Source organism: Nostoc sp., from assembly GCF_036916735.1.
Lineage (GTDB): Bacteria > Cyanobacteriota > Cyanobacteriia > Cyanobacteriales > Nostocaceae > Nostoc.
Genome location: NZ_JBALFV010000025.1, coordinates 1 through 57671 on the forward strand (window position 1 = coordinate 1; position 57671 = coordinate 57671).

Consider the following 57671-nt stretch of genomic DNA (forward strand, 5'->3'; position numbering starts at 1 on the left):
TCGGTCGTGCTAATGCCAAGCTCAAGCTTTGTTTTATCAGATTGATGCTCAAAAGACTAGCTGCTAGATAGAAAAAGATATCAAATGGGTTCTATCATCTCTGCATCGAATGGCACGAGACGCGAAATTGTACTTCGTCCCGCTACGCTAACGCGTCTCTACAGGTCTAAAATCAGTACCAAAAATCTTTAAATTCATGCCGGGTTTAGTCATTAGGGGGTAAGCTTTGAAGCGACGTTTCTTTACTCGTGCTTCACTGCGACCTGGGTAATCAGGAACAGCCTTGTGAGCAATAACTTTAAGTTTCATTGCAATAAATTTGAAGACGTTTTGTTGAAGTTACGGCTAACAATTCGGGAATAAGGGGTTTATGAAACTTGTATATCTTGTAGCTTTGCCACCATTTCTGCACGCGCCGAAACCTTTAACTTACGAAACATCCTCTTCAAAGCTTGTTTGACGGAATTTTGCGTAATCCAAAGTTTTTCCCCAATTTCTGCGTTTGTTAACCCCTGCGCCACTAACTCGGCAATTTCTAACTCACGCGCTGTTAGAGGATTTACTAAAAGGGAATGGGATATTTTTGGTTTCGTCCGTAGAATCGCCATTTTTGCTGATAAATGAATGCATAAGGCACTTAAATCAGCCAAATCGTTGCCATTAAAAGCAGGATTTCCCTTGTCACGAGTTAAGTTAAGCGTTCCGACAAGACGACCATCGCAAACAATTGGCCCAGTCATTACATGTTCGTGGTCAGAACGCGAGCAAAAATGCTTCCAATCTCCTGGTGATAATAATAACTGTTCATGGGCGGGAGCGTGACGCTCAACCACGTAGCGCCCGACTGGATTGCTTTCTAAGCATACTGCCGGAATACCTTGAACATCAATTTGGGCCGTTGGTTGCTCATCTAAAAAATAAATACCCCAATTTTGTACGCCAAAATGCTCACCAATTTTATCCGTGAGAGCTAGCCTTAATTCTTGCTCATTTTGGACATTGGCGATCGCATCAAATACGGCGTGGAGAGAATTAACCATAAGTGTACCCAGTTGGGGACTATCCAAGCCTCAACAATTACTTCTATGCTAATACCAAGGAAACTAAAACGCTAATTACAGTAGCGACTAGGAGAAGCACATGACAGTTACACAACTCTCTGCTCAGGAACTTTTCCGGGCTGCTTACGAGAACCGCTATACTTGGGACAAGAATTTCCCTGGTTATACTGCAAATATTACCTTTAAGCATGATGATAAAGTGTTTACAGGCAAAGTTATCATCAATGCCAATCTCAAAGCGGAAGTTTTGGATGTAGATGACGAGTCGGCCAAGCAGGCAATTCATGGTCAAGCATGGGAAATAGCAATTCACCGCATCCGCCGCAGCTTTGAAGACACCCACAGCGCCAATACGTTTAGCTATGGTAAAACTGACAAAACTGGTGCGGTTGAACTTTTAATTGGTGGTAAGGCTGAGGGCGATAAATACAAAGTCCGCAATAATGAAGTATGCCATGTTCACCGTTTAATTCACGGTACTTACGTAACAATTGATACCTTTAGCAGTCACGACACTGGAGAAGGCTACTTGTCCCATACCTATGACTCTGTGTACCATGACCCCAAAACTGGGGAACAAAAGGGCGGTAGAAGCGAATTTACCGATGAGTATAAAAAAGTTGGTGACTATTTTATTCTGAATCGTCGCGAGATTCGCACCGAGACAGCAGGACAAGTTTCTATTCAAGAATTTATCTTCTCTAAGATTAAATTGTTGGAACCTGTTGCTGCTTAAGCTGTATTTATAATCTAAAAATTAGCGATCGCTCTTTATTTTATAGGAGTGATCGCTTTTTTTTGAGATTTTGATTGATGAATATGAGGTTTTAATTATCAATGTTTCCTGACCTATGTCAGCATTTTTTGTTTTAAAAACCACTTCAAAAGCGCATTTTCAAACTCCTAGCAATTTTTTGGGAATTTATTTTTGATTATTAAGTCAGCTGATCTCCATTTGCGGTGTAATCTCAATATACGGTAACTATCACACTCGACCTTTGAGATAAATTACACCCAGAGGTGAATACCATGAAAAATTATGCTGCTCAACAGAAATTTATATTAAGTCAAATCACAAATAAATATTTTCAGCGCCGAGATTTCAGTGGATGTGACTTGCGTGGAATTGACCTGAAAGGAATTGATTTGAGTGGTGTTAACTTCATAGGAGCGGATTTGCGTGAAGCAAATTTGTGTGGCTGTGTCCTCACTCGTGCTAATTTAAGTAGCGCAAATCTGATGGAAGCTAACTTACATGAAGCTAATTTGTATGAAGCATCTTTGTGCGAAGCTAATTTGATTAATGCTGATTTAACACGAGCAAATTTGTGTGGAACTTTCTTATGGCGGGCAAAATTCATAGGGAGTAATCTTTGGGGTGCTTCTTTATGTGATGTGGATTTGAGAGAAGCAGACTTAAGTGAAGCCAAATTAATTGAAGCATCACTGATTGAAGCTAATTTAATTAGAGCAAATCTCACAGGAGCAAAGCTATGTGGAGCAAAATTATTAGAAGCTAATTTAACTGAGGCCAACTTAACTGGTGCAGACCTAACATGGGCCAATTTAACCAAGGCAAACTTGAATAAGGCAAACCTTTGGCAGACAAACCTGATTTATGCGAAGCTTCGGGATACTATCATGCCTGATGGCACAATTGAGCAACCTCAGATCGTGGTTTATTAGTCATTAGTCATTGGTCATTTGTCATTAATTAAGAGAAAAGAAGTTTCTGTTTGCCCCAATGGCTAATGACTAAAACTCACGTTGTGAGAAGATAAAAATAGCGATCGCTAACAACATGGCACTATAAAGTAAGCCATAACCAGCATTTGTAATCAGTGCAGTTGTGTCAGGTAGTGCTTGCAGACCATAAATGGCATCGTTTTTCAAATTTAATCGAGATAAATCAGGCAAGATGAGAAACAAACCTTGAGTTAGACTTTCTATACCAGGGTTGCGGCTCAGACGACCAAGCTGTACTAAATCTTGAGTAATATTTCCGATTAAATATACCGCAAAGGTTAAAATAGTCGCCAGTAAAGAAGCAGTGAAAACACCGAAGGTAATAGCCACAGTGGTGATTAATGACAACTGCAATAATAAAAAAATTGCAGCAATTAGAATGCTCGCGGTTGGATGAGGAATGTTAGCAAATTGCAGAAATACTAGATAAATTGCTGTCATTGTGGCGACAAGCACAGCAAGTACTGCGGATAAACCCAAGTATTTGCCGACGATAATTTCGCTACGGCTGACAGGTTTAGCAATTAACACCAAAATAGTGCGTTTATCAATTTCTTTATTAACCAGTCCCGTACCAATAAATATCGTCACAATTAACCCGATGGCATTCATTGCCGCCAGCCCAAAATCTAAAAAGATTTTGTCTTCAGTCGCTGCTGCAAATTCAGGAAGTACACGAAAAGCGATGGCAATTATCAGTGCATAAAAACCAATAATAAATAGGATGCGATCGCGTACCACTTCCTGAAACACATTCTTTGCTAATACAAAAATTCTGTTAATAGCCATTTGTTATTAGTCACTTGTACTGAGCGTCTTGCCCTGAGCGGCGTCGTTCGCGCAGCGTCCCGTAGGGAAGGGAGCCGAAGTATTAGTCTTTAATCATTGATTCTTGTTCCCTTGCTCCTCCCCCGGTTGCAAAGGTGGTGATCCAGCAAAAAGTTTACTGCCGCGATCGCATTCAATTTCTGCAACTGTAATCTTATTGTCTGAATTGCTAGTTGCTGCAACTGGTTCAATGCGACAAGATTTTTTCAAGTAATAGCCCCGTGGGTTAGAACTTGGGCCCATCCAAATATTTAATAAATCTAATATATATCCAGACTTAGCACCAGTTACACGCGGTTCAACATGCCATAGTTCCTTCTCTTCATATTCACTCAAGTTTTTTTGAATTACTTCTCTACCTAGAGTTCCTACCCGCGAATTTACATAATTCGGTAGCAGCCATTTCTCTACTTCCGACCAAGGTCTTTTAGCTATTTCTTCTACTACTATCGGTTGAATTTTCTCTAAAATTATAGCGCCGTTTCTTGGGATTTTTAGGCGCTTTTCTGTACTGACAAGAACGGTACTACTTTTAAAAGTATCTGCTTGCAAACTAGGATATTCTTGAAACCAATTATTCATCACAAAGTGAAACTGAATCCAGCAACTTAGCAGCATACTACTAGCAACTAAAATTATAATTCTTTGGCGGTCTTGTGGTTGAGGTATTCTAGCTTTGGCATCGGTATCATTTCCTTCAATAAATTCTGGTATAGCCGTTATTAGTGCTGAAATTGTCGGCCAAAAAACGATTGTTCTTGGTGTAATAACATCCCGTTGATCTCCAAATGCAAAAACACTCACTAAGAATCCTGTAATTACTGCCCCGACTGGCATAAAAGTACCAGGAACCCTCAAAGGATCTTCAGTTGTATACCAAGCTGTACCGGCAATTAAAAATAACCACCCGAAAAAGGCAATTATATCTTTGATATAACCTATAGCAAAATATGAAACTATCCAAGAAAAAACACTCAAATAAATAAATGTTTGCCAAGAATAAGCTTTGGGTGGGACTAATACTTTTCTAATTCCCGCATAAAGCCCTTCCGCAAATTTAAAAAAACCAAATACATCTTTAAGTAGCGTATTCATATTCTTCTCTCCACCTGATTAATCACTACTTTTACTTTGAATTAAGTAAATTATTGCTACTTTGACCGAAAGAATAAAATAATTGTTATAGCACTATAGCTCAGAGAATTCGCTATTAATGTAGTAATCAATAAATTGCTATTTTGTAATTTAGCACTGCTAAAAGTACGCCATCGTCGCCGTTGAAATGTTTGAGTCTCCTCTTCTTTTTTAGCAACTGGTTCACTCAATGATAGTAGTAATACCCTTAAAATGAAAAACTTCATGATAAAAGTAGCAAAAAAAATTATAGAAACAGTTAAAATAATTACACTTTGTGTATTCGCTGATTTAAAATTATTAAAAAACATATAGTTAATTAATTCTGATTTCAGGTGTATCGGCAACATTGGTTCTGCTACAAAAAATATGAACCAACCAATTACACTAGAAAACAGATTCATAGAGATAGCATAAAAAATGCTAGTTTTTTTGTCAAATTTTAGTCGATTGTGCAAAACATACGCTTCGATAGGGATGGCAATCAGTACAAATAAAAAGTCAAACAGAATTCCACCAATAGGAAAAATCCTGGGAAGCATCCAATTTTCAGGCATAAATGATGGTCAAGGGTAAGGGTTAACTGTAGAGAGTATAACTGGGATAGTGAGGGTCATGGGTGAAATTATCTGATTGTTTTTGTTCTTTACTAAGTAAGTCTGTACAATAAAACAAAATTCTGTGAAGAAAAGTAAACAAGTCTCAAACTCTTTTTCTCCCTGCTCCTTGCCCCCTGCCTTATTCCAAGGATAATTATTTACGCCGACCTACTTATGTTGGTGTGTCAATATTATCTTGCCGATATTATTTATACAATTATACGGACGCATTAGTGGAGCAGTTTCTCTATCTAAGATTACAAGACGTTAGGTAAGATTAAAGACTGCCACTTATAGCTTTTCAAAAAATGACAAGGAACGGTATTGGTATTCGCACGGCGCAAGTGCGTCAGGAACGCCTCGTTGGTCAAATTCACGTCTACGATGGCATGGGTAAAGGTAAGTCCCAAGCGGCTTTGGGGGTGGTTTTGCGTTCTATTGGCTTGGGGATAAATACGCCTAGCAACTCTAACCGCGTTTTACTGCTGCGGTTTTTAAAAGGGCCGGAACGTGATTATGATGAAGATGGTGCGATCGCAGCTTTGCAACGAGGGTTTCCTCATTTAATTGACCAGGTTCGCACTGGGAGAGCCGAATTTTTTGGGCATGAGGAAATTACGACTTTTGACCGAGATGAAGCAATGCGGGGTTGGGATGTAGCTAAAGGCGCGATCGCTAGTGGTTTATATTCAGTTGTTGTCTTGGATGAAATTAACCCGGTTCTAGATTTGGGTTTGCTACCACTAGATGAAGTGGTACGGACATTAAAATCTAAACCCCAAGAGTTGGAAATCATCGCTACCGGACGCGCCGCACCGCAAAAGTTACTCGATATTGCAGATTTGCACTCAGAAATGAAACCTCATCACCACCCAACAGCTAAAGCTCTTTTCCTTGAAGGGATTGAAATTTATACTGGTGCTGGTAAAGGTAAGTCTACTAGTGCTTTGGGCAAAGCCTTACAGGCTATTGGTAGAGGAATCAATCATCCAGGGTCTACCCGTGTGCTAATTATGCAGTGGCTTAAAGGTGGTAGTGGCTACACAGAAGACGCTGCGATCGCCGCCTTACAGCAGTCATATCCCGAAGTAGTGGATCATCAGCGCTGCGGTGGAGATGCGATCGTCTGGCGAAATTCCCGGCAAGAATTAGATTATGTAGAAGCTCAAAGGGGTTGGGAAATCGCAAAAGTTGCGATCGCCTCTGGTCTGTATAAAACTATTATTCTTGATGAACTAAATCCCACCGTTGATTTAGAATTACTCCCCGTTGAACCTATTGTCCAAGCTTTACTTTGCAAACCCCGCGACACCGAAATCATCATCACTGGTCGCTGCCAAAATCCACCTGCATACTTCGACTTGGCTAGCATCCACTCAGAGGTTTACTGCCATAAACACTATGCCAATCAAGGTGTAGAACTTAAACGAGGGGTAGATTTTTAAGCGTCGCGGATTAGTTTATAGGCTAGATTTTCTAGGAAAATAACAATTTGCAGTCAACTCAGAAGGTGATAAACGACTTGTATTTAAGCCAGACAACAACCCTATCCCTTTTACCAAGGATGGAAGCATTGATTGGTCAAAAGCTACTGCTGTTTGTATTGAATTCATTAAAGATTACCATGACTAAGACAACCCGACCATTTACTCCAGATTAGGTATCTTCTCCAGGTGATGCCATCGCTGATTTATTAGAAGAGCGTGATTGGACACAAGCACAATTAGCAGAGCGTTTAGGCTACACCACAAAACATATTAGCCAGTTGATCAAAATGGCAAAGCACCAATAAATGAAGAAACAGCCCTGAAGCTACAACAGGTTATTAGGTAGTTGAATATTTTGCACAAAGCGATCGCGTCCTGCTGCCTTTGCTTGATACAATGCCCGATCTGCGGCAGAAATCATTTCTTCTATATCAGAATCTGGCTGAGGAATTTCTGTCGTAAACCCGGCACTCAGGGTTACATGAGGACTAACTTGAGAATTTTTATGAGGAATTGCTAGTGTTCGGACAGCATGACAAATTTTTTCAGCAACATGAGTTGCCCCCTCTGTGTCTGTATTAGGTAAAATCACAGCAAATTCTTCTCCGCCATAACGGGCAACTAAATCTCCGGGGCGTTTAATAATATCTTTGAGCGCTTTAGCAATTTCTTGAAGACAGTGATCACCTATCCGATGACCATAGGTATCATTATATGATTTAAAGAAATCAACATCGCAAAGAATCAGGGAAAGGGGACGTTTATCCCGTTTCATGCGCTGCCATTCTTGGTTAAAATACTCTTCAAACCGTCGGCGGTTAGCTACTTGAGTTAATCCATCGATAGTAGCTAATCGCTGCAATTCCAGATTAACAGCTTCCAGTTTTTGCTGTAACTGAGATTGCTCAATTAAGCGTTTTACCCGTTGTCTCAAAACTGCCCAGTGAATCGGTTTGGTAACATAATCCATTGCTCCTACAGCAAATGCCCGGTCAACCGACACTTGATCTTCAAGCCCTGTAACCATTAAAACCGGAGTGTACTTGCTACAATCAAAATTCTGTAACTGAGTGCAACACTCGAACCCATCCATATCTGGCATCTTGGCATCAAGAAGCACTATATCAGGATGCAATTGCTTAAAAACTTCTATTGCTTCTATGCCATTTTCAGCCTCTGCTATTTGATAGCCTTCCCGCTCCAAAAAATGCCGCAGTATCAGGCGGATAAAAGGTTCATCATCAACAATTAGAACTAAAGATTGGCTTTCTTGAGCATCAGCTTTCATGGTATTTCCTTTGCAAGTTCTTGTTCTAAGGCAGCTTTAACTTGTTCATATTCCTGATGTAGTTGTGAGATTAATTCTAGGCTGTTTTCTAATTTACTGCTGTATCCCTGTGCTTCTAACACCTTGCAAAGCTGTGCTAGGGCGATCGCTCCAACAGAAGCACTGCTAGACTTAAGTTGGTGGGCTGAGTTCAATAGAGTCTGGGCATTTTGAGTTGTGATAGCTGTACTGATATCTTGTACCAATCTCGGTGTCTCTGTAAGATAACACTCAATTAGTTCAACAAATGCCACACGATCTCCTTGGAGCATATTCTGCAAAAATTGGAGAATTTTGGCATCGATTTTGTCGGTTTTTAACGTCTGGTTTTGCTCTGACTGTAGGATATTTTGCGAAAGTTGCAATTCTAAGGACATTACCTTACCTTGTTTTTCTGTGGAAGTGAATTCAGAACTTTTTTGGCGTGAGCATTTACTGAATGCCTCAGCTAACTCTTGAAGCTGAATTGGTTTACTAATGTAGTCATCCATGCCAGCAGCAAGACAGACTTCGTGATCGCGCTGCATTGCATTGGCAGTTCTCGCAATTATATCGGTGCTGTTTGAGCACTCATTAACCCTCCAACACTTTCAGGGCTTATTGCGCTAACTTTTATTTTTAAATAATCTCAAATATCAATAGCAAGGGGACAATTACGGAATTTACTTATAAGTTAGATATTTGGATATAATCTTGTTAGAAAAAATTAATAACTTCTGGTTATAATTATCTTTTTTTTGCTAGTAGCAAATTGTCTATACTAGTACACCTGGCGCGGAAATAAACATACCATTTCAAATGGCACAATGACTTCCGGCTTGCGGTACTAGGCTTTTGTATGAGACGCGATCACTAATCTGCCACTGACATGAATAAACTTAAAGTTACTAGCTCACTGACACTCTACACGCAAAAGCTTACTGGCTCGGAACTTGGATTTTAAAACGTAAAATACAAAGGTTGATATGCTTATTGAGAACATCCAGAATTTTTAAGTGAAGGGTAAATTGTAATCTGGAGTTGTAAGCAATGTCTTTGATGGGCTACACCTATACATTGTTAATTTTTATCGAGGAAGGCAGAGGGCAAGTCAAGCTTACGGAAAACTGCCCTCTTTCCAGATAGGTCTATTGCCTATACTTACACCTTAAATTACAGCTTCTTGGCGTTGACAATCAAAAACAACCATGTAAGAAGCATTTGGTGTTTCCTGGGGGAGATGCCGCATATAGCCTTCGGCATCAGAACGGCTGCGGAAGCGAGCAACAATCTCGCGTTGCGTATTAGGAAGTAGACGAGCGATCGCCCAAGAATTAAGGCGTTCTTTATAGGCAATAGCCTGATTGTCTAATTTGGAAGCTTTGTAATCCGTAGTTTCTGGCATAATTATCTTAACCGTATGAAGTTTAATGAAGGACGTTAATTAGTTTCTAGGTAGGAATGCACTAAGCTTTTTTTTAATGCTGCTGCCACCTTGTTATTCGATTATTAAAAAATTGTCAACACTGAGCGATATATTTTAGACCAATTCAGTTAGAATTTTCAGGTGGCTATGAATCTAAAAGCTTTAATTTGCAATTGTTTCAGGTCACAACAATGCTCAAATAGAAAGTTTGGCAAATATTGGGTTTGTATGATTTGTATGCATATACATAAGTAAAATCTGCATCAGTATTAAAATGAACCTCAACGTCTTAAAAAATATATAGACCTCATATTTGATTGCGTGAAAAAAACTTAGTACACCTTTATTCCTTCTTCGCAGCGATGCACTAAGCGCAGTCGTTGTGTCCCAAGTATTGAGTCTCTACGAGTAATTCACCGAATCAAATCAGATTGCTATAGTTGGCAATTAGCATAATTGTTTAAACACAAAAGCAAAAAAGGAGAGCCACTTGCGTCGCTCTCCAGATCATTACGGTACATCTTTTTTTCACACCATATCACTAATGATGTAAGGGGTAATACTTATTTATTAAGATTATATCTAAAAATTTGATGAAGCTTCTATGTAAATACCACATAATTCAAATAAAAAAGAGAGCCACTTAGGCAGCTCTCCAGATCATCAGGGTGCATCTACTTACCACAGCATAGCATTTTAGGTATGCGGGCTGTCACCAGTTTTTATATGAAGATTTCATGAATAATCACCGGGAAAATACGTAGTTGAGGATTGGGTATTAGGAATTGGGAAGAGGACAAGAGGAAAGACTTGTTGCAAGTTCTCACCTTTTGTCACCTTGTCCCCCTACCTCCCCTGCTAGGCGTTCAGTTTTTTCTCCACCAATTCGTTAGTTAGCTTAGGATCGGCACGTTTGCCTGTCTTTTTCAGAACTTGTCCGACAAAGAAGCCTTTGAGGTTGGTGTTGCCGTTGCGATATTTTTCTAGTTCTTTGGGATTGGCAGCTATGACTTCATCAACGATAGGTTCTAGTACACTAGGATCAGTAATTAACTCTTGACCTGCAAAGGCTTTTTCAGGAGAAATACCAGTGAGCAAATCTGGCAACTTTTGTTTAGCTTGAGCATTGCTAATTTTGCCCGTTTCAATGCGAGTGATGATATCAGCTAGATTGGTGGGAGTTAAGCCGATTTCAGTAATACTGAGTTTTTGCTTATTGAGGTGGGCGGCGATATCTTGAGTAATCCAGTTTGCAGCAGCTTTTGAATTTGCTCCAGATGCGATCGCAGTTTCAAAATATTCCGCTATTGAATGATCTTCTGTTAGCACTCGCGTATCGTAAGCCGAAAGCCCCAACTCACTTTCATAACGATGGCGTTTTTGGGCTGGTAATTCTGGTAATTCGCTACGCCATTTCTCTAATTGTTCATTTGACACCTCAATTGGTGCTAAATCTGGTTCGGGGAAGTAGCGGTAATCGCTAGAACCTTCTTTTACCCGCATACTACTTGTGCGTTGAGCGCCTTCTTCCCACAGCCGAGTTTCTTGGATAATGCGATCGCCTGCAACGATTGCTGTGATTTGACGTTCAATTTCGTAGTCAATCGCCCGTTGGATGGCGCTGAACGAGTTCATGTTTTTAATTTCTACCTTAGTGCCAAATTCCTTTCGTCCCACTGGACGCACAGAAATGTTGACATCACAGCGCAGAGATCCTTCTTGCATATTACCGTCACTCACGCCGAGATATCGCACAATCCGGCGCATTTCTTCGACATACTCAGCAGCTTCTAATCCAGAACGTAGGTCAGGTTCTGAGACAATTTCCACTAACGGTACGCCTGCACGATTGTAGTCTACCAGAGAATAGGAAGAACCGGAGAGGCGATCACTACCTGCGTGTACCAATTTTCCAGCATCTTCTTCCATGTGTAGACGTGTGATACCAATACGTTTGCGAGTAGGGTTACCCTCAGCATCTACCAACTCAATTTCTAACCATCCGTGTTCTGCGATCGGTAGATCATATTGAGAAATTTGGTAATTTTTGGGTAAGTCAGGATAAAAATACTGTTTACGGTCAAACTTGCTATATCTAGCGATTTGACAATTCAATGCCAAACCAGCCTTGACGGCGTATTCTAATACTTTTTCATTGAGTACAGGTAAGACCCCAGGTAAACCCATGCAAACCGGGTCAATGTTAGTATTGGGGTCACCACCAAATGCTGTAGAGCTATTAGAGAAAATCTTGGTATTTGTACTCAGCTGACAATGGGTTTCTAGACCAATAATCGCTTCATACTCAGTTTTTACAGTTGTAGCAGTGGTCATAATATCAATATTTGGGCATAATCCTTGTAGTGGTACTATTGTAGCGGCGTATTGAGTTGCCCTGAAGACGGTTATTTGGGTGAGCAATGCTTACCCTTATCAGCTTGAAAAGGGAGATGCAAACTAATGTTTAAGGTTGGAAATCTTCTGTTTCGGGAGTCAGCCAGAGCGATCGCGGTTAAGTTATCTACTGAGTAATTAAAAATCTCCCTTTAAAACTCTAAACTATTGAGAGGTTGTTTAAATCTCTCAATAGTTTAGAGTGAAGAATAATGGCAGATTGGCAAAAAATTACAGGTGGCATCACAGCACCAAGGGGATATCAAGCGGCGGGAATTACCGCAGGGTTGAAACCTTCGGGGTTGCCAGATTTAGCTTTGATATTCTCACAGGTGGAAGCGATCGCAGCTGGTGTATTCACCACTAGCCAAGTTAAAGCTGCCTGCGTAGAATATTGTCGCCAACGTTTGCAAGCTAAACAGAGCGCTCGTGCCATCCTCTGCAACGCCGGACAAGCAAACGCGGCTACAGGGACTCAAGGCTACCTTGATACTTTAGAATCTGCTATGGCAGTAGGCCAAGCACTAAAGATCCCATCTGAATCTGTGTTACTGGCTTCCACTGGCGTGATTGGTCAAAGAATTAAGATGGATGCTTTGCGAAGTGGGATTCCCAAGGTAGTAGCAGCACTATCAGAAACAGGGTCAGATGCAGCAGCAGGGGCGATTATCACTACAGACTTGGTAACAAAATCCATTGCCCTAGAGACAACTATAAGCGATCGCCCAGTACGAATTGGTGGTATTGCCAAGGGTTCCGGTATGATTCACCCTAATATGGCAACTATGCTGGCATTTGTTACCTGTGATGCTGTGGTTTCGCCTCATCTTTGGCAGCAGATGTTAGCAAGGGCAGCTGATAGAAGTTTCAATTCTATTACTGTGGATGGCGATACCAGCACCAACGACAGCTTAATCGCTTTGGCAAACGGTCAATCTCGCACCCCAGCAATTACAGAATGGGGCGCAGAAGCAGAAAAATTAGAGGCGATGTTAACAGCAGTTTGCCAGCATTTAGCTAAAGCGATCGCTCGTGATGGTGAAGGCGCAACCTGTCTTATTGAAGTGGAAGTAACAGGGGCCCATGATGAACTCTCAGCTAGGCAAATAGCCAAAACCATCGCTGGTTCATCCTTAGTTAAATCTGCAATCTTTGGGCATGACCCTAACTGGGGACGCATCGCCGCCGCCGCCGGACGTGCAGGTGTGCCCTTTGAGCAAGAAAACCTGCAAATAAAACTAGGGAATTTTTTAATGTTGGAAAATGGTCAACCTCTGCAATTCGACCGTGCAGCAGCAAGTGCTTATTTGAAAAAAGCAGCGACAGGTGCTTATCTCCAAGAAGATAGAGTGTTAATCTCCGTTAACGTTGGCAATAGTCATGGTTCAGGTAAAGCTTGGGGTTGTGATTTGAGTTATGAGTACGTGAGGATTAATGCCGAATACACTACGTGAACTACTCCCAATTGTTGGCACTGTAGAGACGCGATTCATTGCGTCTTTACCCAAGGATGTGTTGCTTACAGTTTCCCATGCTGTGACTGGACGGGGGAAATGGCTAAGAAGCATATAAAACTTAGAAGGAAAAGGTACTTCAAGCTAAGTTCACAAATCGCTCAGTTGGATAATGCACAATTGCGTTTTCTGTTTGACAATAGTGAGTCGAATCAGTCTAGCACGGGTTGGGGAATGAATCACACCATTGTCCTTGGGAAATCCAAGGTATTTGTGAAACGTGTTCCGGTTACAAACATCGAATATAACAACTTGTTCTCCACCAGAAACCTCTATGACTTGCCAACTTACTGTAATTACGGCTTCGGTTCCACTGGTTTTGGTGTCTTCCGAGAACTTGTTACCCATATCAAGACAACCAATTGGGTATTGTCAGGAGTAATTGCCACCTTTCCACTAATGTACCATTATCGCATCATTCCCTTCTTTGGGCGGCGTGCCGATGTCGATAGGTCGCGTCTAAAAGATTATGTGGAGTACTGGGGCAATAGTGTCAATGCCGGGAATTATATGTTAGATAGAGCAAACGCCAACTATGAGTTGGTTCTGTTTCTAGAGTACATACCATATATTTTGGAAACATGGCTACAGGAAAACCCCAACAAACTTCAAAAATCCCTGGATGACTCACGCAAGACGATTACCTTTTTGAGAAAGAAGGGAATTATCCACTTTGACGCGCATTTTCGCAACATTCTTACCGACGGCAAGCGGATATATTTGACCGATTTTGGTTTGGTACTTGACAAGAGTTTTACGTTGACTAAAGATGAAGAGTCTTTTTTTAAGCAAAACACATTTTATGACTACGGAGAAGTCTTACGGAATCTTGGTCATCTTATTCAATCGTCTTATGATTTATGTTCCGAGAATGATAAAGGCAGGATTATAGAAAAATATGGCATAAAAGAAGGCTTAAAACCTTATGAACTGCGCTCTATATTACTCAACAACATCGAGCAGATACATGCTGATGGAGCCATGAAGTTAGATAAGTTTTATGTTACCAGCATCCTCAAGTACCGCAGTATCATTGCACTAATGCAAGACTTCTTTTCTGATATGTGGGCAAATAACAACAAGGACACAAAACTTCGTCACGCAGAACTACGGCTGCTGCTTAAAGAGACAGGGTTTATTTCTGGTGTTGGAAACAGTAGATAGTTGCGATCGCTGGATAATAAATACACCTATTTGGGCTATTTGCTTAAGTCTCCAACTTTCTCAGCCTTACTATCTCATCTCGTCGCAGTGCGCTCCTAAATTAAAGAGATAACATAATAGTTGGGATAAATAAAAACTTATGGATGACAAATTACTATTAAAGTTAAGTTACATAGGACTTATGCAATAACTCTCTGAAACTCTCATTCCTTTGCATCCTTTGCGCGGCAGTTGCTAAAGAGCAAGAACGCTAAGAGCGAACAAGTCGGCGAACTGCAAGGGCGCACTGCTTTGCCTTTGCAGTATCCTTCAGGAAGCCACTTCGTGTCTAGGTTTTTCCATTATTTTACGTAAGTCCTGTTACAAAAGAAGTGAAGATAGTCAATCATAAAGCAAACATAATACTCTTCATAAATAAGAGTTGATATATTAAAAATTATTCCTATAGTTAAGGATAATAGATAAATTTTTCTTTATACATCCAATCTAATATTTGTTTAATAATTCCGATTCCAAGTTGACAATTTCGGCTTCAAAGGCTGTAAACTGATTTCAACAAGGTGAATGATACCTCTGCATCACACTAGAAAAGCAGAGCCAATAATTTAACCGAGTTCTTATATAGCTAGCTGTTTCATTAATGAAATGGCTATGATCGCTTGGTCAAATATAGCTTGGTTAATTATTAATAATGCAAGAAACATAACGTTTTTTGCCTAATTTATCGCAGCTATAAAAATATAAATTGACATTTTCAGGAGATATTTATGACAAAATTTTTTAATCAAATTTCTCGCCGCAAATTTATCTTCACAGCCGGAGTATCTGCGGGTGCTGTATTCCTCAAAGGCTGTTTGGGTAATCCCCCTGAAAATCTGACTGGTGGAAACACTCAAGCACAGCCAACTGCTCAAACGGTTGCTAATACTAGTCCCGAACAAACACCAGAAACTACTAAAGTCAAGCTGGGGTATATTCCTATTGTGGAAGCGGCTCCTTTAATTATTGCTAAAGAAAAAGGCTTTTTTGCCAAGTATGGCATGACTAATGTTGACCTTTCTAAACAAGCTTCTTGGGGTGCAGCTAGAGATAATGTAGAAATTGGTTCTGCTGGTGGTGGTATAGATGGAGGTCAATGGCAGATGCCAATGCCACATTTAATCACAGAAGGTTTAATTACCAAAGGCAATCAAAAAATTCCCATGTATGTATTATGTCAATTGATTACGCATGGAAATGGAATTGCGATCGCCAACAAGCACCAAGGCAAAGGTATTAGTTTACAACTCGCCAGCGCTAAGTCTTTGTTTAAGGAATTAAAATCTTCAACACCCTTCACTGCTGCATTCACCTTTCCCCACGTCAACCAAGATTTGTGGATTCGCTACTGGTTGGCAGCAGGCGGCTTAGATCCAGATGCAGATGTCAAATTGCTCACAGTACCTGCGGCCCAAACTGTTGCCAATATGAAAACAGGAACAATGGATGCCTTTAGTACAGGCGACCCCTGGCCTTATCGCCTGGTTCAAGAAAAAATTGGCTATGTAGCAGCATTAACCGCAGAAATTTGGAAAAATCATCCTGAAGAATACGTCGCTATTAGAGGCGATTGGGTTGATAAAAATCCCAAGGCTACTAAAGCAATTTTAAAAGGAATTATGGAAGCTCAACAGTGGTTAGATAATTTTGATAATCGCAAAGAAGCGGCTCAAATTCTGGCTGGACGAAATTATTTCAATCTTTCTTCACCTGAAATACTGGCTGATCCATACCAAGGGAAGTATGACATGGGTGATGGTCGCAAAATTGATGATAAATCAATGGCAGCTTACTACTGGAAAGATGAAAAAGGTAATGTTTCTTATCCCTACAAGAGTCACGATTTATGGTTTATAACCGAAAATGTTCGTTGGGGATTTTTACCAAAAAATTACCTAGATAATAATGCTGCTAAGGCTAGAGAGCTGATCAAAAAAGTCAACCGTGAAGATATTTGGAAAGAAGCTGCCAAAGAAGCTGGCATTGCTACTGCTGATATTCCAACAAATACATCCCGTGGTGTAGAAGAGTTCTTTGATGGCATCAAATTTGACCCCGAAAAACCAGAAGAATATTTGAAGAGTCTCAAAATCAAGAAGGTCAGTGTTTAGTCATTGGTCATTAGTTATTTGCTCAAAAGTCTCAAAATCAAAAAGTAGAGACACGATTAATCCCTTGTAGAGACGCGATTAATCGCGTCTAAAGATATCGATTATTTACAAATAACAAATAAAAAATAAAATTTGCGGAGAATACAGCATCATGACAATAGCCCAAAAACGCCCTGTAAGCCCTAGATTGAATAATAGCTTTATATCTAGCCTGAAAAAGCAATTTCCTGACCTGATACCACCAACGATCGCCATTGCAATCTTCCTAGTTATTTGGCAACTCTTCGCTTGGATTCCGGGAGCCACATTACCAGGGCCAATACAAGTTATCCAAGACACTTGGGTTCTGATTTTCTGGCCCTTTTATGACCGAGGTGGCATTGATAAAGGTCTGTTTTGGCAGATTCTCGCTAGTTTACAACGAGTTGCTATCAGTTATACCTTAGCTGCGATCGTTGGTATTGGCTTGGGCATTTTGATCGGGGTTAATAAAACCATGTCCAAAGCTTTAGACCCCATCTTTCAACTACTGCGGACTGTACCACCTTTAGCTTGGGTACCAATTTCTTTAGCAGCTTTACGACAAAACGAACCCGCAGCATTATTCGTAATTTTCATTACCGCCATTTGGCCCATCTTAATTAATACTGCTGTCGGCGTTACCCAAATCCCCCAAGATTACAACAACGTCGCCAAAGTTCTGCAACTTAGCCGCAAAGAATATTTCACTAATATTTTGATTCCTGCGGCATTACCCTACATCTTTACCGGCTTGAGAATTGCGATCGGTTTAGCTTGGTTAGCAATTATCGCCGCCGAAATCGTCATGTCTGGTATTGTCGGAATCGGCTTTTTTATCTGGGATGCCTATCAAAATAACAACGTCAGCGAAGTAATTTTAGCTCTAGTTTATATCGGCGTTGTTGGGTTGCTTCTAGATAAAGCGATGGCTTGGCTGCAAAATAAAATTTTACCAGCAGAACAGAAATAGTCATTAGTCATTGGTCATTGGTCATTTCTAAAAAGCTAAGGACTAATGGCGAAAGACAAAGGACAGAAGTAGTCATTGGTCATTAGTCATTGGTCATTTCTAAAAAGCTAAGGACTAATGACCACGTACTAAGGACTAATGGCGAAAGACAAAGGACAAATGACAAAGGACAAAGGACAAATAAGTATGTTCGTAGCTGTTGACCAAATTGAAAAAGTTTTTGAATTAACTGGTGGTGGCAAATATATCGCCCTTAAAGGAATCGACCTTCAAATTAAAAAAGGAGAATTTATTTCTTTGATTGGTCACTCTGGTTGCGGCAAATCTACGCTATTAAATATGATTGCAGGTTTGGATTTGCCAACTGAAGGTATTGTCACTCTCGAAGGACAAAGAATCAGCAAACCCGGCCCAGACAGGATGGTGGTGTTCCAAAATTATTCGCTATTACCTTGGCGCACAGTCAGAGAAAATATTGCCCTCGCTGTAGACTCAGTAATGAAGGGTTTACTCTCAGCCGAACGCAACGCCATTATCGAAAAACATATTGATATGGTGGGTTTGCGTCCCCATGCTGATAAACAACCGGGAATGTTATCAGGTGGACAAAAACAGCGAGTTGCGATCGCCCGCGCCTTAGCGATTCGTCCTAAATTACTCTTGCTAGATGAACCCTTTGGCGCATTGGATGCACTCACACGCGGCAATTTGCAAGAACAACTGATGCAAATCTGCGAAGAAAATCAAGTTACCGCCGTGATGGTTACCCATGATGTCGATGAAGCAGTGCTGTTATCTGACAGAATCGTGATGTTAACCAACGGCCCCGAATCTAAAATCGGCGATATTTTAGAAGTGGATATTCCCAGACCCCGCAAGCGGATGGAAGTAGTAGAACATCCCAGCTACTACAGCTTGCGAAGTGAGATGATTTACTTCCTCAATCAGCAAAAACGCATCAAAAAAATTCGGGCGCGGAAAACTGCCGACATCGCCCGTCATGGCTTAGAAAAAGTTAACCTAGAAATTGGCTTTTTACCTCTAACCGCTTGCGCCCCCTTAGCAGTTGCTAAAGAAAAAGGCTTCTTTGTCAAGCATGGTTTAGATGAAGTTCACCTCGTGCGAGAAAGCAACTGGCGGGGTATTGTCGATGGCATGACTGGCGGTTATTTGGATGCGGCTCAAATGCCTTCAGGGATGCCGATGTGGCTAACTTTGGGAGGACATAATAACCAACCCCTCCCCGTTGTCACCGCCCTTACCATGACTCGCAACGGTAACGCCATCACCTTGGCAAAACGCTTTTACGACCAAGGTGTGCAAACCTTATCAGACTTCAGAAATCACCTGATTCTCACCCGCGAAGAACGGCACACAATGGGAGTAGTACATCCCGCTTCTATGCACAACTTGTTGCTGCGTTACTGGCTAGCGGCTGGAGGAATCGACCCCGATCGCGATGTAGATATGAAGACCATTCCCCCAGCGCAGATGGTAGCTGACCTAAAAGCCGCAAGCATTGATGGTTACTGCGTGGGTGAACCTTGGAACTACCGCGCTGCTGTGGAAAATGTCGGTTTTACCATCGCTACCGATTTAGAAGTTTGGTTGGGACACCCCGGTAAAGTTCTTGGTGTGCGGGAAGATTGGGCAGAAAATTATCCAAATACGCATATTGCCCTGACTAAAGCTTTGTTAGAAGCTTGTCAGTATTGTGCAAATCCCAATAATGCCCAAGAAATTCGCCAAATTTTAGCAGGGCGAGATTACGTCAGCACTGATTTAGAATATATTCAACTCGAAGATCCAAATAGTCTTACCTGTGACTTAGACCATCCGTTACGGGACTATGCCCATCATCAGTTTTATTCTGAGTCTGCTATCAACCGCCCCAGCCGTACCGAACAAATTTGGATTATGAGTCAATTGGCGCGTTGGGGTGACACTCCCTTCCCCAGAAATTGGGTAGAAGTTGTGGAACGGGTATGTCGCGTGCGGGTTTTCAGCACCGCCGCACGAGAATTAGGTTTGGATATTAGCTATATTCGCCAACCGATTCAACTGTTCGATGGTACTCCCTTTAACGCCGACGATCCGATCGCTTATCTCAACAGTTTGAAAATTAAACGTGATTTTTCAGTTGCGGAAGTTATTCTTGATGCACCCAGAAGAAGACTCGCCTCATAAAAAAATGGTGAAAGAAAGAGGGAGTGGAAGAAGTAGCACATCACACGCGAACTTCTGAACTCCGTTAACGAGTATTTGAACTGGATGAATCCACCTTTTATCTCCGTTAACGAGTATTTGAACTGGATGAATCCACCTTTTATCTCCGTTAACGAGTATTTGAACTGGATGAATCTACCTTTTATCTCCGTTAATGAGTATTTGAACTGGATGAATCCACCTTTTATCTCCGTTAACGAGTATTTGAACTAGATGAATCCACCTTTTATCTCCGTTAACGAGTATTTGAACTGGATGAATCCACCTTTTATCTCCGTTAACGAGTCTTTGAACTGGATGAATCCACCTTTTATTTCCGTTAACGAGTATTTGAACTGGATGAATCCACCTTTTATCTTTGTTAATAAACCTTTAGATCGCGGCGAGTAGTCCCCAATTTTTAATCCCCAGTCCCCAAATACCATGCAAAACCCCAACTTGACAGCTACAAATACACTAGGAAAACCATTCGCCAGTGCAACCACTAACCGCAGACCTTTCTTAGAAATTAAAGACGTTACCAAAGTCTATCCGACAAAGAAAGGCCCCTTCACAGTACTCGACGGCGTTAACCTCAACGTAGAAAAGGGAGAATTTATTTGCGTCATCGGCCACTCTGGCTGTGGCAAATCGACGCTGTTAAATATGGTATCCGGTTTTAACTTTCCCACCTCCGGCCAAGTATTACTCGAAGGAGAACCAATCATCAAGCCAGGCCCAGACAGGATGGTTGTCTTCCAAAACTATGCCCTGCTACCTTGGCGCACTGCTTTTGAAAACATCTACTTAGCTGTTAACGCCGTTTATCCCAACAAACCACAAGCTGAAAAAAGAGCGATCGTGCGCGATCATTTAGCAATGGTGGGACTGGCTGATGCAATGGAAAAGAAACCAATGCAAATGTCCGGTGGTATGAGACAACGGGTTTCTATCGCCCGTGCTTTGGCGATTCGTCCGAAAGTTTTAATTTTAGATGAACCTTTTGGGGCGCTGGATGCTATCACCAAAGAAGAATTACAAGAAGAATTACTGAAAATTTGGGGCGATAACCGTTGTACAGTGCTGATGATTACCCACGACATCGACGAGGCACTATTTTTAGCCGATAAATTAGTAATGATGACCAACGGCCCACACGCGAAAATTGGCGAAGTCATGGAAATTCCTTTTTCTCGTCCCCGCGATCGCGCCCGGATTATGGAAGATCCACAATACTACCAACTACGTAATTATGCTTTAGACTTCCTCTTTAATCGCTTTGCCCATGATGACGTAGGTTAAACTAATCTTTTCCTAACTTCTCAGTCTCAAAAATGGTTCCTTCCAGACGAGTTTATTTATTGTTGGTTTTGGGTATAGCGATTTCCCCGATCCTATACCTTTTTCTCAGCATTAAAGCAACCATCGCCATCACTTTGCTATTTGATGCGATCGTTCTCGGATTGATGGTTGTAGATGGTTTGCAGGTACGGCGTTCTCGCGTGCAAATTAGCCGCGAATTACCGTCACGATTATCCATTGGGCGAGATAATCCAGTAGTGTTAAAAGTAACATCGCCAAATGCCAATGCCCAAATTGAAATCTGCGATTACTACCCAACAGGGTTTGGCATATCTGCACCCACACTTCAGGCGATTATTCCCAGTAACAGCACTCAGGAATTGACGTATACCGTCAACCCGACACAACGGGGAGAGTTCCCTTGGGGAAATATCCAAGTTCGACAGTTGGGAATTTGGGGATTAGCTTGGGATGATTGGCAAATTCCCCAAAGTCTGCCAGTGAAAGTTTATCCTGATTTAGTTGGGTTGCGATCGCTTACAATTCGTTTAACATTGCAATCATCAGGATCAATCCGCCAATCTCGTCAAACTGGTATTGGTACAGAGTTTGCCGAACTGCGGAATTATCGCACTGGTGACGATTTGCGGTTTATTGATTGGAAAGCTACCGCCCGTCGGGTTGGAGCCTATAATAATGCAACGCCACTAGTGAGAGTTCTAGAACCCGAACAGGAACAAACTTTACTGATTTTGCTTGATCGCGGGCGATTGATGACAGCAAAAGTGCAGAATTTGCAGCGATTTGACTGGGGTTTGAATGCAACTTTATCTTTAGCATTGGCGGGGTTGCATCGAGGCGATCGCGTGGGCGTTGGTGTATTTGACCGCCAGATGCATACGTGGATTCCCCCAGAACGCGGTCAACATCATTTGAATCAGCTAATCGATCGCCTGACTCCAATTCAACCAGTGTTATTTGAATCTGATTATTTGGGGGCGGTGACAAATGTTGTGCAGCGTCAAACTCGCAGGGCGCTGGTAGTGGTGATTACCGACTTAATAGATGTCACCGCCTCTACAGAACTCCTAGCTGCACTCTCCAAGCTAGCACCCCGCTATCTGCCATTTTGCGTAACTCTGCGAGATCTGCAAGTTGATCGTTTAGCATACACCTTCAAAGATAATGTTACAGATGCTTATGCCCGTGCAGTGGCACTCGATTTATTAATGCAAAGACAAGTAGCATTTGCCCAGCTCAAACAAAAAGGTGTATTAGTACTAGATGCACCAGCAAATCAAATTGCCGATCAAGTGGTTGAGCGATATCTGCAACTCAAAGCCCGGAATCAACTTTAGCGGCGTTGCATTGATTGATCAAATGCGAGGTGCTATTTTCAGCACCTTGTAACCCGTAACCCTTAGTAATGGCAAACCGCTAATTCCGATTAAACAACCAAAAAATTCTTTTCAGTTAGTGCTACACCAGGAGATAGTTGGGCAAATTTTACCTGAGTAAACCCAGACGCACTGCCATCTTGGTCAAAGAACAATCCACCTGTAACATTGTCATAGATGAATCGTTGAGCGATCGTGATTGCAGATGTTCCTTGGATAAACTGACTAGCTGAGAGTGAACCTATTGATAACCCGCCATCAAAACCAGTAGCCGATACCTGAATCAATTCATTAGTCGCATTGAAATCATAAAGTTGATCAATGCCTTCATTGAAACTATTGAAAACAAAGGTATCAGTACCAGCTCCTGCATAGAGGCTATCATTGCCATACCCACCTGTCAGGATATCATTACCGGCACCGCCAATAATCGTATCATTTTCACCATACCCAGAAAGCGTATCGTTGCCATTGGTCCCCACGATTAAGTCATCGTAGTCTGTACCTATGATATTTAATCGTTCGATATTCTTGTAACTAACTCCATTTGTGCCTACCGTAATTGATCCAATGTTAGTACTGGCATTGAATGTCGAAGTGATTCCTTCAGAATCACCATTGTAAGAGTAATAATAGAAAGACAACAAATCGTCACCCTTACCCCCATCTATGGTATCATTGCCACCATGATAATAATTATAGTGCGTAGAGAGCGTATCGTTGCCATTGGTTCCCACTATATAGTCATCGTAATTTGTACCTGAGATATTTAATCGTTCGATATTCTTGTAACTAACTCCATTCGTGCCTGCCGTAATTGATCCAATGTTAGTACTGGTATTGAATGTCGACGTGATTCCTGCGGTAGCATCGCTGTAATTGACAGGCAACAAATCGTCACCATTACCTCCATCTATCGTATCCTTGCCACCACCGCCTGTGGAGAGAAGGTCGCCATACGCCAAAATCAAGTTAGCATCGCCTGTGGAGAGCGTATCGTTGCCATTGCTCCCGATTATATAGTCATCGTAATTTGTACCTGAGATATTTAATCGTTCGATATTCTTGTAACTAACTCCATTCGTGCCTGCCGTAATTGATCCAATGTTAGTACTGGCATTGAATGTCGACGTGATTCCTACGGTAGCATTATTAATGTAATTGACATACAAAAAATCGTCACCATTACCCCCATCTATCGTATCCTTGCCACCACCGCCTGTGAAGAGAACGTCGCCATTACCCGCAAAAGTCAAATTACCACTGCCAGTGGAGAGCGTATCGTTGCCATCGCTCCCCACAATCAAATCATCGTAGTCTGTACCTGTGATATTTAATTGTTCGATATTCTTGTAGCTAACCTGATACGTGCCTGCTGTAATTGAACCAATGTTAGTAGTTCCATTGAATGTCGTTATAATTCCTTTGGTAGCCAGGCTGTAATCGACGGACAACAAATCGTCACCCTTACCCCCATCTACCGTTTGAGTTACTAAATCAGAAGGGGCAGTATCTGTGGGGCTTAGATAGAAGGAATCATTGCCATCGCCCCCAGATAGTAGGTTATTACCTGTTGAATACTCAGCACGCAATGTATCGTCACCAGTACCACCGTTGAGGGTGTTATTCCCTGAGGAGGAATCATAAAGACTCTGGTAATAGGGTATCAAATAGCCAGATGTAGAGAGAGAATCATTGCCATCGCCCCCAGAAAGTAAGTTATTGCCTGTTGAATACTCAGCACGCAATGTATCGTCACCAGCGCCACCCTTGAGGGTATTATCGCCTGAAGAGCTAAAACTAAAGTACGCTCTATAGTGATCGTAGCCAGATTTGGAGAGATAATCATTGCCATCGCCACCAGAAAGTAAGTTATTGCCGAATGGAGAATCAGCACTCAAGGTATCGTCACCAGCGCCACCGTTGAAGGTGTTATTGCCATTAGAGGCAATATAGTCGTATCCGGAGGAAATAGAACGGTAAGAGGCGTCAAGAGAATCATTGCCATCGCCCCCAAAGAGTAGGTTATTGCCAGATGTTGCCCCAGCGCTTAAGGTATCGTTACCAGTGCCACCATTGAGGGTATTATTGCCTGTTGAAAATTCAACATTCAAATTATCGTCACCAATACCACCAACAAGAGAGTTATTGCCGGTATCATCATTGAGGGTGTCATCCCCAGCACCACCAATGAGAGTATCATTCCCAATACCACCTCGCAGCAGGTCATTGCCACTCTTGCCATCGATGATATCATCACCCCCTTGACCATTGATAACATCATCTGAGTTGTCAAAACCGCTAACGTTATTGTTCAGGTCGTTAAGGAAAGTGACTGTGTTCTTGTTGAAGATAGCGTTTTGGGTGGAGTTGGCATTGAAGACATCGAAGCTATCACTAATGCTAGTTTGCCCATCAAACTCTATATTGCCCAAGTCTACAGTGGCTCCTGTAGATTTGCTCAGGTTATCCAGGTTTTCCAGGGCAAAGTTTTGCAGGATGACTTTGGTTTTATTAAAGTCTTGTTCAAAGGTAATTTCCAGATTGCTACCATTCTGGGTGAGCAGCAGATTTTGAGCAGTGAAGGCAGAACCTTGGAATTTTAGGATGTCTACTTCGGCAATGACTGCTGCTGTCGGGTTTGTTCCTTTACCTACGCCACCAAAATCTGTAATGATATCAGGGTCATCGTAAAACGAATAGAAAACAAATTCATCCTTACCACCTCCACCAGTCAAGGTGTCGTTGCCATTAGCTGTGATGCTATCGTTGCCTGCAAGACCCTTAATCGTGTTCGCGCTGTCGCTGCCCGCTAGCGTATCATTACCGTTGGTTCCAATGATATCTGCCATAATCTTTAACTACCTAAATCGATTTTTTCAGTAACTTCAGTTCTCAACCTTGAGTTTAACGTGAGTTCAACGGGCTGAATTGACTATAGTTACTGGTTAGGCATTCAATAAAAGAGGTGGCGATCGCGGCTATAAATTACCAAAATTACGGATGCAGACATAAATCAACTAAGCCAAGAACACTTGGGAATCCTCCGCACACATATTGAAAGTTGAAGAACTAAACCTAACATCTACTCTCTGTTAGTACTAAATTCCATTAAGCAATCGAGTGCGAGATGCTATTTTCAGCACCTCGCAATCCCTGCTTAAAGTAATCGAGTGCTAATTAAATTAAACAACCACAAAATTGTTTTCGGTTAGTGATAATCCAGCAGATAATTGTGCAAATTTTACCTGAGTAAACCCAGACGCACTGCCATCTTGATCAAAGTATAGTCCACCTGTAACATTATCATAGATGAATCGTTGAGCATTAGTGATTGCAGATGTTCCGATAGTAAACTGACTTGCTTTGAGTGAAGGTGTTGCTAACTCGCCACCAAAACCAAGAGCCGATACCTGAATCAAGTCATCAGTAGCGTTGAAGTCATAAAGACTGTCAATGCCCTCATTGTAACTATTGAAAGCAAAAGTATCAGTACCATCCCCTCCATAGAGAGTGTCATTACCGTTTCCACCCGTGATAATATCATTACCAAAACCACCGTAAAGAGTGTTATTACCTAATGCACCATAGGCACTAAGAGTATCGTTGCCATCACCACCATCCAAGAGATTAGTGCCTGTTGAATAATCAACAATCAAGTTATCCGCACCAGCGCCACCGTTGAGGGTATTGTTTCCTGATGCTCTGCGATAGACTCCTTTGCCGTAATCGCCCTGTTCGTCGTACTCGTAGCCAGAGGCTGTGAGAGTATCATTGCCATCGTCTCCAGAGAGCAGATTATCGCCTGATGAATAGTCAACATTCAAGTAATCGTCACCAGCACCACCGTTAAGGGTATTATTGCCAGTGCAGGTATAACACCTTCCACCGTAGCCGTAGCCGTAGTTATAGGCAGTGAGAGTATCATTGCCATCGCCTCCATTGAGGAGATTAGCGCCTCGTGAATAGTTAACATTCAAGTAATCGTCACCAGCGTCACCGTTGAGGGTGTTATTGCCAGAGGTGTTATCAAACCTGTACCCCTCGAAGTTAGAGGCAGTGAGAGTATCATTGCCATCACCACCAGAGAGCAGATTATTGCCTGTTGAAATGTTAGCACTCAAAGAATCGTCACCAAGACCACCGTTGAGGGTGTTATCACCATCGGCAAGATTGACGTTAAGAGAATCATTGTCATCGCCACCATCCAGGAAGTTATTGCCTTTTGAATAGAAAGCACTCAAGCTATCATTACCAGCGCCACCATTGAGCGTGTTATTACCAGATACTTCCGGGTCATAGTAGCTACCAGAAACGCTAAGAAAATCATTGCCATCGCCACCATCCAATAGGTTATTGCCTGATGAACTGTCAGCACTCAAGCTATCATTACCAGCGCCACCATTGAGGGTGTTATTACCAGACACCACATCGTAGTCACCTAATGCCGAGAGAGTATCATTGTCATCGCCACCATCTAATAGGTTATTCCCTGTTGAAGAGTTAACGTCTAAGTAATCGCTGCCAGTACCACCAACAAGGGTGTTATTCCCTGCACCACCAATGAGGGTATCATTGCCTATACCACCGCGCAGCAAATCGTTGCCACTTAAGCCGTCGATTTGGTCATTACCGCCCTGACCATTAATGACATCATCTGAATTATCTAAACCCTTAATGTTGTTGGATAGGTCATTGAGAAAGGTTACAGTGTTCTTAATCTCTAAGCTAGTTGCACTGGAGTTGGCATCTAGGACATTAAAGCTGGGAGTAATTTTAGTTTGTCCATCAAACAGGATATTACCAATAGCTGGTCTAGTTCCAGAGGCTTTTAGGTTATCTAAGCTTTCTAAGTTGAAGTTTTTGAGGATTAATTCTGTGCCAGTCACCCCTTCAAAGGTGATTTCTAGGTTCTTACCATTCTTGGTCAGCAGCAGATTTCTTGCAGTTAAGCCAGCACCTTGGAATTTTATGGTATCCACTTCGGCAATAACTGCTGGTGTCGGGTTTATGCCTTTACCTACCCCACCAAAATCGGTTATGGTATCAGTGCCGTCGCCTAAATTGTAAATAAATTTATCTTTGCCACCACCACCGAGCAGGGTGTCATTACCCTTCTGAGCTGTAATGGTATCATTACCTGCAAGACCCTTAATTGTGTCAGTACCATTACTGCCTAGTAAAGTATCATTACTGTTGGTTCCAATGATAATTGTCATAATTTTTACCTTCTTTAATCGATTGTTGAAGTAACTTTAGTTCTAAGCTCTGTGTTAGTGCTGTTTTAGCGCACAAATAATTAACCGAGAGTTGACACTTTCAGCAAGTTTTTTTATGTCGCTGTTGAGGAACAGTAATTTTTATCGAAAATTCATCCTATCGACAAGCTGGCAAGTACCACTTATCTAAGTATTAAAGTTGCACACACTGTACAAATTTATGACTATGTGGATCAAGTAAAATAAGTTGTTTCAGGCTTTTTCTTATCATTTTTGATTGAATATCAATCACTGAAAAAACTTCGCCAAATTAAGCTTAAATACTTGAAACTCATATTCCATAATTTAAATTTTTCATATGTAAGTACTGCTGTCTTGAAATAGGTAAAGGGATTTTCATAACCTCATTGTGGGCTATCCCCCGTGGGTGTCTAGTTTAAAATAGGAAACATTTAAATAACACTGTAATAACCATTTGTAATAACCATATATGAATATTTACCGAGATGTCTATACTTAAAATATATCTTTGCATACTCTTCATCTTACTTAGTCAAAGTGTATAAAAAATGCTTATCACTAAGTATATGTAACATTTTTCTACTCAAGAATTTATTTGCAGAAAGCAACAGACAAAAAGTGATTTGAGCTGAGGCTTTCAAGGGAGAAAACTTCTTAGATACTTGAAAGAATAATAAAAAATATAGAATTAATCGTGACGATCGCTTTGCTTAGGCTACGCTTACGCAGTGAGTAAGATAAAGAAACTGTGTAGCAATGTACTCCATCTAAGTAATAATAGCTACGTAAATAAGTTTTGTAATAATTAGCACTATATAAATATTAGAAAAATTTACAACTTCTCCGCACAGATGCTGAAAGTTGAGGAATGTAGACACGCATAGACACGCAAAGCGTGGCCTACCTTATACCATTTCACTTTAAGAATGATACGCTCTTAGTGCCCAGTATGGTATCATTACCGTTGCTTTCAATAATATCTGCCATAATTTTTACCTACCTAAATCGATTTTTTCAGTAACTTCAGTTTTCACCCTTGAGTTTAGTACTGTTTTTAATGACAAAAATTCGTCTAAATTTGACGTTTTCGCCATACTTTATATGCCAGCCTTGAAGAAGAATAATATTTCTCGAAGATTCACCTGATGAAAAGAAAAGCCTTGTAGGTAGTGAGCTATTCTTTGTGGGTGTCTAGCTTAAAAATAGAGAACATCTAAGTAGCCTCAAAATAATTACACAGTCACACTTAAATGTCTATACTTAAATAAGCTTCTTTGCATACTCTTCACATCAGTTGCTGATAAATGTATATATAGATACTGAACTTTGTATATTCTTTATATTGTTTTAGTTTCTGGGCAATGATTTCCAAAAAGCAGTAGGCAAATGTTTGAAAGAGTGATACAAAATATATATTTTCCTTTTTGATGGCAGCGATGCCTGCGGTTCTTGCTAGGCTACGTCTGGCAATATATTTGGGACTTCCAAATAAAAAAATATCCCATCGTTTTAGAGGCGGGGGAAGGGAAAGTCGTAGTGAAGTCCAGAAATTGGATAATTTATTTTTTGGAGTTTCCTTACATCTATGCTGTACAAAAATCGCTATAAGTTACTAAAATTACAAATGCAGAGATGATCAGATTTAGCCAAGAACACTTGCAAACTATCTGCACCCATGCCGAAAGCACCTATCCAGAGGAGTGCTGTGGTATAATTTTGGGCTATTTGGCTAATGAGGGTAAAATTGTGGTAGAAGTGATACCAACAGAAAATGCCTGGAATACAGAAGCGGCAGCTGAATTTGCAGGGGAACGCACAGCAGAAAGTAAAAAACGGCAATATACGATCGCACCCGAAGTTATGTTAAAAACACAAAGGGAAGCACGCAACATATCGCTCAACATTATCGGCATTTTTCACTCCCACCCAGATCATCCTGCTATCCCTTCAGAATGCGATCGCCTATACGCTTGGCAAGGATACTCCTATATAATAGTTTCCGTCAAAAACGGCAAAGCCGGAGAACTCCAAAGCTGGAGCCTTGATGATACTCATCATTTCCAAGCAGAGCCAATTGAAAATATAATTTCTTAGCCGGATTTGATATCACCTCTCAAAATTGAGCAAAGGTACAGTAATGAGTCCACGGAGGTGGAAGAGAGCTTTTGTAGTAGCGAATTATATTCGCCCAATAGTTTTAGAACATTTTCTTAGACAGCCAAAGCTTGTGTCACTTCAACTGCTTCACCCGTCAAGCTAAAAGGGCGAACTTCGGTAATTTTTACCTTTACTAACTGCCCTTTCAATTCTTTGATGTCGCCACTGAAGAATGTCAAACGATTACCGTCAGTCCGTCCCATCACCTGGGTTTGATCTTTTGAATTTTGGTCTTCTACTAAAACTTCTTCAATGCGTCCAAAGTAACGTTGTGATCGCTCGGCTACTTTCAAGTTTCCTAAATGATTCAAGCGTTGGAGGCGATCGCTTTTAACTTCTTCACTTAGCTGATTATCCCACAAAGCGGCTGGTGTCCCTGGACGCGGCGAATATGCTGCTGTATTCAACATGTCAAAGCCAATATCTTCTACCAATTTCAGGGTATTTTCAAACTGTGCTTCTGTCTCCCCAGGAAAACCGACAATCGCATCAGCACTAATGGAAGCATCTGGCATATATTGCCGAATAGTATCGATAATGCGACGATATTTTTCATGGGTATAACCCCGCGCCATCGCCTTTAAAAGTTCATTATCCCCAGATTGAAAGGGAATATGGAAGTGTTTACAGACTTTGGGCAACTCAGCGCAAGCCTTAATTAATCTCTCTGTAAAATAGCGGGGATGACTAGTAGCAAATCTTAGCCTTTCAATCCCCGGTACATCATGGACGTAATAAAGTAAATCTGTGAAGTTGTGCAGATGCCGTCCTTGTGCTGTTGTTCCTGGTAAATCTCTGCCGTAAGCGTCAATATTTTGACCGAGTAGAGTAATTTCCTTGTAACCTTGCCGTCCTAATTCTTCCATTTCAGCCCGGATTGCTGACGGTATGCGAGATTGTTCGACACCTCGCACATTGGGAACTACACAGTACGTGCAGCGTTCGTTACAGCCGTAAATTACATTTACCCAAGCTGTTACCTTACTATCCCGTCGTGGCTGGGTGATATCTTCAATAATATGAACTGACTCGGTGGCGACAACTTGGTTTCCGTCAAAGACTGACTCTAACAAATCTTTGAGGCGGTTGGCGTGTTGTGGCCCCATTACCAAGTCTAATTCTGGCACTCGCCGCAATAGTGCTTCACCTTCTTGCTGGGCAACACAACCAGCAACGATGAGGGTTAAATCAGGCTGCTCATGTTTGCGCTTCGCTTGTCTGCCAAGGTAGGAATATACCTTTTGCTCGGCATTATCCCGAATTGTGCAAGTATTGTAGAGAATTACATCTGCATTATTCGGGTCTTCTGACCATTCAAAGCCCATATCTTCCAAAACGCCAGCCATGCGTTCTGAGTCAGCTTTATTCATCTGACAACCGAAGGTAGTAATGTGGTAGTGGCGTTTTGAAGTGGTCATGGGCAATTTTGCTTAATCAGGGTAATGTATCTAAGGTTTATTTTTATTCTAACCCGCGTCAGGCAGTGACCAGATGCAATATGTTTTTTAACGCAGAGGTAACGCAGAGGATTTGTTATATCATGTCCGGTGAATCACTTATGATTACCGTATCTGTGCAAAAATTGGAAAAGCCTTTTTCCCCCTGCTCCCTGCCCCCTGCAAGAACTGCGCTCTAAATGATAAGTCTTTAGCCGGACATGATATTAAACTGGGTTCCAAGTGCCGTGGAAGCTGTGGGGGATGACGCTGGGTAATCCTAGTTTGCAAACGGGTTCGGCATCCAGGCGATCGCTATCAAATACCCAAACTTCGCTACTATGGGAATTACCATCGTAAACAACGGTTAACACCCAACTTTGCTCAGGGTTTTGGCTGTCTTGGGCGGGGATGGGTTCTGAAGGATAACGATTTTCTCCTAAGTCTGCTTCGGTGAGGGTTTCGGTTTTGTTGTCGAAGCGAGCGATCGCATTTAATAGTTCTTGGCTAATATCTGTTCCTGAGCGGGATTTTGACATATATGTGTAACGAGAAGCTTGCCCCACATTTTGCTGTGGTACATTTGGAAATTCACAATGTCCGTTTGATAGTTGCTGAATTGACGTAACTTTGCCAGTTTGGGGATGCAGATGAACTCGCCCTAGTGTACTTTTAGCTGGGGTATGAGTCTCACCTGTAGCCACTTCCTTGAGATATTGGTTAGTTTGAAAATCTTCATAACGAGCGATATCCACAATCACTGAACCGCTAGCATCTACATAACCGTTAGCAAAATGCCATTGGAACCAAGATTCAGTTTCTCCACGGCTGACTATAGATAGGGTTTCTCGATCAATAACTAAAATCTGAGTTCCTAATTTAGGTTGCCACTCTAGCGAATCACTATAGTTGTTTGTCCCTATTAGCACAGGTAAGACATTCAACCGCACTGGCGGAATGAAAAATACAAGATACTGTCCTGCTAAAACAAAATCATGCACCAATGGTACACCATCTAGCTGGTATGCGGCTTGTTGGATAATCCGCCCAGTCGAATCGCTTTTGTAAATATTCAGCATCGCATTTTGTCCAGGGGTAATGCCAAAGTTAAAAATCTCCCCTGTTTGCTCGTCACGCTTACAATGCGCGGAATAGTTTAATCCTTTAGTTAACCCCCCTAAATCATCTTCGCCCGAAGTTTCTAAAGTTTGTAAATCGAGGGCGTGGGGTTTACCGCCTTCCCACAGTGCCAAAAGTTTATCTGGAAGTGCTAGCACCGAAGTGTTGGCAGCATTCTTGATCGGCTTTTGCCATTGATTCCAAATTGGCCCTGGTGCAGTCATACCATAATTGCCGTAGACTAGTTTACCTGCTGCGGCTTCTTCTTGATAGCCAGAGGTTTGCACGTAGCGATAAACCCCAGTTGCAACTGCATCGGTAAAATTTACAGCCAGAATTGCCCCATCTCCATCAAACCAGTGTCCCATGTGAATGCCACCGCGTTCTAGCCGTGCGGGACCATTACGGTAAAGTGTGCCACGCAAGCCATCTGGGATTTTACCAGAAAGAATTGGCAGTTGGGTAGGGGGAAATTCTTTTGCTGGTTTGGCGATCGCACCTGCCCAACCTTTTGTATTTGACTTTTTATCGATTGTATGCATATCTAAGTTTTGCTTGATAAATTATCGATGTACATAGTTGCATTCTTACATTTTTCTCTTTGTTGCAATTTTTTAACAAAGTGTAAGGGTTTAAATCCCCGGCTTCTATCAAGCCGCAAGTGTTGTGGCGGGGTCTAAATCCCCGTTACAACACGTAATTGCGAATTGCGAACTTGTACTGAGCGTAGCCGAAGTATTGCGAATTGCGAATTGGTTTAACAATGCCTCTGGCTGTAGATGTATACAGGCTTTGACATGATATTACTTGTTAACTGAGCTAGCTCATAGTAACCAATAAGAATAACCACTAAATTGAAGTCAATCAACATTACAAGTGGTTCAAAAAACTATGATTAGCCAACAAACAATAGATATCGTTAAATCTACAGCACCTATCTTAAAAAAGAACGGTCAGCAAATCACAACTCGGATGTATGAAATTATGTTTCAAAATCATCCAGAAATCAGAAAACAATTTGATATGTCTGCTCAAGCAAATGGTTCTCAGCCTGCGAGGTTGGCTACAGCAGTTTATGGCTATGCTACCCAGATTGATAATCTAGGAGCTTTAAAGTCGATGGTAGAGAAGATTGCCCATCGTCATGTACAGACCCATGTTACACCAGAACAATATCCTATTGTTGGAGAAAGTTTACTGCAAGCGATGAAAGATGTTTTAGGGGAAGCCGCTACAGAAGAAGTTATGGCAGCTTGGAGTGAAGCTTATCAGGCATTGTCTCAGGTGTTTATTAACAGAGAAGATGAGATATATGTGGGTGAAGAGAAAAAACCACAGCTTGTGCATTCCTAACGATAAGATTTAGTGTCATAACAACAGCTTGAGCGTTTGTTAGAACAACTTCAACGTTTATAACTACAGCTTGAGCGTTTGTTAGAACAACTTCAACGTTTATAACTACAGCTTAAGCATTCATAACATCTGCTTAAGCTGTATTAACAACAGCTTCAAGTTTACTTATAACAACTGGAGTTGTAGTAACTACAGCTTAAGCATTCATAACATCTGCTTAAGCTGTATTAACAGCAGCTTCAAGTTTACTTATAACAACTGGAGTTGTAGTAACTACAGCTTGAGCGTTTGTTACAACGACTCAAATTCTGCTAATGAAAGCTTTTAGCGTAGCGACTTCAGCAAGCGGGAACTCTTCTAAATATAGTTTTGATTGCTTCTTCTATCGTCTCTCCTTGGCTGACGGTTCCCACTTCTGGACATTCAGCTACATAAGCATCTTTTTCTCAATGCAAGATTGCTGTAAAGGTTCGAGTTTTTGTATCCTTAGCCTGTTGTGATGAACTCATGGAGCGTTTATCTGGCTATCTTTTCATTTTCCTATTGTTGCTCAACCACCTGGAACTAACAACATCCGCGCTTCAATTGCTTCCCAGGTTTGGGGTGACACCCGCACTGCTGCTTGTTTGCATTGGATGATGAGGTGAGTAGCGTAGAGATAATTTTCCAGTGCTTTCGCTTCTTCCTTAGAGAAGTTGACCATTTCTTGGGTGAGATTGAAAGCATTGAGTAACGTTTGTTGCAGCTGTTTAGCAAATGCTAGACGCGCTTCCGTTGGCTGTTTATCATCAGGAATTTTCGCTTTTAGTGCTTTTAATTTAGCGACCAGTGTAGTAAAATCAATGTTGTTGAAGATTTTTAATTTCTCAAGTTCACCAGTGTATTTAATGGCGTCGGCGATGGCGATGGCGTCGGCGTAGGCGTAGGCGATGGCGATGGTCTTGGCGATGGCGATGGCGTAGGCGTTGGCGTAGGCGATGGCGATGGCGTAGGCGATGGCGTTGGCGTTGGCGTTGGCGTAGGCGATCGCAACTGCGCGTTTACCCACAGGTTTAAAATCCCCTGGTGAGCCAACTGTTACCTGTTCTGCCCAGTTTAAGAAAGCTTGTAAGTTCGGGGTATTAATATATTTTTGCGCTTCCTTTTCCATCAGCAGCAGCAAATCATCTGCACCACCACGCATTAACCCAGCTACTAACAAAAACACCTCTTTCCAGCGTTCATCTGTCAGGTGTTCAGTAACTAACTTCTCAACTTGGCGATGGTCATCAATATACTGTGCTGTTAAATATTCCTGTAGCGTTAGATGAGAAAAAGAAAAGACATCCTCGGCTCGTTCTACCAAAATTCCTTGTTGAATAGCAATGGCATTCAGCACCGATTTCCCATCTAAATGCTGAGGTGCATTCAGATTACTCGCCAAAAATGTTTTAATTTGCCCAACTATATCGCGCTGTGAAAAGAATAGCCTGTCAGACTCGAAACCTGTATAAGCAATCTCTGATAGTAATATCTCTTCTAATTCTGTATGCAGTCCTTGATAAATCTCATCTCTAAGAATTCGCTTTTCTGATGCCCACTCTTCAAGCAATATCCGCAGTGCCTTCCGGTAAAGAACACTGCGATTATCTGGAAAACTTTGGGAACGGTCATAAACTAAACACAGAAATGTCAGCAATAAAGGTGTGTGCGCCAACTCTTTTGCAGCTTCATGTTCTGGTTTTTGCAGTAATTCCCAGCATTTATCGCCTGTCTTCTCCTGCTTGTCTGCATCTGAATGAAACCAGTTATAAATAAATAGCTGAATTTGAGCATTGTCGAAATCTGCCATTGATACATCGCTAAAGCGACGAAAACTGCTGCGATAAGCTGCTGTGCGACAGGAGGCAATGAAACGATTTTTATCATATTTGTCAACAAAATTTTGAATTTGACTAATTGCCTCAGTCAAGTTTTTTGTTGGTACTTCATCCAAACCATCCAGCAAAATTAGTAACTTTCCTTCTTCTAAAGCTTTGGCTGTAAATTTATCTGGTGATGGAAAGCCGCAAGTACGAAACTCCTCAGCAATAAACGTTTCAATATTAATATTGCTGGATGCAAACCTTTTCAATTCGATAAAAACTGGAATGCAGGCGTGTTTAAATCCTCCTTTTTTACCTTTGAGCGCTTCTAATCCCATCTTCCGCACAAATGTAGACTTTCCAGCACCAGGCCCACCAAGCACCATCAGATATTGTTTATTATTAGCAACTTTAATTCCCGTTTGTTTTTTATCATCGTGAGATTGAAATCTCCGACTTTTAGCTTGGCGATAGACTTCTTCTAAATTCTCAATAGATTCAAAACTACGAATAGCATCATCACCTAAAAACTGTACTGCTGTATAGACCGATTCCAGCTTGACAGGTTCACGCATTCCTAATACTTTGAGAATACCATGCCGTTCTTCGTAGTTCTGGACATATTGTTTTGATGCGGCAAAAATTATCTGCCCAGTTTTTTCGTTCAGCCTTCTACCAAATATTCTAGAAACCTTACTGCCTCCTCCCCAAAGGATTTGGAAAATCGGAACTGCTACACCACTAACGACTGATATCGCCCAAGGTTCCATTCCTGTCATAAGATTATCAGTGGATATATTTAAAAATTAAAGCAAAGTTGTATTATCCAACTCTAAGTTATATTATGACAACTACACCAAGCTTCAATTCCTGGGTTATCTGTCCCCAACCAAATCCTCAAGCCAACTTGCGTTTATTCTGCTTCCCCTACGCTGGTGGTAACTCAATGATTTTTCGCACCTGGCCTAATAATCTTCCTAGTAATGTCGAAGTCTGCGCTGTGGAATATCCGGGACGGGGAAGACAGATTAAGTCAGCACCCTTGACGCGATTAGAACCTCTTGTGGAAGCGATCGCTCCTGTTCTGTTACCATATTTAGACAAACCATTCGCCTTCTTTGGTCACAGTATGGGCGGATTAGTTAGCTTTGAGTTGACCCATCTACTTCGCTCTAAGTATAGTCTTGCTCCCTTTCATCTCTTCATCTCTGCTCGTCGCGCCCCGCAAATCACGTCTACAAAACCACCTCTCCACGTTCTGTCAGACCCTGATTTGCTAAACGAGCTACACAGTCTTAACGGTACACCCAAAGCAGTTTTAGAATCCCCGGAGCTAATGCAGATGTTCCTCCCTATTTTGCGGGCAGATTTTGCAGTTCTGGAAACTTATATTTACACTCAAAAACAGCCTCTGAAGTGTCCTATTACTGTTTTTGGTGGTTTGCAAGACCAAGAAGTTAGTCATGAGGATCTGCAAGCATGGCAAGAGCAGACGAGCGCTGCTTTCTCATTACATGAGTTCGACGGTGACCACTTTTTTATTCATTCACACCAACAATCATTATTTAAACTTATATCTCAAGAATTGCAGATATGTAAGCGTAGCTGGTAGTAGTCATCATACAAGAAGGAGTTAGGAGTCAGTATATAGAATTTTCCTGACTCTCTGAACTTCTAATGCACAATATTTCTACTGTTTATTTTTGGGTAGCGATCGCTAACCTTGCTCCCTTCACCTGACGTACTTGATCCATTATCCCCACTATCTCACCGTGCAAGACTTTTTGATCAGCATTAATAACCACCAATGTATCTTGGTTTGAACCAACTAAAGTCCGCACTCGCCCTGCTAAATCATTAATTGCTATTGGCTCGCGGTTTAGGCTTACCTGACCTTTTTCATCTACTGTGATGGTAACTCTAGTGGGAATTTGCTGTTCCTTGGCCGTAGCTGCCTTCGGTAGATTTACTGGCAACCCTTGCGAGCGTGTTAAAAACAGCGTTGACATAATAAAAAATGTCAAAAGGGCGAACATTACATCTATCAGAGGTACTACATTTATAAATGGTGGTAAATCTGGTTCATTATCACCTAGATCCATAAGATTTCTCCTGTTGTTCGTAGCGCTCATGTTGTTGTTCGTAGCGATCAAGGAACAGTATTTCTAGCTGTCCGCCGTACTCTTGAATCATTGTTATCTGCCGCTGATATAATCCCCGGAAGATGCTGGCTCCTAAAAGCACGAAGATAGCCACAATCAATCCTGTGGCGGTAGCAACTAAAGCTTCACTAATACCAGCAGTGACTGCACCAGTTTTAGTAGCTCCGACATCACCAACATTCAGTCCAGCAAATGAGCGAATTAATCCTAAAATTGTGCCGAGAAGTCCCAACAGAGGCGCTAAACCAATAATGGTGTCAAATACAGCTTGAAACCGCTTGAGCGTAGGGATTTCTGCTTGTGCCTCGCTTTTCAAAGCCAAACGAAATTTTTCTGGAGTCGGTCTTTCTAGCTGTAGTCCAGCCAGAAAAATGCGTGCTATGGGTAAATCTACATTTTTTTGCAGCTTATCAACAGCACTAATAACATTATCAAGTCGATAAAGATTAAAAACCTCTCGCACCACCCGGTTTTGACGCTTACCAATCTGTATCCAAAACTTCGCCCGCTCAATCATTAGTGCCCCTGCAAACACCGAAAACGCCAGCAGGGGGAACATGACCACACCGCCTGCTTCAAATAAATGCTGAATTCCCATGTAGTGCCTCTAAACGTCATCAATACAAAATCAGACTACCAGAATCAAGCGAAAAAATGAAACTTTTTCTCAATAGAGTTTAAGATATAATCGGAATTTTTTCAAATCTCATCTAATCATCATTATTTTTATTTAATATCTTTTGGTTTTATATAAATTAATTTAATAAAGACAAAAATTAATTTTATCTATAAATCATGATATTAACAGTATTTTTCAAAGATATTTTTTTGAGTAGTATGCTGTTGCGTAACACTGCCGGAAAGAATTTTAATTTTTTACTTGATATTTGCAACCATGCATTTTAAGATGACTAAATTAGTGACAATAGGTAGCAATAGCTATGAGTTTTTCCGGCACTACTGTCGAGCAACGTTCCAAAGAAGTTGAGGCTCTCAAGTCTTTTCTGGCTTTGAGTCTGATAGGTTCGCTGGCGCTGCATATCGGCGTACTGTCTTCAGGCATAGGTAATTATTTAACAAGAATGCCTGAAGAGAATGATGAACCAATAGAGGTGGCGATCGTTGATGCTCCGACTCCGGAACCAGAAAAACCACTTGAAAAAATTACAGAAGAACCCAAAAAAGAACCAGAAATTGTTCAAAAACAGCCTAAAGAAATTATACCAGTACAAAAACCAGTACAAGAATTGATTGAAAGACCAAAAATTCAGCCAATTGAACAACAACCAAAACAAACTACTCGAATTCAGCCAATTGAACAACAACCAAAACAAACTACTCGAATTCAGCCAATTGAACAACAACCAAAACAAACCACTCAAAACCCACAACCAACAAATAGGGAAATTGCTCCCAAGTCAGAAGTCCCCGTGAAAACTGTTGCTCCTGTGAGCGGCGGTGGCGGCGGCGGCGGTGGTAGTTCAGTCCTGACAGATAACTCTGGTAGCTCTGGCTCTGGCGTTGCTTTAAGTTCAGGTACAGGTACAGGTACAGGTTCAGGAATTGGCAGTGGTAGAGGTTCAGGAATTGGCAGTGGTATAGGTTCAGGAATAGGTTCAGGAATTGGCAGTGGTAGAGGTTCAGGAATTGGCTCAGGCTCTGGTAGTGGTATAGGTAATCGAGTAGAAACCCCTCCGACAGTAGCAACAGCACCAATAGCACCAACACCTCCAAAAATTAACAGTTCAGGTAATGGTAATGGTAGGGGAGCTTGCCGCAAATGTGATTTCAAGTATCCAACGTCATTACGAGGGCAAAAAATTGAAGGCAGCCCACGGGTAGAAGTTGATTTAGACGAACAAGGTAATGTCACTAATGTGCATCTTACTCGCTCCAGTGGGAACTCTACTTTGGATGAAGCCACCGTAAGACAAGCCCGTGACATCAAAATAAGTGGTGGCAGAAAAAAAGCGACAATTATCCCTAACTACGTTTTAGAAGGTTCTCGCCGTCAGCAAGAAGTCCGAGAAAGTGAAAGAAAAAGACAAGAACAGCAGGCAGCTGCTGCTAACTCCATACAAGAACATCCAGGACGTAGACGCAGAGATTTGACACCCCCATCTAGTGAAACTACAGCCACAAGACCAACAGAATCTCGATTGAATCGGCAGCTGCAACCTCAAAGAAGAGAAATTATTACCTCCGGCTCATCATCTGAAGCGAGGATAAATCGCACTCAAGGAAGTGCAAGAGAGTCCTTACGCCGTATCCAGCGTGAACGAACAAGTACCAATTCATCACAACAGCCACAAGCAACCCCAAATCGACGGCGGCGAGAAGATAATACCAGCCAGAACAAGTTGCGGGAGTCTTTGCGCGGTTTACGCCAACAACGTCAATCACCTCAATCGCAACCTGCTGCTGCTCCCAGTCAACAGTAGCTATGGTGATGTACACAAATCTTCTAGAGTTGCCTCACTGGTTTTTGATCCCGCAATCTTAAAAAGGGGGGCAAAAACCTTTTAAATGCAGGCCGCTAATGTTACCTAGCGAATCGTTTCACAACCAGCCGGATATGGTTACTTTCTTGTTGGGGATGCAGCAATGGTACTTGACCCGACATCAAGTCATAGCGTTCTTAAAGCAATTATGTCTGGTATTTGGGTTAGCCATGCGATCGCATCAGAACTCTTAGGTAATATTACAGAACAACAAGCTATTGACCATTACTGTTTATGGATTCATAACTGGTTTTAACACGATGTGAAAAACTTAACTAGTCTAATTGCTAAGTTGCCTAGTCCTCCCTTTTGGATCTAATAGATTACCCTGTTTATCGTAAATCCGAGAGTTGAAGACCCTACGTCTATACGTACCAAATTTTCAATCGGGGTTTAAATCCCCAATTGAAAATGTCTTTAATTTTGAATTTTGAATACTTCGGCTCCCTTCCCTACGGGACGCTGCGCGAACGACGCCGCTCACGGCAAGACGCTCAGTACAAGTTTTGAATTTTGAATTGTTAAGTATCCCTCAATTCTTTCTTGACAGACTACTATCTATTTCCTTATTGGTATTATTCCCTGGCTCATGACCACGTTTATTAAGCTGTCTAACAGGCGATCGCGTGATAACGATGTGAGTTCTTTTCCATACAAAATTTCTTGTACAATCACGTAGGATACTAGTGAACCAAAAAAAATGTGAGCCATTGCTTCTGGGTCGGTAATTGCTAATTCTGGATGAGATGCAAAATACTGACTCAGTATTTGCCGACCACGCTGCACAACGGTTTGGGTATAAAGTTTTGCTAGTTCAGGAAAGTTTTGTGACTCGGTGATAATCAAACGCAACAATGCCAAATAATCGGGATTATCAGCAACTTTAGTTAAATAAATTTCTGCAATTTGACGCAACAAAATCGCTGGTTCGCTGTGCAATTTTTCTGTGCAAAAAATGCTTTGAAAACAAGCGAGTGTCAACCGTTCTATTAATGCTTTAAACAGTCCTTGTTTATCTTGAAAGTGACTGTATATTGTTTGCTTCGATACCCCAGCCGCCGCACTCACACGATCCATACTTGTTCTAGCGTAACCCTCTTTCAAAAATACCCGTATAGCTCCTTGCAAGATTTGCTCCTGCTTTGGAGTGATCGCAGGTAAAAGATTTTCTAGTTGGAAAGCAAGGTTTAGAGGCATGAATGGTAAACTTTTTTGCATACATCTTGCTATATCATACTGGACGGTCTAGTATGAGAGCAAAAATATTTGTCGTCATCCAGAGTGCTACAATGACTCACACTGTCCCAATCCCACCCGAAAACCTTACGAATACCCCAGTATCCAAAAAGCAGCACCGTAAGAAACCGATTCCTTTATTGATTGGCGGATTACTAATAGTAGGTGGCATTGGCTACGCAGTGTGGCACAGTCAACCGCAAGGAACAGTGAATTTACTGCAAGTTAGCGGGCGGATTGAGGGTTATGAAACCGAGATTGGGATCAAGCGTTCTGGAAGAATTGAGTCAATTCTCGTGCGGGAAGGGGCAGCAGTTAAAAAGGGGCAAGAATTAATTAAGCTAGACGACACAGACGATAAATTGCTCCAACAACAATTACTTGGTACTCAAGCCAGAGTAACATCTGCTAAGTATGATGAACAGCAAGCAATTTCAGATGCCGAGCAAGTTATCAGAGAAATTCAAGAAATTAACAGCCAAATTAACGAAGCTAAACTAAATTTGCAGCAATCGCAAGGGGATACCCAAGGAAGAATTGAGCAGGCACAATCAAATGTAGCAGCAGCCAGAGCCACATTAGTGCAAGCACAAGCGCAAGTTAAACAGGCAGCAGCAGAAGTTAATTTAGCAAAAATCAACCGCGATCGCTATGCCCAATTAGTCAAAGAAGGAGCGATCAATCAACAACAATTTGACCAAGCACAAACCACTCTTGATACAGCAATAGCAACCCTAGAAGCACGAAAGGCAGCAGTTAATGCTGAACGTCAACAGTTAAGTGCTGTGTCAGGGGCATTAACTCAAGCCAAAACTACAGGTTTCAATCCTGATATTCGCAACGCCCAGTTAACAGCATTAGTCAGAAAGCAGCAGCAAAGTTCTGCTCAACTTAAATCTGCACAGGCGAAAGTCAACTCTGCGCGTGCCAAAGTCAAAGATGCCCAAGCATCAAATCAGCAAATTCTCACTCAGATTGCAGACTCCAAAAAAGATTTAAATGTAGTGAGTCCCTTAGATGGAGTAGTGACAGCCCGTAGTGTTGAACCAGGTGCAATAGTTAGCAGCCAGACTAACATTTTGACAATTGTTGACCCCAAGACAGTGTATTTTAGAGGTTTTATTCCTGAAGGTGATATTGGCAGAGTGCGTCTAGGACAAACAACAAAAATCTTTATTGATTCTGCGCCGAAAAAACCATTAGAAGGTAAAGTAATTGCCATCGATCCCCAGGCTTCATTTACACCAGAGAATATTTACTTTCAAAAAGATAGAGTCAGACAAGTAGTAGGAATTAGAATCAAAATTCAAAACCCTGATAGCTGTTTTAACCCGGAAAATCCTTATACTGAATCAGATTTACCCTGTGCCAAAATGGGAATGCCAGCAGACGCCAAAATTAATTTGAAGGCAGGAAGATGAAGAATTTTAGATTTTGAACTTCGACTTCGCTCAGGAACCATCGAACGATTTTAGATTTTGGATTGAACAATAAGCTTCATGAAACAGCAAATTACTACTTTCCCTCCAAACTTACTGCCATCATCTAGCCTGCCAACCATCGCAATTAAAGTTTGTGGTTTGCATAAGCACTATGGAAATTTAGCTGCTGTACGGGGAATTGATTTGAGTGTCCACAAAGGTGAAATGTTTGGATTGATTGGCCCTGACGGTGCGGGTAAAACTAGTACCTTTCACATTTTGGGCGGTGTAATGGAAGCAACAGCAGGGGAGGTGCAAATATTTAATCAGCCTGCACGAGATGCCCGATTAATCACAGGTTATCTAACACAACAGTTTTCGCTGTATTTGGATTTGAGTATTGATGAAAACTTGCGTTATGCAGCAGGGTTGCGGCAAGTAGCAGATGATTTGTTAGAGAAACGCCGCAATAAATATTTAAAATTAATGAATTTGGAGCGATTTAGCGATCGCTTAGTCGGACAGCTTTCTGGTGGGATGAAACAAAAGCTGGCGCTGTGTTGTGCTTTGGTTTCTCAACCAGAAGTATTGTTATTAGATGAACCTACCACGGGTGTTGATCCAGTTTCTCGGCGAGAGTTTTGGGATGTGCTAGGGGAATTGTCAGCTGAGGGGATGACAATTGTAGTTGCTACACCATATTTAGATGAAGCTGAACGCTGTCACCGCGTGGCATTAATGTACAGTGGGCAAATTCATGAAATTGGCACACCCGCAGACTTACGGGCTAACTTAGGCTTGCATCGCTTAGAAGTGAGAACAGCTAACCTAGAAGCCACAGAAGAAATATTATCCCAGACTAATCAGACAAATATAGTAGATGTGCAAACTTTTGGCGATCGCTTAGATGTTCTAGTTAAAGATATCAATTCCGGCGAAATCCAAGTCCGCGAACTGCTGCAACAACATCAGTTACCTTCTCCTATTATCGAGCATGGCGAACCCACATTAGAAAACGTTTTTGTCACGCGCTTGCGACAACAAGGTTCTGTGCCACAGTTTTTTCCATTTCCTCGTTCGCGTAAAAGGGGACAAGGAACGAATCAATTCAAAATTCAAAATGACGCTCGCGAACTCGCTAACGCTGCGCTAACAAAATTCAAAATTAAAGAATTTCCCCCCATCTCTCCTTCTTCACCAGCGATATATGCTCACAACCTTAGTCGGATGTTTGGCAAATTCCAAGCCGTTAAAGATGTCAACGTCGAAGTGCGCTATGGGGAAATCTTTGGGTTGTTAGGTGCTAACGGTGCTGGAAAAACTACCACCATTAAGATGCTGTGTGGATTACTCGAAGCAAGCGGCGGTGAAATTTCCTTAGGTGGTGAAACAGGAAATCTGCGTAGTGCAGACTTACGGCGACGTATTGGTTACATGAGTCAAAAATTTACCCTTTACGACGATTTAACTATTCTGCAAAATCTAGAATTTTATAGCGGAGTTTACAGCGTACCTCGCAAATTCCGACGGGAAAAAATTGATTGGGTAATTGCTACCTGTGGCTTAGAAGGACAAGCAAATATGATTACCGGGCAGCTACCAGGTGGTTGGAAGCAGCGAGTAGCTTTCGGTGCTTGCGTGATGCATGAACCAGATATTTTATTTTTAGACGAACCAACATCGGGGGTAGATCCGTTGGCGCGTCGCCAGTTTTGGAAGCTGATTAATGACTTTGCCCGCAACGGTACAGCCATTTTAGTAACAACACATTATCTAGAAGAAGCTGAACAGTGCAACCGTATGAGTTTTATGGTTGCAGGAGAAACCGTCGCCGAAGGTTCACCCAGTTCTGTCAAAGCCTCGCAACCGGGACAATTAATAGAAATTATTGTTGATCAAAACCAAATAGCTTCTAAGATACTAAAACAATATTTCGAGTCTTGGCGCGTCTCGATTTTCGCTGATAGTTTACACGTTGTTCTTGATCATCCTGAACAGGAAATAAATCAACTAACTCAACTTTTAAAATCTAATCAAATTACCATCAATTCTTTACGTCCCATTCCTTTTTCTTTAGAAGATGCTTTTATCGGTATAGTACAGCGATCGCAAGGATAGGAAAGGAGTAGGAATTTTAGATTTTAGATTGAATTACAATCCAAACTTTAATTGCTCAACTCCCAGTCCCCAGTACCCAATATCCAGTACCCAATAGACATGAAACGAATTTTCGCTCAATGTGTAAAAGAAATAGCACAATTTCGCCGCGATCGCCTGACGTTAGCACTAGCATTTTTATTGCCATTCATCACTTTAATAATTTTTGGCTTTGCGATTAGGTTAGAGAGTAAAGATATTCCCTTAATTGTTCAAGATTTCAACCGCACAAACCTAAGTAGCAGCTATATTGAAAGACTTTATGCCACCAATCAATTTGTGCCTAAACAATGGTCTGGTGGCAATCCTACACGCGATGCTATAGATAAAGGAATTGCTAAAGCAGCAGTAATTATCCCGCCGGAATTTAGCCGTGATATTCAAGCAGGTATAAGTACAAATTTACAAGTATTAATCGATGGAACTGATGTTAACAATGCCCGTGTAATTAGAAATAGTATTCAAAGAGTCACAAACTTTTTCATGCAAGAGCATGGACTGCTACCTGCTACTAGTAGTATTACAGCACGAATGCGTCTATGGTTTAATCCTGGTAGATTAGAATCGTTGTATATTGTGCCAGGAACTTACGGAGTTGTACTGTGGATTTTTCCTTCATTGCTCTCTGCGATCGCAATGGTACGGGAAAAAGAAAAAGGGACAATTTTACAAGTTTACGCTTCTAATATTAGTGCCACTGAACTATTACTTGGTAAAGGATTAGCATACCTATTAATTGGCATACTCGAAACATTAGTAGTTATGATATTAGGCTCAATTATTTTCCAAGTTGGCATAGTTGGTAACCCGATAACATTATTACTTGGAACTTTCCTATTTCTGGCAGATAGCATTTTTTTTGGTTTACTTTTAGGAGTTCGTAGTAGTAACCAAAATGCTGCTGTACAAGGGGTTTCCCTCATAGGCTTTATCACATCTTTTTTACTATCAGGTTTTATTTATCCCCTCAACAATATTCCTTTCCCCTTATCACTGCTACCTAATGTCGTTCCAGCGCGTTATTACATTGATATTACTCGTGATACCTTCGTGCGCGGTACAGGATTTGCCGGAGTTTGGTTTGATTTAATCATGCTTGCAACTTTGGGATTAGTATTTTTCAACGTATCACGCCGAGTTTTAAGCCGAATGCAATTACCAAATTAACTTCTCTGTATTCTCTGCATCTGTGCTGTTTAATAAAAAGTAATTTTATGAAACTTATTCTGCGATTATTTGATAATCCATTTTGGGCATTAGTGCGGAAAGAAATTAATCAAATTCTCCGCAATAAGCAATTAATTGTTTTGTTAGTTATCCCGCCTACCGTTCAATTATTATTGTATGGCTTCATCCTCAATCCTGATGTTCATAACTTACGATTAGGTGTGATTGATTATGCCAACATCAGCGCCAGTCGAGAATTAGTTTCAGCCATGACATCAAATCAAATTTTCACTTTAGAATCTCTACCAGACAGTGAAAAAGCATTAAATCGTCAAGTAGAAGAAGGAAAGCTAGATGTTGGGGTCATAATTCCTCCCGATTTTCCGCGTCAACTGGTACAAAAATTAGCAGAAGTTCAAGTATTTATTGATGCAGTAAATGCTAATACAGCCGGGATTGCTGCAAATTATATGAATCAAATTATCCAGCAATATAATCTGCAATTAACTCAAGGTCAAGCAAATCCCCCAGTTTCACCTAAAGTTGTATTTCTGTACAATCCTGGACTGACAAGTAGTTGGTTTTTTGTACCAGGAGTTATGGGTTTAGTTTTAACATTAATTGGTACATTAGTATCAGCAATTACTGTTGTCAGGGAAAAAGATACAGGTACTTTAGAACAATTATTAATGACTCCGGCTGCTAACTGGCAAATATTACTATCTAAAATTGTTCCTTTAGCATTTTTATTAATGGGAGATGTTTTATTAGCTATCACTTTAGCAACAGTAATCTTTCATGTACCATTTCGAGGTAATTTTCTGCTGTTTTTAGCCTTATCAAGTATGTATGTATTTGTCGGGATTAGCCTGGGTATTATGTTGGCCACTGTGAGTAGTTCCCAACAACAGGTAGTTTTAACAGCTTTCTTTATTAATTTACCAATGGTACAAACTTCTGGAGCGATCGCACCCATTGAAGCCATGCCACCCTTCTTTCAAGTCCTATCCTTACTTAATCCCCTCCGCCATTACATTGCGATCATTCGAGGTATTTTGCTCAAAGGCGTTGGCTTAGATGTACTGTGGATGAATGTTTTGGCTTTAGTTGTTTTTGCTGTTGTGTTATTAACTATTAGTATTAATAAGTTTCGGAGTCAGTTAAGCTAAAAGACATGTACTTTAATTTGACGTGAATATTTAGTCACTTTCTGGTTCACAGTTTAGTCATTTAGCAGGTAAAATCACAATATCTGAACACTAGTTATTTTCTAGCTTACCAGGAATTAGTTGATTCAATTCTAGGTAAATCTCTATATTTTGACAACAGTCATCAACCCCATGTTAAAGGTAGGTAAACTTTCGCCACAGTTTACTAGTCAAAACCTTAATTGATAATTGAGAACTTCTGTCTTCTTGCAGTAGTAGCTTTCCATCTTTAGTTAGCTTTAGTTGCTGCCCTCGCCACTCTATTGTGTTGCCAATAAAGCCAAAACACCAAATAACAAAACTTAACAAATCGTGCCCAGGAATGAGCCACAGAAATTTTTTGACAATTGGATCTTTCAGACTGATAGTACCAACAACCCAAGCCATCACCAATCTTGTTAGCCAACAGATACATAGTCCTACCCATCCTAGTATTGAACCATTTGTGGCAATCAGCAGCAGCAAACTAGTGACCACACCGTAGGTAAAAATTAGTCCTAGATAACCCCAAGGACGAGAAACTCGTTTACCACGCGCCCAACGGATCTGGCGCTTGATAGCATCAACAAAGTTGTTGCTTGTTTGTACATGTTCAACTACATAGTCGGAAAGTACAACTTTGTAACCTGCTTGGACAGGTAGATAGCCAAGTTGAAAATCATCTGCCAGATAATCAGCAATTGCTTCAAATCCACCTATGGCTTCTAGTACTTTTTTAGGTATGGCAATGGTGGAACCAAAGGCATATTTTATACCATTTTCTTGAATATTGCCGACTAAAACCCCAGCATGAAACTCAGTAGTAGTACCAATAGCCTCGAATGTCGATACCCATCCTTTAGCTAAGGATCGATACATACAGGTAACGACACCCACGCTTTCATCTTGCAACGGCTGGATAACTCTTTGCAAATAGTCTGTTCCAACTCGGATGTCACTATCAGCAAGAACTAAAATTTCGTATTTAGCTTTGGCTGCGGCATTCGCCAAGTTGCTAACTTTGAGGTTTGTACCGATGACGCGATCGCTTACTATCAGCAGAATATCCAAATCTGGATAATTGTAGATGATTTTCTCTACAACCTCTATGCAAGGATCTTTAGAATTTCGCACAGCAAAGATAATTTGATATTTTAGATAGTCCTGCTGACAAAATGAGGCTAGGTTTTCATAAGCATCGCTATCAACTCCACAAACAGGTTTGAGGATACTAACAGGTGGATGAAACTCTAGATCCCTTGACTGGGGATGACCAAAAAAAGTTATTGCTGCATAAATTGCATAGTGATAAAAGCAAACAGATAATATGCACAAAATTACCAGTAAATCAATGATAATCAGGTGAAAAATTCTGAAGAAGTTAAATGCAAACATGGTTATTAGACCTATTTTTTAAATAAATTTTATGGAAAAATAAATAGATCCAATGATTTTACGTGTATTGATTGTAATCAAGATTTTAACAAAAATAGAATCATACCCGCAGGAATAAAAGCGATTAATTTGAATTAAAAATGAGAATTTTATCGCATTAGTAGTATTAGAGAATAAGGGCATTTAGAGAAGCAGCATAAATTGAAAACTTACAAGTTTGTTTAATTGCTTCTAGAAAAAAAGCAAAAGCAGAAATGACGCCGAATAAGGAAGTGTATCTTTGCCATTATATTAAGTTTTGTCATACTCTATTTTTCCATAGTCAAGTTTGATAATTCGATCTGCTAAATGAAAATAGCGATCGTCATGGCTAATCACCAGTACTGTTTTACCTCGCGATCGCAGTTCTGGTAAAAGTTGAGTATAGAATATTTCCTTGAATATTGGATCTTGATCGGCTGCCCACTCATCAAATAGATAAATTGGTCGATCTTCTAAGTATGCTGTGAGTAAAGCTAATCGTTTACGTTGTCCTTGAGAAAGTGCAGTGGTAGAAAGTTGACCATTTTCAATTTTTACCTTATGGTCTAGTTGCAACTGTTGTAAATATTTAGTGGCTTGAGTATCCAAGTAAGAGTTTTTTAAACCGAGAAGTTCTTCAAATAAATAAAAATCGGAAAATACAACAGAAAAATGCTGACGATACCATTCTCGATTCGTTTCGCTAACTAAGTTATCATCAAACCAAATTTTGCCGTTTTCAGGGATGTAAAGTCCGATAATTAGTTTCAATAATGTAGATTTACCGCTACCGTTGCCGCCGATAATGAAAACTAATTCTTGAGGATATAGTGTTAGGTCGATGGGGCCAAAAATAAAGCTATTATCTTCTTGAACTGTATAGTAAGTGTGGGTAACATTTTTAAATGTTAAGCTGTGCCAATCAGATTTCAGTGCAAGTGGAACAGTGGATATTTCAGATCGACTAGCTAGAGATAAGCCCAAAGACTCGATTTTTTGCAAAGCAATAGTGGCTTGACTTAATAAGGGAAGTTTGCTGATGATGTTATCCATTGGTAACACTAAGTAAGTAAAGGTTAAAATGTAACCAGAGAGAGTTTCAGCATTGATAGTAAGCAAATTAGGCAGCACAAACATTACAAAACCGAGGGCAAAAAAGAATACGAGTTGTCCCCAACTAGAAGTTGTGGCAAAAAGGGTTAGACCTTTAACATTGTGATGGCGAAACTTGTTAGCAGTTGGGTGTAGTTTTTCTTCTAAAAAATCTTCACGCCGCCTGTAGTTTAGTTTGAGTTCTTTAACTCCTTCAGTAATAGTGCGAAAATGTTTAAACAGTTGATCTTCATCTTCACGAGCTAGAGCCAGCAATTTTTCTCCTCTGTTAAGTAGCCATTGACAACTAGCGATCGCTACTATTGAAATACCACAAACTAGCACCAGTACTAACCAAGAAAGCCAGGTTATATATGCTATGCAACCCAGGACGATGGCTAAATTAATAAAGATGAAAGGCATCTGATAAACAGCATTGGCAATCACCTGAATGTCTTCTGTAAGAGTTGCCAATAATCGAGGATTCCCTAACCCTTCTAGATGAGTCAATTCAGAAGCCAGAATTTGCCGACTCAAACGCATCCTTAATTGCAAAACCGCATTCTGAGAAAGGCGAATCAGCATCACTTGAGAAATAATGCTAGTAATTAATACAACTATGGCCAGCCCCGCAAAACCCCAAATTATCGATGTGAGGCGAGAAGCACCACTGCTACTTGCAGCATGGCTAATTAAGGCAATCAAGCCCGCACTACTACCGCCACTCAAAAATCCAGTAGCGATCGCGATCGCTACCATCCCCCACGAAGAACGCAAAAGAAAGTAAATCAAATTCATGATAGACGCTTATGCCCCATTTTCAAGATAGTTGTTTGCAAATCAATTTAGGTTGCGCTTCTAGGGTAAATTTTCCATCCTCACAGTTTAAAACTTCTGAAAGATCGCGGTAAGCTAATTAGAATTACACTGGTAACGTATTCGCGCAGCGTCTCGTAGACTGTGCGTAGAATTATATATTGAGGAAATATACTTGTGAAAAAAACTTTGTTTCTTAGTCCTCCTTCCTTCGATGGATTTGATGGTGGAGCCGGTTCACGATACCAAGCCAAGCGCGAAATTACCTCCTTTTGGTATCCTACATGGCTGGCGCAACCGGCAGCCCTTGTGCCTGGTAGCAAGCTAATAGATGCACCACCACACAATCAAACAGTAGAAGATGTAATCAAAATTGCTCAAGATTACGAGCTAATTATCATGCACACCAGCACGCCTTCGCTGCCTAATGATGTGAAGTGCGCTGAGACAATCAAAGCTCAAAACCCTAATATCAAGATTGGCTTCATTGGAGCGCACGTTGCAGTGTTACCAGAGCAGACGCTGGCTGAAAACCCCATCATTGACTTTGTGTGTCGCCACGAATTCGACTATACCTGCAAAGAACTAGCAGAAGATAAATCTTGGCAAGAAATTACAGGTCTAAGCTACCGCGATCGCCAGGGTAATATACATCATAATCAAGACCGTCCTTTAATTCACGATTGGGATTCTCTGCCCAGTGTATTGCCGATTTATCATCGTGATTTGGATATTACTAAATACTTTATTGGCTACTTGCTGCATCCATACATTTCCTTTTACACTGGGCGGGGCTGTCCGGCAAAATGTAGCTTCTGCCTTTGGCCACAAACAATTGGTGGACACTTATACCGCACTAAAAGTCCAGAAGCCGTTGGGCGTGAGATGGAAGAAGCTAAAGCGCTCTTTGGCGACAAGGTGCGAGAATATATGTTTGATGACGACACCTTTACAATTGATAAACATCGAGCGATCGCAATTAGCGAACACATGCACCGACTCAAATTGACTTGGAGTTGCAACGCCCGTGCCAATCTCGACTATGACACCCTCAAAAAACTACGCGATAATGGCTTACGCCTACTCTTAGTAGGATTTGAATCTGGCAATCAGCAAATTTTGGATGGAATTAAGAAAGGAATCAAACTGGAAGTAGCGCGGAAGTTTATGGAAAATTGTCATAAACTTGGCATTACTGTACACGGTACATTTATCATTGGTTTACCCGACGAAACTCAACAAACAATCGAAGAAACAGTCCGCTTTGCTTGCGATATTAGTCCTCATACAATTCAGGTTTCCATCGCAGCCCCTTATCCTGGAACAGAACTTTATCGTCAAGCACAAGAAAATAATTGGTTTAGCAACAATTCCTTAGTTGCTAGTTCTGGAATTCAAATGTCCACACTGCAATATCCAAATCTTTCTAGTGCTGAGATTGAAGACGCTGTTGAGAAGATGTATCGGAAGTTCTACTTCCGTCCCAGAGCGATTATCCCAATTGTCACTGAAATGCTTACTGATCCCCAAATGTTAGTTCGTCGCCTACGTGAAGGGCGGGAATTTTTCTCTTACTTGAAAGATCGTCGCACTCAAACAACAGCAAAAGCTGCATCAGTAGTTGTTGGTTAATGATTGTAACTTAAACGATTTCAGACCAGAAGCATTACATGTAGCATAAGTTACTAATACTGTAAGCCTACAGTCGGGGTTTAAATCCTCGTCTAAAATGTCTTTGAATGTTGAATTGTTAATGGTTATTTTTGTGGAGGAATTGACGATAACCCAGCTAAATAAGTGAATGAACACAAATATTTACAGTAATTGCGATCGCAATTACATCATGTAATTAATTCTGTCCGAATACTTATCAAAAAATTCAACAATTTCTTCAGCCATGAAAATAGGAAGCAAAGAACACAAAGAACTTTTTTGCCATAGGTTTATTGAAAGTCACTTAGAGTACGAGCCAGAACGTCTCGCTTGGCCGACTCTGGACAGTGTAGCTATTGAAAGCTTACGTAATATTCCCTTTTGGAGAGAAGCACTGAATACAGAACAAGAAGCAGGAGTGATGGTGAACGCTTTTGCAGCCACAATTAGCGACTCTTTATTAAAAGACGCGATCGCTCTACAAGGTATGGAAGAAGTTCGCCACGGGAAACTGATTAAATTTCTGATTGATCAGTACGATATTCAAATTTCTCTACCTCCTGCACCTGTACTTCCTAGTAATATCAAAACGGCCTTCCTTGACTTTGGTTTTGGTGAATGTCTTGACTCTTTTTTAGCCTTTGGTCTGTTTGGACTCGCTCGCCGTCATGTCAACTACATCCCAGAAGCATTATTTGATATCTTCGATGTAATTTTAAATGAAGAAGCCCGTCATATCATGTTCTTCATTAATTGGGTTACTTACCTGGAAATTCAGGAGGGCAGAAGTAATTGGTTACGAGGAATTAATGCTCTTATACATTACAGTAGAGCCTTACAAGATAAGATTACAGCTTTTAGTGGTTCTAACGAAGAACAACAAAAGGGTTTCACAGCCACCGGCGCTAGCAACTTTATAGATAATTTAACCCCAGAGTTATTATTATCTACTTGCTTGGAAGAAAACAGCCGACGGCTTGGGGTGTTTGATAAAGAATTACTCCAACCGCAGCTTGTGCCGAACCTAGCCAAAATTGCCTTAGCTACTCTTAGACTCGTACCTCAACGTAATCACTCAATAGCTCAATTATCAGAACCTTAAAGATAGAAACTTATGCAAGCACAGCGATTCGCTATCATTAATGGTGATGACTTTGGTTTCTCTGAAGGAGTTAATCAAGCAATTATCAAAGCACACAAACAAGGAGTGCTAAGTAGCACCAGCCTGATGGTGAGTGCTGAAGCTGCAAAAGAGGCTGTCGCTTTGGCAAATTCCTACCCAAACCTCGCTGTTGGGCTACATCTCGTCTTGATCTGTGGACGTTCTGTGCTACCGCCAGACCAAATTCCTCATTTAGTTGACAAAGAAGGTAACTTTTCTAACAGTCCGTTTATGGCTGGGTTGCGGTATCAATTTGTCAAGGAAACCCATAAAGAACTGCGGCAAGAAATTCGTGCCCAGTTAGAAAAATACCGTTCTACTGGTTTGCCACTTTCTCATGTAGATGGACATTTGCATTTGCATATCCATCCAATAGTCTTGCGTATTTTAGTTGACCTAGCACCAGAATTTGATATTAAAGTAATTCGGTTGCCAAGTGAAGAACTGGGGTTGACCCTCAGAGTTAATCGCAGTAATTTACTGACAAAGCTAGTTTGGTCAGGAGTATTTGGCAAACTACGCCGCTATGGTGAGAGAATACTAGAGTCCGAAGGTATTAAATTTACCCAAAGAGTTTACGGTTTATTGCAAACTGGTGGTATTACAGAGGAATACTTACTTGGGTTGATACCTCAAATCCAGGCAGACTTAGTAGAGATTTACTCTCATCCAGCGATGCCTAGGGCGGGCTTTGCCAACGCTATTCATGGCGCTCCTTTAAATGGAACACTAGGAGCAGGTGAAGCAGAACTTGCTGCCTTGTTAAGTGATCGGGTACGCGAAGCGCTCCATAGTAACGGCTTTGAAATTACTAACCACCATTTCCTCTGTTCTGGCTCGGGTGGTAATGGTTCCCTAAAATCTTCATCTTAAAGGCAAGCCATTAAACAAGGGAATGTGATTGATTTACCTGACAATATCGCTGATTTCTTCCTGGCATATCTCAACGAACTAAACTGCGATCGCTTGGAAACTGAACCAAATAATTTCATTTCCCAAGACATGCCATTGATTATAGCTTGGTAATTCTTAAAACAACATTAATCAGTGACACTCTAAGTATATACGCAATATGATTAATGTAGTAGAACCTAACGATAGAGTTAATCAAAATAATTTTCCCATAAAATAATAGATGAGCAATATTAAAGATAATTTGGATAAAACAAATGAACACCAAAATTATTGCTTTCTTGGGAATTACGGCAGCCTTTGCAAGCTTAGGAAGCCAAGTATACGCACAGTCACCAACATTAAGCTCAAATCTAGAGAAATACAGATCAACTGGTAATTCTCTTGTTGGAATTGATCATAGAACAGCCCAAGAAGACTTTAAAAGCTTTTTTGAGCAAACTAATCCAGCAATCATCTCCAACAATAATAGAAGAGACAATAAAACTCCAGTCAAAATACACTTTAACGAAACATTATCACAGCCTGACACTTCTGTTCTATTAGCACCGGCTCAGTCTGGGAATGACAATGATGGATTGCAAGTGCAGTTAGATATAAGGAGAGAATAATTAGGTAAACTGTTAAGCATTTAAGCAAGCACATTGAGGCCGCAGGGGGGCAGGAAGCAAGGCAGAGGGTTTGCAGCTTTTTTTAACAATGAAAATAGTGCAATTTGTAGGCGCGACAGCTTATAAAGGTTGACGCTATAGTTTTGAGCGTAGATGTCTTATTTACCCGATCATCCGCAGAACCAAAGTTATTTAACTCACCCACCCACTTTGAATTAAAGTTCCAGGCTAAAAGCTAAAGTCTACTAAGGAAGACTAAAGATTTTTGACTATATTTTAGTCATCTTCAGATGACTTTAGCTATTAGCAAGGAACTCCAGTTCTTTGCAAGACATGACTGTTTACGTTAAATCGACATTAATGTACAGTTGTATACCCCTACGATTCATCTGTTGCAAAGGTTAGAGGGATATAAAAGTGCCCAAAATTACAGGGAAACACTTTTCACACAACCTCTTATACCAAATATTTCTACTTGAATTAAAACAGTTTTGTTAGGAAATATTGTTAATACAGCAGCAATTTTAGCTGCTCATCCTACGTCCTCTACAAGAATAAAGTTTCGTACTTAACTAAATCTGCCTTCCTGAATCGCTAAATGTGCAATCATTTTGCAGTAAAATTAATCGTCTAGAGAAGAGGAGGGCTTTTAGATGACTCGTGTCATCATTGTGCGCCACGGTCAAAGCAGTTATAATACCGAGAGGCGTATTCAGGGACGCACTGATGCGTCAACATTAACCGAAAAAGGTCGAAACGATGCCAGTAAAGTTGGCAAAGCCCTCAGCAATATTTTATTTAATGCGATTTACAGCAGCCCCCTGCAACGAGCGAAACACACAGCAGATATTATCCATAGTGAGTTAGCGACTCATCCTGAACAGTCTGCCATAATCCAAGTTTCTGATTTGCTGCTAGAAATTGACTTACCTTTATGGGAAGGACTTTTAACTGCTGAAGTGAAGCAGAAATTTGCCGAAGACTACCGCACTTGGCATCAACGCCCCGACGAACTGCGGATGCTGCTGAATGATGCACAAGGGACAAGAGAACATTTTCCTGTTCTTGCATTATACGAACAAGCACGGCAATTTTGGCAAGAAATCTTGCCTCAACATCAAGGCGAAAGTATTCTCATAGTGGGACATAACGGCATTAATCGCGCCCTGATTAGCACAGCCTTGGCAATTCCTCCCAGTCGCTACCATTCAATACAGCAATCTAACTGTGGCATTAGCGTACTAAATTTTGCTGGAGGATTGGGGGAACCAGTTCAGTTAGAATCCTTAAATCAGACACAACACATTGGAGAAAGTCTACCCTCATTGCGACCAGATCATGAAGGAATACGGTTGTTGCTGGTGCGTCATGGTGAAACTGACTGGAATCGCCAAACCAGGTTTCAAGGGCAAATTGATGTCCCCCTCAACGACAACGGTAGACAACAGTCGCAAAAAGCAGCCGAATTTCTCCAAAAGGTAGCGATTGATAATGCTTGCAGTAGCCCAATGCTGCGCCCTAAAGAAACAGCAGAGATCATTCTAAAACAACATCCTAATGTAAAGTTAGACTTGCAAGATGGTTTAAGAGAAATCAGCCACGGACTTTGGGAAGGAAAATTAGAAACAGAGATAGAGCAAGAATTTCCCGGAGAATTGCAGCGATGGCGGTTAGTGCCAGCCCAAGTTCAAATGCCTGAAGGAGAAAATTTGCAAGAGGTGTGGGAACGTAGCGTTACAGCTTGGCAATCAATTTTACAAACCGCATCAACGAATCAATTTAAAACTGTATTAGTAGTAGCTCACGACGCAACTAATAAAACCTTACTTTGTCACGTTCTGGGTTTATCGCTAGAAAATTTCTGGAATTTCCGTCAGGGTAATGGCGCAGTTAGTGTTATTGACTATCCTTGTGGAATCGATAGTCTACCAGTATTGCAAGCGATGAATATCACTGCTCACTTCGGTAGAGGTGTACTAGATAAGACAGCAGCCGGGGCGTTGTAAAAAAGTTAGGAGTGAGGAGTACAGACGCAATTAATCGCGTCTGTACAGGAATTAGGAATAAAGTTAGGAGTGAAAAATTATCAGTGATGAATAAAGTTAGAAGTGATGAGCGAGGAACAAATAACTCCTAACTCTTAACTCATAACTCATAACTTCTAATTCTTAACTCATAACTCCTAACTCCTAACTCTTAATGCACAACTCCTAAGTTATAACTAAAAACTTTTATGACTCAACTGCTGCAAAAAGTACGGGTAATTGATCCAGTTACTAAAATCGATGAACTCTTTGATGTGCTGATTGGTGATGGTTATATCCA

At 41.1% G+C, this 57671-nt stretch carries 49 protein-coding genes (1 of these 49 running past the window's edge); 30 read left to right on the plus strand and 19 right to left on the minus strand.

Annotated features, from left to right (window positions below):
- Positions 1 to 147 precede the first annotated feature (147 nt).
- Positions 148 to 309, minus strand: a complete 162-nt coding sequence (locus tag V7L20_RS05935; protein WP_334743278.1) for a hypothetical protein — start codon at positions 307 to 309, stop codon at positions 148 to 150.
- 59 nt (positions 310 to 368) lie between these two features.
- Complete coding sequence (locus V7L20_RS05940) at positions 369 to 1040, minus strand: LuxR C-terminal-related transcriptional regulator (RefSeq protein WP_334743168.1); 672 nt, start codon at positions 1038 to 1040, stop codon at positions 369 to 371.
- A gap of 100 nt (positions 1041 to 1140) precedes the next feature.
- On the opposite strand from V7L20_RS05940, the gene V7L20_RS05945 reads away from it, so the two are divergent.
- Positions 1141 to 1797, plus strand: coding sequence for a DUF3386 domain-containing protein (locus tag V7L20_RS05945; RefSeq protein WP_334743169.1), 657 nt, complete (start codon positions 1141 to 1143; stop codon positions 1795 to 1797).
- 293 nt (positions 1798 to 2090) lie between these two features.
- Positions 2091 to 2747 (plus strand): pentapeptide repeat-containing protein, encoded by a 657-nt coding sequence (locus V7L20_RS05950; RefSeq protein ID WP_334743170.1) that lies wholly within the window; start codon positions 2091 to 2093, stop codon positions 2745 to 2747.
- Positions 2748 to 2816: 69 nt separating this feature from the next.
- Here V7L20_RS05950 and V7L20_RS05955 read toward each other — a convergent pair whose 3' ends face one another.
- From V7L20_RS05955 to fraC, 3 genes are all read right to left on the minus strand, one after another.
- A complete protein-coding gene (locus V7L20_RS05955; RefSeq protein WP_334743171.1) occupies positions 2817 to 3596 on the minus strand; it encodes an ABC transporter permease in 780 nt (259 codons plus the stop codon).
- Positions 3597 to 3689: 93 nt separating this feature from the next.
- Complete coding sequence (fraD, locus tag V7L20_RS05960; RefSeq protein ID WP_334743172.1) at positions 3690 to 4730, minus strand: septal junction protein FraD; 1041 nt, start codon at positions 4728 to 4730, stop codon at positions 3690 to 3692.
- A gap of 56 nt (positions 4731 to 4786) precedes the next feature.
- The gene (gene fraC, locus V7L20_RS05965) at positions 4787 to 5326 is read right to left on the minus strand and encodes a filament integrity protein FraC (RefSeq protein ID WP_334743173.1); all 540 of its coding nucleotides are present in this window, start codon (positions 5324 to 5326) and stop codon (positions 4787 to 4789) included.
- Between the two features lie 350 nt (positions 5327 to 5676).
- Here fraC and V7L20_RS05970 point away from each other — a divergent pair, with 350 nt between their 5' ends.
- Positions 5677 to 6813 (plus strand): cob(I)yrinic acid a,c-diamide adenosyltransferase, encoded by a 1137-nt coding sequence (locus V7L20_RS05970; protein WP_334743174.1) that lies wholly within the window; start codon positions 5677 to 5679, stop codon positions 6811 to 6813.
- 236 nt (positions 6814 to 7049) lie between these two features.
- Positions 7050 to 7160 (plus strand): helix-turn-helix transcriptional regulator, encoded by a 111-nt coding sequence (locus V7L20_RS05975; RefSeq protein WP_334743270.1) that lies wholly within the window; start codon positions 7050 to 7052, stop codon positions 7158 to 7160.
- Between the two features lie 20 nt (positions 7161 to 7180).
- Here V7L20_RS05975 and V7L20_RS05980 read toward each other — a convergent pair whose 3' ends face one another.
- The 4 genes from V7L20_RS05980 to gatB form a co-directional block, all read right to left on the minus strand.
- Complete coding sequence (locus V7L20_RS05980) at positions 7181 to 8143, minus strand: GGDEF domain-containing response regulator (protein WP_334743175.1); 963 nt, start codon at positions 8141 to 8143, stop codon at positions 7181 to 7183.
- Positions 8140 to 8709: a response regulator gene (locus V7L20_RS05985; protein ID WP_334743176.1), complete on the minus strand. Its 570-nt coding sequence runs from the start codon at positions 8707 to 8709 to the stop codon at positions 8140 to 8142. Before V7L20_RS05985 ends, V7L20_RS05980 begins: the two co-directional genes overlap by 4 nt.
- 620 nt (positions 8710 to 9329) lie before the next feature.
- Complete coding sequence (locus V7L20_RS05990; RefSeq protein ID WP_334743177.1) at positions 9330 to 9566, minus strand: hypothetical protein; 237 nt, start codon at positions 9564 to 9566, stop codon at positions 9330 to 9332.
- Between the two features lie 879 nt (positions 9567 to 10445).
- Positions 10446 to 11921, minus strand: a complete 1476-nt coding sequence (gene gatB / locus V7L20_RS05995) for an Asp-tRNA(Asn)/Glu-tRNA(Gln) amidotransferase subunit GatB (protein WP_334743271.1) — start codon at positions 11919 to 11921, stop codon at positions 10446 to 10448.
- Between the two features lie 272 nt (positions 11922 to 12193).
- Between gatB and argJ the strand changes: the two genes are divergently transcribed.
- The 10 genes from argJ (at position 12194) to V7L20_RS06045 (ending at position 22665) form a co-directional block, all read left to right on the plus strand.
- A complete protein-coding gene (gene argJ / locus V7L20_RS06000) occupies positions 12194 to 13435 on the plus strand; it encodes a bifunctional ornithine acetyltransferase/N-acetylglutamate synthase (RefSeq protein WP_334743178.1) in 1242 nt (413 codons plus the stop codon).
- Entirely contained in the window at positions 13416 to 13553 is a 138-nt protein-coding gene (locus tag V7L20_RS06005; protein WP_334743179.1) for a hypothetical protein, read from the plus strand. Before argJ ends, V7L20_RS06005 begins: the two co-directional genes overlap by 20 nt.
- Before the next feature lie 47 nt (positions 13554 to 13600).
- A complete protein-coding gene (locus V7L20_RS06010) occupies positions 13601 to 14659 on the plus strand; it encodes a hypothetical protein (protein WP_334743180.1) in 1059 nt (352 codons plus the stop codon).
- A gap of 767 nt (positions 14660 to 15426) precedes the next feature.
- Complete coding sequence (locus V7L20_RS06015) at positions 15427 to 16809, plus strand: CmpA/NrtA family ABC transporter substrate-binding protein (protein ID WP_334743181.1); 1383 nt, start codon at positions 15427 to 15429, stop codon at positions 16807 to 16809.
- A gap of 151 nt (positions 16810 to 16960) precedes the next feature.
- Positions 16961 to 17800 (plus strand): nitrate ABC transporter permease, encoded by an 840-nt coding sequence (gene ntrB / locus V7L20_RS06020; protein ID WP_334743182.1) that lies wholly within the window; start codon positions 16961 to 16963, stop codon positions 17798 to 17800.
- 180 nt (positions 17801 to 17980) lie between these two features.
- Positions 17981 to 19987 carry an ABC transporter ATP-binding/substrate-binding protein gene (locus V7L20_RS06025; protein ID WP_334743272.1) on the plus strand — a complete coding sequence of 669 codons (2007 nt, stop codon included), beginning with the start codon at positions 17981 to 17983 and terminating at the stop codon, positions 19985 to 19987.
- 84 nt (positions 19988 to 20071) lie between these two features.
- Positions 20072 to 20239 carry a hypothetical protein gene (locus V7L20_RS06030; RefSeq protein ID WP_334743183.1) on the plus strand — a complete coding sequence of 56 codons (168 nt, stop codon included), beginning with the start codon at positions 20072 to 20074 and terminating at the stop codon, positions 20237 to 20239.
- On the plus strand, positions 20240 to 20416 hold the full coding sequence (locus V7L20_RS06035) for a hypothetical protein (protein WP_334743184.1): 177 nt from the start codon (positions 20240 to 20242) through the stop codon (positions 20414 to 20416).
- 33 nt (positions 20417 to 20449) lie between these two features.
- Entirely contained in the window at positions 20450 to 21307 is an 858-nt protein-coding gene (locus V7L20_RS06040; RefSeq protein WP_334743185.1) for a nitrate ABC transporter ATP-binding protein, read from the plus strand.
- Positions 21308 to 21339: 32 nt separating this feature from the next.
- On the plus strand, positions 21340 to 22665 hold the full coding sequence (locus V7L20_RS06045; RefSeq protein ID WP_334743186.1) for a DUF58 domain-containing protein: 1326 nt from the start codon (positions 21340 to 21342) through the stop codon (positions 22663 to 22665).
- An 89-nt stretch (positions 22666 to 22754) separates the two neighbouring features.
- On the opposite strand, the gene V7L20_RS06050 is transcribed toward V7L20_RS06045, so the two are convergent.
- Positions 22755 to 25556, minus strand: coding sequence for a beta strand repeat-containing protein (locus V7L20_RS06050; RefSeq protein WP_334743187.1), 2802 nt, complete (start codon positions 25554 to 25556; stop codon positions 22755 to 22757).
- Positions 25557 to 25889: 333 nt separating this feature from the next.
- A complete protein-coding gene (locus V7L20_RS06055; protein ID WP_334743188.1) occupies positions 25890 to 27923 on the minus strand; it encodes a beta strand repeat-containing protein in 2034 nt (677 codons plus the stop codon).
- 1653 nt (positions 27924 to 29576) lie between these two features.
- Between V7L20_RS06055 and V7L20_RS06060 the strand changes: the two genes are divergently transcribed.
- Positions 29577 to 30038, plus strand: coding sequence for a M67 family metallopeptidase (locus V7L20_RS06060; protein WP_334743189.1), 462 nt, complete (start codon positions 29577 to 29579; stop codon positions 30036 to 30038).
- A gap of 116 nt (positions 30039 to 30154) precedes the next feature.
- On the opposite strand, the gene miaB is transcribed toward V7L20_RS06060, so the two are convergent.
- Positions 30155 to 31519, minus strand: coding sequence for a tRNA (N6-isopentenyl adenosine(37)-C2)-methylthiotransferase MiaB (miaB, locus tag V7L20_RS06065; protein WP_334743190.1), 1365 nt, complete (start codon positions 31517 to 31519; stop codon positions 30155 to 30157).
- 245 nt (positions 31520 to 31764) lie between these two features.
- Positions 31765 to 33198, minus strand: a complete 1434-nt coding sequence (locus tag V7L20_RS06070; protein WP_334743191.1) for a carotenoid oxygenase family protein — start codon at positions 33196 to 33198, stop codon at positions 31765 to 31767.
- Between the two features lie 349 nt (positions 33199 to 33547).
- Here V7L20_RS06070 and V7L20_RS06075 point away from each other — a divergent pair, with 349 nt between their 5' ends.
- Positions 33548 to 34009, plus strand: coding sequence for a globin domain-containing protein (locus V7L20_RS06075; protein WP_334743192.1), 462 nt, complete (start codon positions 33548 to 33550; stop codon positions 34007 to 34009).
- A gap of 550 nt (positions 34010 to 34559) precedes the next feature.
- On the opposite strand, the gene V7L20_RS06080 is transcribed toward V7L20_RS06075, so the two are convergent.
- Positions 34560 to 36632 (minus strand): NACHT domain-containing protein, encoded by a 2073-nt coding sequence (locus tag V7L20_RS06080; protein ID WP_334743193.1) that lies wholly within the window; start codon positions 36630 to 36632, stop codon positions 34560 to 34562.
- 65 nt (positions 36633 to 36697) lie between these two features.
- Between V7L20_RS06080 and V7L20_RS06085 the strand changes: the two genes are divergently transcribed.
- On the plus strand, positions 36698 to 37465 hold the full coding sequence (locus V7L20_RS06085; RefSeq protein WP_334743194.1) for a thioesterase II family protein: 768 nt from the start codon (positions 36698 to 36700) through the stop codon (positions 37463 to 37465).
- A gap of 85 nt (positions 37466 to 37550) precedes the next feature.
- Here the strand turns inward: V7L20_RS06085 and V7L20_RS06090 are convergent, their stop codons facing one another.
- The gene (locus V7L20_RS06090; RefSeq protein ID WP_334743195.1) at positions 37551 to 37955 is read right to left on the minus strand and encodes an ExbD/TolR family protein; all 405 of its coding nucleotides are present in this window, start codon (positions 37953 to 37955) and stop codon (positions 37551 to 37553) included.
- Complete coding sequence (locus tag V7L20_RS06095) at positions 37942 to 38613, minus strand: MotA/TolQ/ExbB proton channel family protein (protein WP_334743196.1); 672 nt, start codon at positions 38611 to 38613, stop codon at positions 37942 to 37944. The genes V7L20_RS06090 and V7L20_RS06095 overlap by 14 nt, the downstream gene beginning before the upstream one ends.
- A 343-nt stretch (positions 38614 to 38956) precedes the next feature.
- Between V7L20_RS06095 and V7L20_RS06100 the strand changes: the two genes are divergently transcribed.
- Both V7L20_RS06100 and V7L20_RS06105 read left to right on the plus strand, forming a co-directional pair.
- Complete coding sequence (locus V7L20_RS06100; protein WP_334743197.1) at positions 38957 to 40456, plus strand: TonB family protein; 1500 nt, start codon at positions 38957 to 38959, stop codon at positions 40454 to 40456.
- A 163-nt stretch (positions 40457 to 40619) separates the two neighbouring features.
- Entirely contained in the window at positions 40620 to 40772 is a 153-nt protein-coding gene (locus V7L20_RS06105) for a hypothetical protein (protein WP_334743198.1), read from the plus strand.
- A 302-nt stretch (positions 40773 to 41074) separates the two neighbouring features.
- Here the strand turns inward: V7L20_RS06105 and V7L20_RS06110 are convergent, their stop codons facing one another.
- Positions 41075 to 41734 (minus strand): TetR/AcrR family transcriptional regulator, encoded by a 660-nt coding sequence (locus V7L20_RS06110; RefSeq protein ID WP_334743199.1) that lies wholly within the window; start codon positions 41732 to 41734, stop codon positions 41075 to 41077.
- A 71-nt stretch (positions 41735 to 41805) separates the two neighbouring features.
- Between V7L20_RS06110 and V7L20_RS06115 the strand changes: the two genes are divergently transcribed.
- The 4 genes from V7L20_RS06115 to V7L20_RS06130 all read left to right on the plus strand — a co-directional run bounded on the left by V7L20_RS06115 (position 41806) and on the right by V7L20_RS06130 (position 47666).
- Entirely contained in the window at positions 41806 to 43173 is a 1368-nt protein-coding gene (locus V7L20_RS06115; RefSeq protein WP_334743200.1) for an HlyD family secretion protein, read from the plus strand.
- 78 nt (positions 43174 to 43251) lie between these two features.
- Entirely contained in the window at positions 43252 to 45291 is a 2040-nt protein-coding gene (locus tag V7L20_RS06120) for an ATP-binding cassette domain-containing protein (RefSeq protein ID WP_334743201.1), read from the plus strand.
- 99 nt (positions 45292 to 45390) lie between these two features.
- The gene (locus tag V7L20_RS06125) at positions 45391 to 46497 is read left to right on the plus strand and encodes an ABC transporter permease (RefSeq protein WP_334743202.1); all 1107 of its coding nucleotides are present in this window, start codon (positions 45391 to 45393) and stop codon (positions 46495 to 46497) included.
- A 47-nt stretch (positions 46498 to 46544) separates the two neighbouring features.
- Complete coding sequence (locus V7L20_RS06130) at positions 46545 to 47666, plus strand: ABC transporter permease (protein ID WP_334743203.1); 1122 nt, start codon at positions 46545 to 46547, stop codon at positions 47664 to 47666.
- A 174-nt stretch (positions 47667 to 47840) separates the two neighbouring features.
- Here the strand turns inward: V7L20_RS06130 and hpnI are convergent, their stop codons facing one another.
- Positions 47841 to 49079: a bacteriohopanetetrol glucosamine biosynthesis glycosyltransferase HpnI gene (gene hpnI / locus V7L20_RS06135; protein ID WP_334743204.1), complete on the minus strand. Its 1239-nt coding sequence runs from the start codon at positions 49077 to 49079 to the stop codon at positions 47841 to 47843.
- A 291-nt stretch (positions 49080 to 49370) separates the two neighbouring features.
- Positions 49371 to 50990 carry a cyclic peptide export ABC transporter gene (locus V7L20_RS06140; protein WP_334743205.1) on the minus strand — a complete coding sequence of 540 codons (1620 nt, stop codon included), beginning with the start codon at positions 50988 to 50990 and terminating at the stop codon, positions 49371 to 49373.
- 195 nt (positions 50991 to 51185) lie between these two features.
- Here V7L20_RS06140 and hpnJ point away from each other — a divergent pair, with 195 nt between their 5' ends.
- The 7 genes from hpnJ to V7L20_RS06175 all read left to right on the plus strand — a co-directional run.
- Positions 51186 to 52640: a hopanoid biosynthesis associated radical SAM protein HpnJ gene (gene hpnJ, locus V7L20_RS06145; RefSeq protein WP_334743206.1), complete on the plus strand. Its 1455-nt coding sequence runs from the start codon at positions 51186 to 51188 to the stop codon at positions 52638 to 52640.
- A 265-nt stretch (positions 52641 to 52905) separates the two neighbouring features.
- Positions 52906 to 53763 carry a ferritin-like domain-containing protein gene (locus tag V7L20_RS06150; RefSeq protein ID WP_334743207.1) on the plus strand — a complete coding sequence of 286 codons (858 nt, stop codon included), beginning with the start codon at positions 52906 to 52908 and terminating at the stop codon, positions 53761 to 53763.
- 12 nt (positions 53764 to 53775) lie between these two features.
- The gene (hpnK, locus tag V7L20_RS06155; RefSeq protein WP_334743208.1) at positions 53776 to 54696 is read left to right on the plus strand and encodes a hopanoid biosynthesis-associated protein HpnK; all 921 of its coding nucleotides are present in this window, start codon (positions 53776 to 53778) and stop codon (positions 54694 to 54696) included.
- A gap of 24 nt (positions 54697 to 54720) precedes the next feature.
- Positions 54721 to 54849 carry a hypothetical protein gene (locus tag V7L20_RS06160; RefSeq protein WP_334743209.1) on the plus strand — a complete coding sequence of 43 codons (129 nt, stop codon included), beginning with the start codon at positions 54721 to 54723 and terminating at the stop codon, positions 54847 to 54849.
- Positions 54850 to 54992: 143 nt separating this feature from the next.
- Positions 54993 to 55346, plus strand: a complete 354-nt coding sequence (locus V7L20_RS06165; protein ID WP_334743210.1) for a hypothetical protein — start codon at positions 54993 to 54995, stop codon at positions 55344 to 55346.
- A gap of 653 nt (positions 55347 to 55999) precedes the next feature.
- Entirely contained in the window at positions 56000 to 57352 is a 1353-nt protein-coding gene (locus V7L20_RS06170; protein WP_334743211.1) for a histidine phosphatase family protein, read from the plus strand.
- Between the two features lie 227 nt (positions 57353 to 57579).
- Positions 57580 to 57671: the 5' portion of a dihydroorotase gene (locus V7L20_RS06175; RefSeq protein ID WP_334743212.1), read on the plus strand. Its footprint extends 1204 nt past the window's final position; the window shows 92 of its 1296 coding nt (coding positions 1-92); the start codon lies at positions 57580 to 57582; the stop codon falls past the right edge of the window.

What these genes read in the sequence shown, in the direction of transcription:
- V7L20_RS05935 (WP_334743278.1), bottom strand. Translation starts at nt 309, where the DNA reads ATGAAACTTAAAGTTATTGCTCACAAGGCTGTTCCTGATTACCCAGGT.
- V7L20_RS05940 (WP_334743168.1), bottom strand. Translation starts at nt 1,040, where the DNA reads ATGGTTAATTCTCTCCACGCCGTATTTGATGCGATCGCCAATGTCCAA.
- V7L20_RS05945 (WP_334743169.1), top strand. Translation starts at nt 1,141, where the DNA reads ATGACAGTTACACAACTCTCTGCTCAGGAACTTTTCCGGGCTGCTTAC.
- V7L20_RS05950 (WP_334743170.1), top strand. Translation starts at nt 2,091, where the DNA reads ATGAAAAATTATGCTGCTCAACAGAAATTTATATTAAGTCAAATCACA.
- V7L20_RS05955 (WP_334743171.1), bottom strand. Translation starts at nt 3,596, where the DNA reads ATGGCTATTAACAGAATTTTTGTATTAGCAAAGAATGTGTTTCAGGAA.
- fraD (WP_334743172.1), bottom strand. Translation starts at nt 4,730, where the DNA reads ATGAATACGCTACTTAAAGATGTATTTGGTTTTTTTAAATTTGCGGAA.
- fraC (WP_334743173.1), bottom strand. Translation starts at nt 5,326, where the DNA reads ATGCCTGAAAATTGGATGCTTCCCAGGATTTTTCCTATTGGTGGAATT.
- V7L20_RS05970 (WP_334743174.1), top strand. Translation starts at nt 5,677, where the DNA reads ATGACAAGGAACGGTATTGGTATTCGCACGGCGCAAGTGCGTCAGGAA.
- V7L20_RS05980 (WP_334743175.1), bottom strand. Translation starts at nt 8,143, where the DNA reads ATGAAAGCTGATGCTCAAGAAAGCCAATCTTTAGTTCTAATTGTTGAT.
- V7L20_RS05985 (WP_334743176.1), bottom strand. Translation starts at nt 8,709, where the DNA reads ATGCAGCGCGATCACGAAGTCTGTCTTGCTGCTGGCATGGATGACTAC.
- V7L20_RS05990 (WP_334743177.1), bottom strand. Translation starts at nt 9,566, where the DNA reads ATGCCAGAAACTACGGATTACAAAGCTTCCAAATTAGACAATCAGGCT.
- gatB (WP_334743271.1), bottom strand. Translation starts at nt 11,921, where the DNA reads ATGACCACTGCTACAACTGTAAAAACTGAGTATGAAGCGATTATTGGT.
- argJ (WP_334743178.1), top strand. Translation starts at nt 12,194, where the DNA reads ATGGCAGATTGGCAAAAAATTACAGGTGGCATCACAGCACCAAGGGGA.
- V7L20_RS06005 (WP_334743179.1), top strand. Translation starts at nt 13,416, where the DNA reads ATGCCGAATACACTACGTGAACTACTCCCAATTGTTGGCACTGTAGAG.
- V7L20_RS06015 (WP_334743181.1), top strand. Translation starts at nt 15,427, where the DNA reads ATGACAAAATTTTTTAATCAAATTTCTCGCCGCAAATTTATCTTCACA.
- ntrB (WP_334743182.1), top strand. Translation starts at nt 16,961, where the DNA reads ATGACAATAGCCCAAAAACGCCCTGTAAGCCCTAGATTGAATAATAGC.
- V7L20_RS06030 (WP_334743183.1), top strand. Translation starts at nt 20,072, where the DNA reads ATGAATCCACCTTTTATCTCCGTTAACGAGTATTTGAACTGGATGAAT.
- V7L20_RS06035 (WP_334743184.1), top strand. Translation starts at nt 20,240, where the DNA reads ATGAATCCACCTTTTATCTCCGTTAACGAGTATTTGAACTGGATGAAT.
- V7L20_RS06040 (WP_334743185.1), top strand. Translation starts at nt 20,450, where the DNA reads ATGCAAAACCCCAACTTGACAGCTACAAATACACTAGGAAAACCATTC.
- V7L20_RS06045 (WP_334743186.1), top strand. Translation starts at nt 21,340, where the DNA reads ATGGTTCCTTCCAGACGAGTTTATTTATTGTTGGTTTTGGGTATAGCG.
- V7L20_RS06050 (WP_334743187.1), bottom strand. Translation starts at nt 25,556, where the DNA reads ATGGCAGATATCATTGGAACCAACGGTAATGATACGCTAGCGGGCAGC.
- V7L20_RS06055 (WP_334743188.1), bottom strand. Translation starts at nt 27,923, where the DNA reads ATGACAATTATCATTGGAACCAACAGTAATGATACTTTACTAGGCAGT.
- V7L20_RS06060 (WP_334743189.1), top strand. Translation starts at nt 29,577, where the DNA reads ATGATCAGATTTAGCCAAGAACACTTGCAAACTATCTGCACCCATGCC.
- miaB (WP_334743190.1), bottom strand. Translation starts at nt 31,519, where the DNA reads ATGACCACTTCAAAACGCCACTACCACATTACTACCTTCGGTTGTCAG.
- V7L20_RS06070 (WP_334743191.1), bottom strand. Translation starts at nt 33,198, where the DNA reads ATGCATACAATCGATAAAAAGTCAAATACAAAAGGTTGGGCAGGTGCG.
- V7L20_RS06075 (WP_334743192.1), top strand. Translation starts at nt 33,548, where the DNA reads ATGATTAGCCAACAAACAATAGATATCGTTAAATCTACAGCACCTATC.
- V7L20_RS06080 (WP_334743193.1), bottom strand. Translation starts at nt 36,632, where the DNA reads ATGACAGGAATGGAACCTTGGGCGATATCAGTCGTTAGTGGTGTAGCA.
- V7L20_RS06085 (WP_334743194.1), top strand. Translation starts at nt 36,698, where the DNA reads ATGACAACTACACCAAGCTTCAATTCCTGGGTTATCTGTCCCCAACCA.
- V7L20_RS06090 (WP_334743195.1), bottom strand. Translation starts at nt 37,955, where the DNA reads ATGGATCTAGGTGATAATGAACCAGATTTACCACCATTTATAAATGTA.
- V7L20_RS06095 (WP_334743196.1), bottom strand. Translation starts at nt 38,613, where the DNA reads ATGGGAATTCAGCATTTATTTGAAGCAGGCGGTGTGGTCATGTTCCCC.
- V7L20_RS06100 (WP_334743197.1), top strand. Translation starts at nt 38,957, where the DNA reads ATGAGTTTTTCCGGCACTACTGTCGAGCAACGTTCCAAAGAAGTTGAG.
- V7L20_RS06105 (WP_334743198.1), top strand. Translation starts at nt 40,620, where the DNA reads ATGGTACTTGACCCGACATCAAGTCATAGCGTTCTTAAAGCAATTATG.
- V7L20_RS06110 (WP_334743199.1), bottom strand. Translation starts at nt 41,734, where the DNA reads ATGCAAAAAAGTTTACCATTCATGCCTCTAAACCTTGCTTTCCAACTA.
- V7L20_RS06115 (WP_334743200.1), top strand. Translation starts at nt 41,806, where the DNA reads ATGACTCACACTGTCCCAATCCCACCCGAAAACCTTACGAATACCCCA.
- V7L20_RS06120 (WP_334743201.1), top strand. Translation starts at nt 43,252, where the DNA reads ATGAAACAGCAAATTACTACTTTCCCTCCAAACTTACTGCCATCATCT.
- V7L20_RS06125 (WP_334743202.1), top strand. Translation starts at nt 45,391, where the DNA reads ATGAAACGAATTTTCGCTCAATGTGTAAAAGAAATAGCACAATTTCGC.
- V7L20_RS06130 (WP_334743203.1), top strand. Translation starts at nt 46,545, where the DNA reads ATGAAACTTATTCTGCGATTATTTGATAATCCATTTTGGGCATTAGTG.
- hpnI (WP_334743204.1), bottom strand. Translation starts at nt 49,079, where the DNA reads ATGTTTGCATTTAACTTCTTCAGAATTTTTCACCTGATTATCATTGAT.
- V7L20_RS06140 (WP_334743205.1), bottom strand. Translation starts at nt 50,990, where the DNA reads ATGAATTTGATTTACTTTCTTTTGCGTTCTTCGTGGGGGATGGTAGCG.
- V7L20_RS06150 (WP_334743207.1), top strand. Translation starts at nt 52,906, where the DNA reads ATGAAAATAGGAAGCAAAGAACACAAAGAACTTTTTTGCCATAGGTTT.
- hpnK (WP_334743208.1), top strand. Translation starts at nt 53,776, where the DNA reads ATGCAAGCACAGCGATTCGCTATCATTAATGGTGATGACTTTGGTTTC.
- V7L20_RS06165 (WP_334743210.1), top strand. Translation starts at nt 54,993, where the DNA reads ATGAACACCAAAATTATTGCTTTCTTGGGAATTACGGCAGCCTTTGCA.
- V7L20_RS06170 (WP_334743211.1), top strand. Translation starts at nt 56,000, where the DNA reads ATGACTCGTGTCATCATTGTGCGCCACGGTCAAAGCAGTTATAATACC.